The 49,918-nt window shown below is 71.7% G+C and carries 48 protein-coding genes (1 of these 48 cut by a window edge); 27 read left to right on the forward strand and 21 right to left on the reverse strand.

The window, feature by feature from the left end; translation table 11 throughout:
- On the forward strand, window positions 1-271 hold the final stretch of the coding sequence (locus ABZU32_RS16590) for a succinate dehydrogenase/fumarate reductase iron-sulfur subunit (RefSeq protein ID WP_354840264.1). It extends 467 nt beyond the left edge of the window; only the last 271 of its 738 coding nucleotides appear in the window; its start codon lies off the left edge, out of view; its stop codon occupies window positions 269-271.
- Window positions 272-393: 122 nt separating this feature from the next.
- On the opposite strand, the gene ABZU32_RS16595 is transcribed toward ABZU32_RS16590, so the two are convergent.
- A complete protein-coding gene (locus ABZU32_RS16595; protein ID WP_354922881.1) occupies window positions 394-1,182 on the reverse strand; it encodes a nucleotidyltransferase in 789 nt (262 codons plus the stop codon).
- Between the two features lie 58 nt (window positions 1,183-1,240).
- Window positions 1,241-2,722: an ATP-binding protein gene (locus ABZU32_RS16600; RefSeq protein WP_354922884.1), complete on the reverse strand. Its 1,482-nt coding sequence runs from the start codon at window positions 2,720-2,722 to the stop codon at window positions 1,241-1,243.
- Between the two features lie 203 nt (window positions 2,723-2,925).
- On the opposite strand from ABZU32_RS16600, the gene ABZU32_RS16605 reads away from it, so the two are divergent.
- From ABZU32_RS16605 to ABZU32_RS16625, 5 genes are all read left to right on the forward strand, one after another.
- Entirely contained in the window at window positions 2,926-4,299 is a 1,374-nt protein-coding gene (locus tag ABZU32_RS16605) for a hypothetical protein (RefSeq protein ID WP_354922887.1), read from the forward strand.
- A gap of 188 nt (window positions 4,300-4,487) precedes the next feature.
- Window positions 4,488-4,616, forward strand: a complete 129-nt coding sequence (locus tag ABZU32_RS16610; protein ID WP_354840273.1) for a hypothetical protein — start codon at window positions 4,488-4,490, stop codon at window positions 4,614-4,616.
- Window positions 4,617-5,248: 632 nt separating this feature from the next.
- Complete coding sequence (locus ABZU32_RS16615) at window positions 5,249-5,377, forward strand: hypothetical protein (RefSeq protein ID WP_354922889.1); 129 nt, start codon at window positions 5,249-5,251, stop codon at window positions 5,375-5,377.
- 641 nt (window positions 5,378-6,018) lie between these two features.
- The gene (locus ABZU32_RS16620; RefSeq protein WP_354922892.1) at window positions 6,019-7,383 is read left to right on the forward strand and encodes an MFS transporter; all 1,365 of its coding nucleotides are present in this window, start codon (window positions 6,019-6,021) and stop codon (window positions 7,381-7,383) included.
- A gap of 438 nt (window positions 7,384-7,821) precedes the next feature.
- Window positions 7,822-7,947 (forward strand): hypothetical protein, encoded by a 126-nt coding sequence (locus ABZU32_RS16625; protein ID WP_354922895.1) that lies wholly within the window; start codon window positions 7,822-7,824, stop codon window positions 7,945-7,947.
- A gap of 363 nt (window positions 7,948-8,310) precedes the next feature.
- On the opposite strand, the gene ABZU32_RS16630 is transcribed toward ABZU32_RS16625, so the two are convergent.
- The gene (locus ABZU32_RS16630) at window positions 8,311-8,919 is read right to left on the reverse strand and encodes a TetR/AcrR family transcriptional regulator (protein WP_354922897.1); all 609 of its coding nucleotides are present in this window, start codon (window positions 8,917-8,919) and stop codon (window positions 8,311-8,313) included.
- Window positions 8,920-9,147: 228 nt separating this feature from the next.
- Here ABZU32_RS16630 and ABZU32_RS16635 point away from each other — a divergent pair, with 228 nt between their 5' ends.
- Complete coding sequence (locus ABZU32_RS16635; protein WP_354922900.1) at window positions 9,148-10,125, forward strand: zinc-binding dehydrogenase; 978 nt, start codon at window positions 9,148-9,150, stop codon at window positions 10,123-10,125.
- A gap of 733 nt (window positions 10,126-10,858) precedes the next feature.
- Here the strand turns inward: ABZU32_RS16635 and ABZU32_RS16640 are convergent.
- Entirely contained in the window at window positions 10,859-11,482 is a 624-nt protein-coding gene (locus ABZU32_RS16640; protein ID WP_354922903.1) for a helix-turn-helix domain-containing protein, read from the reverse strand.
- Between the two features lie 114 nt (window positions 11,483-11,596).
- Here ABZU32_RS16640 and ABZU32_RS16645 point away from each other — a divergent pair, with 114 nt between their 5' ends.
- Window positions 11,597-12,613: an aldo/keto reductase gene (locus ABZU32_RS16645; protein WP_354922906.1), complete on the forward strand. Its 1,017-nt coding sequence runs from the start codon at window positions 11,597-11,599 to the stop codon at window positions 12,611-12,613.
- 11 nt (window positions 12,614-12,624) lie between these two features.
- Here ABZU32_RS16645 and ABZU32_RS16650 read toward each other — a convergent pair whose 3' ends face one another.
- Both ABZU32_RS16650 and ABZU32_RS16655 read right to left on the reverse strand, forming a co-directional pair.
- The gene (locus tag ABZU32_RS16650; protein WP_354840300.1) at window positions 12,625-12,846 is read right to left on the reverse strand and encodes a helix-turn-helix transcriptional regulator; all 222 of its coding nucleotides are present in this window, start codon (window positions 12,844-12,846) and stop codon (window positions 12,625-12,627) included.
- Window positions 12,846-13,331, reverse strand: coding sequence for a DUF2975 domain-containing protein (locus ABZU32_RS16655; protein ID WP_354922909.1), 486 nt, complete (start codon window positions 13,329-13,331; stop codon window positions 12,846-12,848). Before ABZU32_RS16655 ends, ABZU32_RS16650 begins: the two co-directional genes overlap by 1 nt.
- A gap of 262 nt (window positions 13,332-13,593) precedes the next feature.
- Between ABZU32_RS16655 and ABZU32_RS16660 the strand changes: the two genes are divergently transcribed.
- Complete coding sequence (locus tag ABZU32_RS16660) at window positions 13,594-13,722, forward strand: hypothetical protein (RefSeq protein ID WP_354840306.1); 129 nt, start codon at window positions 13,594-13,596, stop codon at window positions 13,720-13,722.
- 395 nt (window positions 13,723-14,117) lie between these two features.
- On the opposite strand, the gene ABZU32_RS16665 is transcribed toward ABZU32_RS16660, so the two are convergent.
- Both ABZU32_RS16665 and ABZU32_RS16670 read right to left on the reverse strand, forming a co-directional pair.
- Entirely contained in the window at window positions 14,118-14,678 is a 561-nt protein-coding gene (locus ABZU32_RS16665) for a Clp protease N-terminal domain-containing protein (RefSeq protein ID WP_354922912.1), read from the reverse strand.
- A 1-nt stretch (window position 14,679) separates the two neighbouring features.
- Window positions 14,680-14,913, reverse strand: coding sequence for an RNA polymerase subunit sigma-70 (locus ABZU32_RS16670; RefSeq protein ID WP_354840311.1), 234 nt, complete (start codon window positions 14,911-14,913; stop codon window positions 14,680-14,682).
- Between the two features lie 176 nt (window positions 14,914-15,089).
- Here ABZU32_RS16670 and ABZU32_RS16675 point away from each other — a divergent pair, with 176 nt between their 5' ends.
- Both ABZU32_RS16675 and ABZU32_RS16680 read left to right on the forward strand, forming a co-directional pair.
- On the forward strand, window positions 15,090-16,781 hold the full coding sequence (locus tag ABZU32_RS16675) for an ABC transporter ATP-binding protein (RefSeq protein ID WP_354922915.1): 1,692 nt from the start codon (window positions 15,090-15,092) through the stop codon (window positions 16,779-16,781).
- Window position 16,782: 1 nt separating this feature from the next.
- Entirely contained in the window at window positions 16,783-18,561 is a 1,779-nt protein-coding gene (locus tag ABZU32_RS16680; protein ID WP_354922917.1) for an ABC transporter ATP-binding protein, read from the forward strand.
- An 86-nt stretch (window positions 18,562-18,647) separates the two neighbouring features.
- On the opposite strand, the gene ABZU32_RS16685 is transcribed toward ABZU32_RS16680, so the two are convergent.
- Window positions 18,648-20,066 (reverse strand): pectinesterase family protein, encoded by a 1,419-nt coding sequence (locus tag ABZU32_RS16685; RefSeq protein ID WP_354922920.1) that lies wholly within the window; start codon window positions 20,064-20,066, stop codon window positions 18,648-18,650.
- Window positions 20,067-20,354: 288 nt separating this feature from the next.
- Complete coding sequence (locus ABZU32_RS16690) at window positions 20,355-22,418, reverse strand: prolyl oligopeptidase family serine peptidase (protein ID WP_354922923.1); 2,064 nt, start codon at window positions 22,416-22,418, stop codon at window positions 20,355-20,357.
- Between the two features lie 67 nt (window positions 22,419-22,485).
- Between ABZU32_RS16690 and mshB the strand changes: the two genes are divergently transcribed.
- The 8 genes from mshB to ABZU32_RS16730 all read left to right on the forward strand — a co-directional run bounded on the left by mshB (window position 22,486) and on the right by ABZU32_RS16730 (window position 30,701).
- Window positions 22,486-23,391 carry an N-acetyl-1-D-myo-inositol-2-amino-2-deoxy-alpha-D-glucopyranoside deacetylase gene (gene mshB, locus ABZU32_RS16695; protein WP_354922925.1) on the forward strand — a complete coding sequence of 302 codons (906 nt, stop codon included), beginning with the start codon at window positions 22,486-22,488 and terminating at the stop codon, window positions 23,389-23,391.
- A gap of 10 nt (window positions 23,392-23,401) precedes the next feature.
- Window positions 23,402-24,193, forward strand: a complete 792-nt coding sequence (locus ABZU32_RS16700; RefSeq protein ID WP_354922928.1) for a DUF6113 family protein — start codon at window positions 23,402-23,404, stop codon at window positions 24,191-24,193.
- Window positions 24,194-24,203: 10 nt separating this feature from the next.
- Entirely contained in the window at window positions 24,204-24,710 is a 507-nt protein-coding gene (locus tag ABZU32_RS16705; protein WP_354840332.1) for a flavin reductase family protein, read from the forward strand.
- A 14-nt stretch (window positions 24,711-24,724) separates the two neighbouring features.
- Window positions 24,725-25,150: a hypothetical protein gene (locus ABZU32_RS16710; protein ID WP_354922931.1), complete on the forward strand. Its 426-nt coding sequence runs from the start codon at window positions 24,725-24,727 to the stop codon at window positions 25,148-25,150.
- 254 nt (window positions 25,151-25,404) lie between these two features.
- Window positions 25,405-26,595, forward strand: a complete 1,191-nt coding sequence (locus ABZU32_RS16715) for an MBL fold metallo-hydrolase (RefSeq protein WP_354922934.1) — start codon at window positions 25,405-25,407, stop codon at window positions 26,593-26,595.
- 552 nt (window positions 26,596-27,147) lie between these two features.
- Window positions 27,148-28,341, forward strand: a complete 1,194-nt coding sequence (locus ABZU32_RS16720) for a hypothetical protein (protein ID WP_354922937.1) — start codon at window positions 27,148-27,150, stop codon at window positions 28,339-28,341.
- 165 nt (window positions 28,342-28,506) lie between these two features.
- Window positions 28,507-29,763: a hypothetical protein gene (locus ABZU32_RS16725; RefSeq protein WP_354922940.1), complete on the forward strand. Its 1,257-nt coding sequence runs from the start codon at window positions 28,507-28,509 to the stop codon at window positions 29,761-29,763.
- Window positions 29,764-30,008: 245 nt separating this feature from the next.
- Window positions 30,009-30,701 (forward strand): hypothetical protein, encoded by a 693-nt coding sequence (locus ABZU32_RS16730; protein ID WP_354922943.1) that lies wholly within the window; start codon window positions 30,009-30,011, stop codon window positions 30,699-30,701.
- 187 nt (window positions 30,702-30,888) lie between these two features.
- Here ABZU32_RS16730 and ABZU32_RS16735 read toward each other — a convergent pair whose 3' ends face one another.
- Together ABZU32_RS16735 and ABZU32_RS16740 are read right to left on the reverse strand one after the other, a co-directional pair.
- On the reverse strand, window positions 30,889-31,539 hold the full coding sequence (locus ABZU32_RS16735) for a class I SAM-dependent methyltransferase (RefSeq protein WP_354922946.1): 651 nt from the start codon (window positions 31,537-31,539) through the stop codon (window positions 30,889-30,891).
- A 112-nt stretch (window positions 31,540-31,651) separates the two neighbouring features.
- Window positions 31,652-31,933 (reverse strand): hypothetical protein, encoded by a 282-nt coding sequence (locus ABZU32_RS16740; protein WP_354922949.1) that lies wholly within the window; start codon window positions 31,931-31,933, stop codon window positions 31,652-31,654.
- A 108-nt stretch (window positions 31,934-32,041) separates the two neighbouring features.
- Here ABZU32_RS16740 and ABZU32_RS16745 point away from each other — a divergent pair, with 108 nt between their 5' ends.
- Window positions 32,042-32,290 carry a prevent-host-death protein gene (locus ABZU32_RS16745; protein ID WP_354922951.1) on the forward strand — a complete coding sequence of 83 codons (249 nt, stop codon included), beginning with the start codon at window positions 32,042-32,044 and terminating at the stop codon, window positions 32,288-32,290.
- Window positions 32,275-32,673 (forward strand): PIN domain-containing protein, encoded by a 399-nt coding sequence (locus ABZU32_RS16750; protein ID WP_354922954.1) that lies wholly within the window; start codon window positions 32,275-32,277, stop codon window positions 32,671-32,673. The genes ABZU32_RS16745 and ABZU32_RS16750 overlap by 16 nt, the downstream gene beginning before the upstream one ends.
- A 40-nt stretch (window positions 32,674-32,713) precedes the next feature.
- Here ABZU32_RS16750 and cysS read toward each other — a convergent pair whose 3' ends face one another.
- From cysS to ABZU32_RS16785, 7 genes are all read right to left on the reverse strand, one after another.
- The gene (gene cysS / locus ABZU32_RS16755) at window positions 32,714-34,102 is read right to left on the reverse strand and encodes a cysteine--tRNA ligase (protein WP_354922957.1); all 1,389 of its coding nucleotides are present in this window, start codon (window positions 34,100-34,102) and stop codon (window positions 32,714-32,716) included.
- Window positions 34,103-34,176: 74 nt separating this feature from the next.
- The gene (locus ABZU32_RS16760) at window positions 34,177-36,066 is read right to left on the reverse strand and encodes a sigma factor-like helix-turn-helix DNA-binding protein (RefSeq protein ID WP_354922960.1); all 1,890 of its coding nucleotides are present in this window, start codon (window positions 36,064-36,066) and stop codon (window positions 34,177-34,179) included.
- A 69-nt stretch (window positions 36,067-36,135) separates the two neighbouring features.
- The gene (locus ABZU32_RS16765) at window positions 36,136-38,211 is read right to left on the reverse strand and encodes a UvrD-helicase domain-containing protein (RefSeq protein WP_354922963.1); all 2,076 of its coding nucleotides are present in this window, start codon (window positions 38,209-38,211) and stop codon (window positions 36,136-36,138) included.
- A 10-nt stretch (window positions 38,212-38,221) separates the two neighbouring features.
- Window positions 38,222-40,783, reverse strand: coding sequence for a hypothetical protein (locus tag ABZU32_RS16770; RefSeq protein ID WP_354922966.1), 2,562 nt, complete (start codon window positions 40,781-40,783; stop codon window positions 38,222-38,224).
- 69 nt (window positions 40,784-40,852) lie between these two features.
- Window positions 40,853-41,605: a methyltransferase domain-containing protein gene (locus ABZU32_RS16775; protein WP_354922969.1), complete on the reverse strand. Its 753-nt coding sequence runs from the start codon at window positions 41,603-41,605 to the stop codon at window positions 40,853-40,855.
- A 134-nt stretch (window positions 41,606-41,739) separates the two neighbouring features.
- A complete protein-coding gene (locus tag ABZU32_RS16780; RefSeq protein WP_354922972.1) occupies window positions 41,740-42,831 on the reverse strand; it encodes an ABC transporter substrate-binding protein in 1,092 nt (363 codons plus the stop codon).
- Window positions 42,832-43,043: 212 nt separating this feature from the next.
- Complete coding sequence (locus ABZU32_RS16785) at window positions 43,044-43,238, reverse strand: hypothetical protein (protein WP_354922975.1); 195 nt, start codon at window positions 43,236-43,238, stop codon at window positions 43,044-43,046.
- A 132-nt stretch (window positions 43,239-43,370) separates the two neighbouring features.
- Here ABZU32_RS16785 and fdxA point away from each other — a divergent pair, with 132 nt between their 5' ends.
- From fdxA to ABZU32_RS16800, 3 genes are all read left to right on the forward strand, one after another.
- On the forward strand, window positions 43,371-43,697 hold the full coding sequence (gene fdxA, locus ABZU32_RS16790; protein ID WP_354840372.1) for a ferredoxin: 327 nt from the start codon (window positions 43,371-43,373) through the stop codon (window positions 43,695-43,697).
- Window positions 43,698-43,798: 101 nt separating this feature from the next.
- A complete protein-coding gene (gene dapC / locus ABZU32_RS16795) occupies window positions 43,799-44,878 on the forward strand; it encodes a succinyldiaminopimelate transaminase (protein WP_354840374.1) in 1,080 nt (359 codons plus the stop codon).
- Window positions 44,879-44,889: 11 nt separating this feature from the next.
- Window positions 44,890-45,549, forward strand: a complete 660-nt coding sequence (locus tag ABZU32_RS16800; protein WP_354922978.1) for a DUF4178 domain-containing protein — start codon at window positions 44,890-44,892, stop codon at window positions 45,547-45,549.
- 162 nt (window positions 45,550-45,711) lie between these two features.
- Here ABZU32_RS16800 and ABZU32_RS16805 read toward each other — a convergent pair whose 3' ends face one another.
- Window positions 45,712-46,542 carry a hypothetical protein gene (locus ABZU32_RS16805; protein ID WP_354922981.1) on the reverse strand — a complete coding sequence of 277 codons (831 nt, stop codon included), beginning with the start codon at window positions 46,540-46,542 and terminating at the stop codon, window positions 45,712-45,714.
- 56 nt (window positions 46,543-46,598) lie between these two features.
- Between ABZU32_RS16805 and ABZU32_RS16810 the strand changes: the two genes are divergently transcribed.
- From ABZU32_RS16810 to ABZU32_RS16820, 3 genes are all read left to right on the forward strand, one after another.
- On the forward strand, window positions 46,599-47,435 hold the full coding sequence (locus ABZU32_RS16810; RefSeq protein ID WP_354840382.1) for a 2,3,4,5-tetrahydropyridine-2,6-dicarboxylate N-succinyltransferase: 837 nt from the start codon (window positions 46,599-46,601) through the stop codon (window positions 47,433-47,435).
- Complete coding sequence (dapE, locus tag ABZU32_RS16815) at window positions 47,428-48,507, forward strand: succinyl-diaminopimelate desuccinylase (RefSeq protein ID WP_354922984.1); 1,080 nt, start codon at window positions 47,428-47,430, stop codon at window positions 48,505-48,507. Before ABZU32_RS16810 ends, dapE begins: the two co-directional genes overlap by 8 nt.
- A 305-nt stretch (window positions 48,508-48,812) precedes the next feature.
- On the forward strand, window positions 48,813-49,574 hold the full coding sequence (locus tag ABZU32_RS16820; RefSeq protein ID WP_354840386.1) for a TIGR00730 family Rossman fold protein: 762 nt from the start codon (window positions 48,813-48,815) through the stop codon (window positions 49,572-49,574).
- 241 nt (window positions 49,575-49,815) lie between these two features.
- Here the strand turns inward: ABZU32_RS16820 and ABZU32_RS16825 are convergent, their stop codons facing one another.
- Window positions 49,816-49,917 carry a ricin-type beta-trefoil lectin domain protein gene (locus tag ABZU32_RS16825; protein WP_354922995.1) on the reverse strand — a complete coding sequence of 34 codons (102 nt, stop codon included), beginning with the start codon at window positions 49,915-49,917 and terminating at the stop codon, window positions 49,816-49,818.
- Window position 49,918: the final 1 nt, after the last annotated feature.

Raw genomic sequence — 49,918 nt, forward strand, 5'->3', positions numbered from 1 at the left:
CGCCACCTGCATCGGCTGCGGCGCCTGCGTGGCCGCCTGCCCCAACGGCTCGGCCTCGCTGTTCACCGCGGCCAAGATCACCCACCTCGGCCTGCTCCCGCAGGGGCAGCCAGAACGCGACTCCCGCGTCGTGGCGATGGTCGACCAGATGGACCTCGAAGGCTTCGGCGGCTGCACCAACACCGGCGAATGCACCGCGGTCTGCCCCAAGGGCATCAGCCTCGACGCCATCGCCCAAATGAACCGCGACTACCTCAAAGCCGCCAAGTAACCCCCACCCCCGGGCAGGACTCCCTCCATGCCCGGGGGCCCTCCACGGCGCGGCGGTCTCGGAACGTGAAGGTCCTCGTCCCGGTGGTCGTGGACCGCTGAGCGATCAGGGGGTGGACGCCTCTACCGCTCTTGCCGGGGATGGCCGCGCTGGAGATCGTGTGCGGACACCGTGCGGTCGATGGCGGGGGCGAGGTAGTCGAGGGTCAGGGCGGCACGGCGGGTGCGCCATTCCGGGGAGGCCGGGGCGGGCGCGGGCGTCTCGTAGCGGCGTCGCCTGATGTCGTCGACGACCTCGGCCGGGGCGCCGAGCCGGGCGAGCACGTCCAGGGCCTCCCGTTTGGTGATCAGGCGCCCCTCGCGCAGGGTCACCGTCGCTCTGGCCAGGGTCAGCAGGCTGAGGTCGATCCAGATGTCCTCCTGGTACTCCTCGGGGAACTCCAGGGACGGACGCCAGTAGCCCGCCAGGTCGCCGGCGACGAAGCCTTTCAGCTCCTCGTCGGTCACCGGCGGCAGGATCGACGCCGGGGTGAGACCGTGGATGACCAGCCCGAAGTCGTGCAGCTCGCGCCTGGTCACCGGCGTGACGGGGCGGCGGAACAGCTCCTGGTGGGCCCAGGTGAGATGGTCCTGCCCCGGATCAGCCGCCTCAGGGACGGCGACATAGCTGCAGTGCAGCTTCGCGGCGAGGGGCATGTCTCTCTCCAGGCGCTCATGCGCGTCCTCGACAGCCCTTTCCTCCTCCGCCGTGCACGGCCGGGCGACGACGGCGATCAAGTCCAGGTCGCTGCGCCCGGGCTGGTAGTCACCGCCCCCCAGTGACCCGTGCGCCCATAACGCGACCAACGGCAGAGACGGCCGAACGGCGCCGAGGAACCGATCGAGAAGGACACGGGTGGCGTCATCTGTCATAAGGCACAGTCTGCGTCCGTCCGACACGCCGTGACCCTCCCTGCCGTGAGGCGGGTCGTCAGAAGGCGGAGGCGCCGTAGAGGTCGGCGAGGGTGATCAGATGGACGTCGGGGCGGCCGGCGGCTTCGCGCTGGAGCTCGGCGTCGAAGCCGGTGCGTGAGAAGACGGCCAACGCGGCCCGGTCCGCCTGTACGCCTCGACCGCTGAGCAACGCCCGCACATGTTCCAGGCGGCGCAGGTCGGCGACCGTCCGTTGCCGGGTCGTGTACTTGGCCTCACCGAGCAGGACGACGCGGGCGTTCTTGGCGAACAGCGGTTCTCCGGCGGCGAGCGCCACTACGTCGACCTGGTGCTGCGCCCGGCCGGTGGGATCGCTGACGACCGTCTGACCCACCGCCCCCACCGGCGCACCGATGATCTCCTGGGCGGCGAACCGTGATGTCCACTCCCGGGCGAGGTCTTCGAAATGCGGGCCGAGCACCTGCCGGAGGAAGGTGTCAGAGGAGGAGGCCCACACATCCTCGCCCCGCCGTTCTTCGAGATCGGCCAGGCGGCGCCACATGATCGTGTTGTGGAAGCGGACGATCGGATCCATGAGAGTCAACTGGGTGCCACGCTGTTTCAGCACGTCATGCACCGGTCGGATGAACCCTGAGGCCCGCAGGACGGACAGAGGATGGGCGAGGGCACGGTCCGGCCGGCCGATCTGGCGGCCGATCTGGCTCGGGGTGCCTGCTCCTGAGGCGATCGCGGCCAGGATGGAATGATAGAGCGCGCGATCGGTGATGCGGGGGTCCTCCCGGAGGAGGTAGTCGTTCTCGTCGAAAAGCGCGTGAGCGGGATTGAGCACGGTCTTCGCCAGCCAGGGGCCGAGATCCTCCACCCGTTCGGGCACCGGCGGGTCGATCAACGCCCGGTAGCCGGGCGTCCCACCGAAGATGGCATGGAGATGGAAGGCGATCTCCGGATCGGCGGCCTGCCAGAACGCCGCCGACTCCCGGAAGTTGAACGTCTGCAGGCACATGTCCAGGACGGCGCGGCCTCGCAAGGGATGGGCGCCCGACAAAAGCTCGGACATCACCGAGATCGCCGAGCCGCACAGCAGCAGGCGGGCCGGCGAGCCCTCCGCACGGTAGTCCCATTCGTCGTAGACCGACTGGACCAGAGAGGAAAGTTCTGGGGCGTTCTTGAGAAGGAACGGGTACTCGTCGATGACGACGAGGCGGTGCCGGCGCAGGGCGTGGTCCAGAGCGGTCTCCCAGCTGTCCGGCACGAGCGCACCCTGTGAACGTCCCTCGGCCCGGGCCATGGCGTCGGCGAAGCGTCGCAGCGCCGGCTGTGCTTCCTGCTCGACCGCCATCGAGTAGAGGCCGGACGCCGCACGAGCCAGGCGCCTGAGCAGGAAACTCTTGCCTTGGCGACGACGGCCGTAGATGACGCCGATGCGCAGGCCGGGTGCGGACGATTCCACGAACTCGCTGAGGTCGCGCCACTCCATGTCCCGCCCGAACACCTCGGCAGGCTTCTCCGTTATCCCCATGTAGTTAGACTAACTCAAGTTAGTCTAACTGAAGCTCGGCTAGCGTATAGAGTGCCGTTCTTTTCCGCGGTCGTACCTGTAGCCATCCCGGCCGTCGCGGAAAGCGGAAGGAGACGTCCTAGTCGCTCCTGGTGGCAATGCGTTGTCGGCTTCGGGGCACAGGGCTGAGGGGGCTGTCGGAGGAGGCGCTACGGTGAGCGATCATGCAGTGGAGATCGCGCTTATGGTGGGCCGCCGCGCTGGTGGCGTGCGGCGCGGGTGTCGCCTACGGCTTCACTCTCTCCTCAGGCGGATTCGCGTGGATGGGCTGGTGGGCCTTCTGCCCAGGGCGGGAGCTGTACTTCTCCTACGGGTCGTTGCCGTGGGAGGTGGTGGCGTGGGCGCCGCTCGTGCGGTACAGCGGTGCGCCGCTCGTCGTGCTCGCGGCGCTCGGGCACTGGGCGTCCATCCGATGGGGCCGTCCGCGAGCGGGCAGAGTGAGCGGGCGCGCCGTCGGCGTGCTGCTCCTGGCCCTGTACGGCACCGCGCCGGTGGGGTTCGCGGTGGACATGGCGTTCGACCGCGCCTGCCTGGACGGCTGGGGCGGCCCGCAGGGAGCGGAGGCATTGGTCCTGCCCGACCTGGCCCCGACGGTGGCGGCCCTCTGCGTGCTGGCGGCGGTCAGGGTCCCCCGGCACCGGGTGCGCCGACTGGTGGGGACGACGCTGCGCGCCCGGTGGTTCCGGCGCGGGGTGGCGGCCTGCACGGTGTTCGGGGTGCTGGCGTTCGTGCCCGCACGTGACATCGAGGCGGGGGTCGTCACCACGGCGGAGCAGTGCGGTTCCCCGAGCACCATGTCGACGACGCCCGAGGTGGGAGAGCGGGCGTTCGTCTGCGCGTACCGAGGGGCCGGACGACTGGACGACGTGGCCGATCACCACCTGGTCGCTTACGGGCGCGCGATGTGCGCGGTCTACCCACGCAAAGACGTCATGCCGTACTACATCGAGCCCATCTGCCCGCGGGCCGCCGCGGACGGCGAGGCCAGGCGCGCCGCCGAGGAGGCGGAGTACCAAGCCGAGGATGCGAAGAACCAGAAGGTGTGCGACGCCTCCCGGCACCGCCCCCTGGTGCGACCGGTACGCGTCGCGCGTGAGCGCACGTGGACCGACTACGGGGTCCTGGAGTCCTCCGAGACGGAGGCCTCCATCGACGACGACCTGCTGACCATCGCGCAACGCGACGGCCTGGTCGCGTCGCTGCCCGGGCACCTCATGGTGCTCAGCCACTCCGACTACGACATCTGCCTGACCGCCGAGACCTACCGGAGGAGGCCTCCGGTGGAGGGTAGGGGATGGGACCGCGTGGTGGAGGTCGGGTACGACAGCCCGACCGGCGACATCAGGCTCATGGACCCGATGAGCGGGGAGAGCGACCTGCCCAACCTCGCGTTCCGCGGCAAGGGCCACTACCGCGTGCGGGTGCACTACCGCGAACCCGACTGGGAGGCGTGGACGCCGCAGCACATTCTGGTCATGGTGTACCCGGCCGGCGGCGACCAGGTGGTGGTGCATCGTCCCAGGTCAGAGCGGGGGTGAGGCCGGGCGGGGCGGTGTCTCCGCGTGGTCTGGCCGTCGGGCCGGGGGAAGTGCGAGCAGAGGGTGGCAGGAAGCGGTCAGAGGCGTGCAGCTTGCTGCCGTCGAATTGTCTGTTCTGAGGGCTTGCCGTGCCGGAGAGTTGTTTGTGCAAGGACACGAACAAAAGCCCTCCAGAAAAGAGACACGAAATGACCGCCACCGCGTTCTCCGCCGCCACCGTCACCCGTTCCGCCGGCACCACCTGGGACTCGTACTCGCGCACCGCGGGCACCACCTGGGACGGTTACTCCCGCGCCGCCGGCACCACCTGGGACTAGGCTGAGAAAATCCTCACGGCGAATTCCATCCCGTTGTTTCGCGACCCGAAGCCGATACTTCCTGGAGATCCGTCTCCGGAACCGGCGCAAGTGAAAAGAGATAACAGACCGACCCGCCCGTGAGGGCCCCGTCCCCGATCACCGGTCCCATCGGATCGGCGGGACGACGAAGACGATTCGCGCCGCACATTCCCCGATTTCCGGGACGAGCTCCGATGACAGGCCGGCGCCCTGCGCGTCCACCGCCCGCCGGACCGGACCGCCGCACCGCGGCCCGGCGACACACCCGGCTCCTCCCCGCCTCTCCTCGTCTCTCTCCGTTCTTCCGCGTCTTTCCACGTCTTCCGTCAGGCATCTTCTTCTCCTGTGCCCGAGGCACACCTGCCTGGACGCCGTGTGGTCACGGCCGCGCAGGCCGAGGGTGGCGAGCGTGCCACGGAGTCCTTCGGCGGCGTGCCGCCGGTGTCCTGGGCGGTGAGCACGCGAGGTCGGCACGACGTGCTCGCGGTGGCAGGAAGCGGTCACGGGCGTGCAGCTTGCTGCCGTCGGATTGCCTGTTCCCGGGGCTTGCGATGGCGGAGAGTTGTTCGTGTAAGGACGAACACGAAAGCCCTCCAGAAAAGAGAAACGAAATGACCTCCACCGCTTTCTCCGCCGCCACCGCCACCCGTTCCGCCGGCACCACCTGGGACTCGTACTCGCGCACCGCGGGCACCACCTGGGACGGTTACTCCCGCGCCGCCGGCACCACCTGGGACTGAGAAACCTAGTTCGAGAGAAGAATTACCAACCACCGAGTAACGTCCGATCAAGACGGCGGAACGCCCCGCTGAGAGATGAACAGCACGACCCGGCCGACCCGAATCGTCACCCTCCGCCTAGCGGGCCTGACGGAGTCGCCGGAGGAAACGTTGAAAGCGCAGCACATTTCCCGCGATCCCCGGCCTTTCATCCTGATATTTCGCAGGTTCTTTTCCGGGATCCGATCCAGGACGGCTGACCCGCTCTCCGGGCCACACGCCACCCTCCGCTCTCCGGGGCCTCCAGGGCTTCCCGCGCCTCACCGAGTGCGGTGACCGCGGACGTGTACCGGGTCGCCCGCCGTACAGCGGCGCCGGATTCACCGTCCCCCCTCTCGCCGACCCGGCGCCGGAAAAGACCGCCGAGAGCGGGCGAAGGATCCCATCCGGCGAAGGCAGGGGCAGCGCCCCGGCGAACCTCGGCATCTGGTGAAGGGCGCCTTGGTGTGCTGTGCCTGTCCGGGGTGATTCGGTAGCATTGCACCGCTTCATCCCCCCTGGTGGCCTCGATTCATCCGCCGATGGCACCAACCGCGTCCGCGACCTGCGCGGTCGTCCGGGGCTGTCCGCGCCGAGTGCTGTCATCTGGGGGATTCGTGGCCATGCCTCGCGGCACGCGCCGAGCGTCGGTCGTGCTGGCGTACGTCGCCTTCGTGTACGTCGGCGTCAGCGCCGGCGTCGGGGGCGTACTGCTGCCATCGCAGATCGCCGACTACCGCGTGGACAACGCCACGATCGGGATCACGTTCTTCACCTTCTCCGCCGGCTTCATGCTCGCCGGGACCACGGCCGGCGCGCTGATCCAGCGTCTCGGCATCCGCATGACCCTCGCCGTGGGCTGCGGCGCGTCCGTGCTGGCCGCGCTGTACACGGCGACCCTCCCGCCGTTCGTGGCGCTCGTGGCGGTGCAGGTGGTCGCGGGATACGGCATCGGCATCCTGGAGGCGGCGCTCAACACCTACCTCACCAGGCTGCCCAGGGCCACGACGCTGCTGAACCGCCTGCACGCCTTCTTCGGCGTCGGGGCGCTGCTCGGGCCGCTGCTGGCCGCGTGGATCCTCACCCTTGCGCCGTGGACGGCCGTGTGGCTGGCGCTGGCCCTGCTCGCCCTGCCGTTGCTGGCCGGCTTCCTCGCGATCTACCCCAGGGACGACGTCCCGGCCCGCCGCGGCCGGAGTGCTCGTGACGAGACTCCACGCGATGAGACACACGGTGATCTGAGCCCCCACGTCGCGGATGCGGGCTCGGCGGTCGCCCACGGCTTCCAGGCCGTGGATTCCGGCTCGGCCGCCGGCGGCGGCGTCCAGGCCCCGGGTACCGGCTCGGCCGCTTCCCAAGGGGCGGAGCCGGGCGGGCGCGGGCTGCTGGTCAGTGCCCTGCGATCGCCCGCGGTGCTGCTGGCGTCCGCGCTCCTGGCCGTCTACGTCGGCCTGGAGCTCGGTGTGGGCAACTGGGGGTTCACCTACCTCGTCGAGGAGCAGGCGCAGCCGAGCCTGATGGCCGGGTACACGATCAGTGGGTACTGGCTGGGCCTCACGCTGGGCCGGTTCCTCATCAGCCCTGCCGCCGCCCGCGTCGGGCTCGGGCCCGCCGGCATGCTCTACGCGTGCCTGACCGGCGTCACGGCGTCCGCCGTGCTGACCTGGCTGGCGCCGGTGCCCGCCGTGGCCGCCGCCGGGTTCGTCCTGCTCGGCTTCTTCCTCGGGCCGATCTTCCCCACGATCATGGCGATGGTGCCGAGGCTGACCGCCGCGCGCCTGGTGCCCACGGTCATCGGGGTCACGAACGGCGTGTCGCTCATGGGCGGAGCCGTGTTCCCCTGGCTGGCGGGCACGGTCGCCCAGCAGGTCGGAATGTGGACCCTGATGCTCTTCGCCGTGGTCCTCGGCGTGCTGCAACTCGTCATGTGGCGCTCGGTCGTCAGGCGAATGTCCGCGGAGCCCGTTCCCGACGTGGCACACATTTAAGGCGCCAATGAGATTCGGTGTTCGGTCCCGTTTCCCGGATACCGCGTGGCATTCGTATTCGTGCTTCGAGGAAAGCCGCGGTAGCGGTCACGCCCTCCCGGCCGGCGTCTTCCGGCGGCCGCGAACGCCTCGCTGATCCGCGGCCGGCCGCCGAGCGGGTCCCGTGGCGGGCGGACGGGTCCACCCTATCGAGCGGACCGCCGCCGCATCCGCGGCACGCCCGTCGGAAAGCCACCCGCACGGCCGCCGCCCGGCACTCCTCACACCATCGCTGACCTGGGAATATGTCGTGCATAGCCGTCGCGTGCGAACCGTGGCAGGAAGTGGTCAGGGGCGTGCAGCTTGCTGTCGCCGTTTCGTCTGTTCCGAGGGCGCGGAATGCCGGAGAGTTGTTCTCACAAGGACAGAACAGAACAACTCAGAGAAAAGAGATTCGAAATGACCGCCACTGTTTTCTCCGCCACCGCCACCCGTTCCGCCGGCACCACCTGGGACTCCTTCTCCCGCGCCGCGGGCACCACCTGGGACGGTTACTCCCGCGCCGCCGGCACCACCTGGGACTGAAAACCAGAAAGCCCGATCCGGCGACATCGAGTTGAATCCGGCGACATCGAATTGAATCCAACGACGACGAATTGAATCCGACCGCACGAACCATCGACGAAAGACCGATCTGAAGAGCACCATCCGGCCGACAGAGAACGTCGGGCGCGCGATCGCCGCCCTCGACGCCATCGGCCGAGCAGGACACCAACGAAGCCTGCGGGTGTCAGCGCCACCGCCGTGGTAATCCCACCGGTCCGGCCGGCGTACTCCATGAGATCCCCCCCTCGCCTCCCTCGGCGTTCGAGCACGCCCAAAAGGCATCAGCCGACGCACGAGGTGAACCGTGGCGCCATGTGCGGCATGGGACCGGTCACCGCCGGGTCAGGGCCGTGGGGGGGAGAGCAGCAAGGCGTCGGCCAGGGCGCGCAGGGACTCGGCCAGGCGCGCGGCCTCGCCCCTCTCCAGCAGTTGCAGCACCGGATCGCTGTGCAGGCCGGCGAGCAGCAGGTGCGCCAGGAGCTCGGCGTCCAGATCGGGCCGCTCCGCGGCGATCAGCGCGCTGACGTGTCCGTGCCAGAACCGGTAGACCGGGTGGTCCTCTCGCCGCTGCGTCTCCTCCGGCTTCGGCGTCGCGCTGACCGCGTGCCCGAGTGCGGCCAGCAGCCCCTTGTTGCGTCCGGCGACCTCGACGACGGCGTCCATGAAGGCGAGCAGCCGCTCACGCGGCGGCGCCCCCGGCCCCAGGGGCGGCGGGTCGTTCTGCACCGCCTCACGCAGGGCCAGGGCGCGTTCCTGCATCAGCGCCACCATCAAGCCCATGCGGTTGCCGAACCGGTGGAACACCGTCCCCTTGCCGACGCCGGCCGCGGCGGCCACCTGCTCGATGGTGATCTGCTCGGGCCGGCGGCGCGTCAGCAGTTCCTCGGTCGCCCGCAGAATCGCGCGCCGGTTGCGCGCGGCGTCGGCGCGCTCATGACGGCCGTCGGTCATCGGCTCCTCTTCCGTTCAGGCTCCAGCCCCTCGTCCGGACGTGCCGGCGGCTTCGCCCGGATCCCGATCGTCGCATCCCGGCTTTCTCCGCCGGACATCCTGGCGGCTCGCGCCCGAGCCGGTCCCGCTCGGCGCCCTTCCTTCGCTGAACGGACAACTGGACCAACGGTCCACTTCGGTGTTAACTTGACCGGCAGTCCAGTTCATCGCGACTCCCAGGAGTGCTTCATGCGCCGAATCCGCTACTACGAGCACGGCGGCCCCGAGGTCCTGACCATGGAGGAGGTGGAGGTCCCCGTTCCCGGCGCCGAGCAGGTGCTCATCCGGGCCGAGGCCGTCGGGGCGAACTTCGTGGACACCGTGTTCCGCCGCGGCCCGGCCGCCGGGTCCCCTTTCCAGCGTCCCCTGCCCGGCCTGCTCACCGGCGATGTCGTGGGCACCGTCGAGGCCGTCGGCCCCGGCGTCGACCCCGGACTCGTGGGACGCCGCGTCGCCGCACTGGTGGCCGAGGACGCGTTCGCCGACCACGTCGTGACGGACGCCCGGTGGCTCGCCGAGGTGCCTCCGGGGCTCGATAACGGCGCGGCGAGCGTGCTGCCCATGGCCGCCCCGGTTGCGCTGCGCGTCCTGCGCGCCGGCCGGCTCGCGCCCGGCGAGACCGTGCTGGTGCACGCCGCCGCGGGCGGCATCGGGCATCTGGCCGTCCAACTCGCCAGGCTGCTCGGCGCGGGACGGGTCATCGGCACCGCGGGCTCGCCGGACAAGCTGGAGTTCGTCCGCGAGCAGGGCGCCGACGTCGCCATCGACTACACCGACGACACCTGGCCCGACCAGGTGCGGAAGGCGGCGCCCGACGGCGTGGACGTCGTGCTCGACTCCGTCGGCGGCGGTGTCCTGCGCAGCGGCCTCGACCTGCTGGCGCCCTTCGGCCGGCTCGTCGTCTACGGGGCCGCGAGCCGTGAGCTGTCGGAGATCCCGGTCGCCGGTCTGTTCGCGCTGCGATCCGTCACGGGATTCTCCCTGCTGGCCTGGCGGGCGGCCGACCCGGTGCGGGCACGCGAGGAGATGGAGGAACTCGCCGGTCACTTCACGGCCGGGCGGTTGCGCGCCGTCGTCCACGCCCGGCTGCCGCTGACCGAGGCGTCCGCGGCGCACCGGCTGCTGGAGGAACGGGCGCACCGCGGCCGCGTCCTGCTGCTGCCCTGAGCCCGCCCGCGTTTCGCCGTCCCACGCCCGGGTAGTCGGAGGGGCCATCTCGCCGTCGTGCGGGCGCTCGCCGCGCCTGTACGGCCGGTGGGCCGGCGTCTCTACTCGCGCGGCATGGGTGTGGAGAGGTGATATGGCGCGGAGCGTGGCAGGAAGTGGTCGCGGGCGCGCAGCTTGCTGCCGCCAGATTGTCTGTATCGAGGGCTTGGAATGCCGGAGAGTTGTTCGTGCAAGGACGAACGACAAGCCCTCCAGAAAAGAGACAGAGAAATGACCGGCACCGCTTTCTCGGCCCGTTCCGCCGGCACCACCTGGGACGCGTTCTCGCGCACCGCGGGCACCACCTGGGACGGTCACTCCCGCGCCGCCGGCACCACCTGGGACTGACCGGCGGAGCCGAGGACAATCCACAGAGGAACCGAAAGCCAGAACAATCCCGGAACGACGACGCGGGCGCACGGAAAGACAATGGAACCGCCCTCCGCCCGGCGGAACGAAAGCGGAGAACCCCGATAAGCATCGCACGCGCGGTCAGCGCCGCCGCGCCGGCGGCATCCGATTTCCCGGCCCGCGGGGAAATACCGGGCCTCGGATATTCGAGCGCAGCACATTCGACGCCACCTCGAGGGCGACGCCACCTCGAGGGCGACGCCACTTCCAGGGCGGCGCCGCGCCTGCTTCCGCTCCACAGATCTCTCACCCCGCCCACCGGCGCAGCGCACGCGCACGGCCTCTACGGCTCCGGGTGCGCGCCCTGTTCGCCCTCCGGGACATCCCGCCGTACGCGCGGGCGGAAGCCGTCGAACAGGACCGCGAGGGCCCGGGGGGCCACGTGGGCCTGCCACTGGCCGCGTTCCACGGCCGTGCACGCGGCGGCCAGGAGGGCGAGGAGCTCGGGCATGCGCAGGTCGTCGCGGACGGCGCCCTCCCGCTGGGCGCGGGTCAGCATGGTCTCGATGAGGGCGCGCATGTCGCGGGCGATGTCGGACGTGCCGTCCTTGACGTCGACGCCCGCGCCGGTGAGCGCGTCCGACAGCGTCCGCTTCTCCGCCGACACCTCGACGATGCGGGTCAGGAACCCGAAGAACGCCCGCGCGATGTCGCCGGCGGCGAGCAGGGTCTCCCCTTCGGTGACGAGCTTGCGCAGCCGGTCGGCGATGATCGCCTGGTAGAGGGCTTCCTGGGTCGGAAAGTGCCGGTAGATGGTGCCGAGCCCCACTCCGGCCTCCTCGGCGACGGCTCGCATGGAGGCCGACAGCCCGTCGCGGGCCAGCACCGTCTCGGCGGCCTCCAGCACGCGCGCGCGGTTGCGCCGCGCGTCCGCGCGCAGGGGCCTGCCGGCCGCGTCCTCGGTCATCTCCGCTCCACCGCCATCTCGTTGACATCCGGAACAAGTGTTCCGTATGGTGGCCGACCGTAAGCGGAACAACTGTTCCGATCCTAGCCCTCGCGGGGAAGTCGGAGAGCACGGATGACGACGTACACGACGATGGGCCGTTCGGGCCTGAAGGTCTCCCGGGCCTGCCTGGGGACCATGAACTTCGGCGACACAGGGGTGGCGAGCTGCGACGAGAGGGAGGCGGCCCGCATCGTCGACGCCTTCGTGGACGCCGGCGGCACCTTCATCGACACGGCCGGCAACTACTCGGGCGGACAGTCCGAGGAGATCGTCGGCCGGGCCGTCAAAGGCAGGCGCGACTCGGTCGTCATCGCCACCAAGGCGTTCTTCCCGCAGGGACCCGGCCCCAACGACCGGGGGCTGTCACGCGTCCACCTCACCAGGGCGCTGGAGGCCGGCCTGCGCCGGCTCGGCACCGACTACGTCGACCTCTACCAGTGCCACGCCTGGGACGCCGACACGCCGATCGAGGAGACCATGGCCACGCTGGACGGCTTCGTCCGCTCGGGCAAGGTCAGGTACATCGGGTGCTCCAACTTCACGGCCGCCCAGATCGTGGAGGCGCAGTGGGCGGCCCAGCGGGTCGGGGGAACGCCGCTGGTCAGTCTCCAGCCCCAGTACTCCCTGATCAGGCGGGTCATCGAGGCCGAGATCCTGCCCGCCTGCGAGCGGCACGGACTGGGCGCCCTGGTGTGGTCGCCGCTCGGCGGCGGCGTCCTGACCGGCCGGTACGCCGGCGGGACCGCGCCCGACCGCGACAGCCGGATCGGCCGGTTGCTGGCCTTCCCCGGCGCCGCGGGGCGTGCCTGGGCCGACGACCTGCTGAACCCGCGGACGCTCGCCGTCGCCGCCGAGGTGGGGAAGGTGGCGGACGAACTCGGCGCCACGTCGGCCGCCGTCGCGCTCGCCTGGGTGCGGGCGCGCGCCGGGGTGACATCGGTGATCATCGGTCCGCGTACCGTCGCCCACCTGGAGGGCAGTATGGCCGGGTTCGCCCTCGACCTGCCGGAGGAGGCGGCGGCGCGGCTGGACGAGGTCTCGTGGACCGGCGACCTCACCCCCGTGACCGGCATGCTCGCCGCCGGCTGATCCCGGGCAGGTCATCCGCCCGCGGCGTCCTCGGCCTCCCAGCGCAGCAGGTCGCCCGGCTGGCACTCGAGCACCTCGCAGAGGGCGGCGAGCGTGGTGAAGCGCACCGCCTTGGCGCGGCCGTTCTTCAGTACCGCCAGGTTGGCGGGGGTGATCCCGACGCGGTCGGCGAGTTCGCCCACCGACATCTTCCGCTTGGCCAGCATCACGTCGATGTCGACGGCGATCGGCATCAGATCACCTCGTCCAGCTCGGCCTGCATCCGCGCCGCTTCGACGTCGCGCGCGACGGCCTGGGCGAGCAGCATCCGCAGCACGAGCACGATGAGCGCGACCCCCAGGATGGCCAGGCCGACGCCGCCCATGATGACGGTGACGCCCGGGTCGTCCCGCTGGCCCGGCGCGTTGATGGCCGTGACCGCGAACCACAGGAGGGCGGCCGCCACGATGGCGCCGATCACGGCGTCCACGTACCGGAAGGCGGCGTGGGAGAACACGGTTCCGCGTCGCACCATCGCCAGCAGCCGCCATACGCAGACCAGGGTGACCTGGACCGACACCATGCCCAGGATCGCGATCACGCGCAGCGGGGTCAGCGGGAGCGACCCCTCCTCCGGGTCGGTGGCCAAGGCCCACACCATCCCTACCTGCACCAGCACGGTGCCTGCGAGCAGCACCGCGAGCACGGCGCGAAGCGCGCGCACCGCCAACTTTCCCATGACCCGTCCTCCCATCGAGTTACGATGGGAATCTATCGAATGTCGATAGATTAGGCAAGGGTGGGGCTGGAGGCCGGCGGCGGCCTCCGCGTCGTGGCGGGACGCCGCCGCCCCCGAAGCCCTGGGCCGCCCGCGGGGTGGCAGGAAGTGGTCAACGCGGTGCAGTTTGCTGCCGCTGAATCGTCTGTTCCGGGGGCTCGCGATGCCGGAGAGTTGTTCTCACAAGGACAGAACAGAACAACTCAGAGAAAAGAGATTCGAAATGACCGCCACCGTTTTCTCCGCCGCCACCGCCGCCCGTTCCGCCGGCACGACCTGGGACTCTTTCTCGCGCACCGCGGGCACCACCTGGGACGGTTACTCCCGCGCCGCCGGAACCACCTGGGACTGAGAGACCGTCTGAACCGCAGATGACCTAGAGCGACCCTTCGATAAAAACGAAAATCGATTCACCGCGGCGATGGCGACCGCGAACCGGACCTCTTTCCTCAAGCCTCCGCCGAACCAGCGCATCGCGCGATTCCCGGGACATCTGACATCCGGACGAAGTTTCCGGCTCCCGGACGACGGCGACGGCAGGCGTCGAAGCCACGAATGACGAGAACGCCGAATCACGTGACGGCGAGAATCGTGGCCATCACCTTCTTGTCCCGCCCCCTCGCTTTCCTCCGCCCGCCCGCCGGCCGAACCCCCCAGGCCCTCGAGGCCGTCCGGCCACCGTCGCGTCGAGCCGGCGAGGTGCGATGAGGGGCAGGCGGCGGTGGCGTTCACAGGCGGCGGTGGCGTTCAGTTGAGTTCGGCGCGGATCTCCTGGCGCAGGGCGGTGAAGTCGATGCCGGCGTCGGCTATGACGCGGGCGGCCAGGCCGTCGCCCTCGCGGAGCAGGCCGAGGAGGATGTGGCCGTCGCCGATGTAGTTGTGGCCCAGGTTGATGGCCTCGCGCAGCGACAGTTCGAGCACTTTCTTGGCCCGTGGGCTGAAGGGGATGTGCCCGCCCAGGCGCCGTGTGGGGCGCTTCCGGTCGCGGTCCAGGGCTCCGGGGCCGAAGGCGGCCTCGACCTTCTGGCGTATCGCGTCGAGGTCGATGCCGATCGACTCCAGCGCGTCGGCGTCGATGTCGTCCCTGCCGTCGCCGGTGTGCGACCCCAGGACGCGGGCCACCGCGTCGCCCGCCGTGTCGTGGTCGAGACCGTGGCGGGCCAGTACCCGCGCGGTGACCGAGCCGGTCTGGGCGAGCAGCCCGAGCAGGACGTGCTCGGTTCCGATCTTGTCGTGGTGGAGGACGGTGGCCTCGTGCTGGGCGCGGACCACGGCCTGCCGGGCGTCGGCATGGAACCGTTCGAACATCTCATTTCTCCCGTCTTAGCAGTCCGCGGCCGCCCGCGTACTTCTTGTGGACCGCCTGCCTGGTGACGCCGAGCAGGACCGCGATCTCCTGCCAGGTCCAGCCCTGTTCGCGGGCGTTGTCGACCTGGAGTGCCTCGAGCCGCTCGACCAGAATCCGCAGCGCCCGCACGGCACGCAGGCCGACGGACGGATCGCGGCTGCCGGCGTCGGAGGCCAGCTGTGCCGTATCGCTCATAGCCGTCAATATAGGTTGACAGGGTGTGGCGTGTCAACAGTGGTTGACGACCTGCCGAAAAGTGGAAGATCTATTGCGCGTATCGGGGACGGTGCAGGGTTTTGGCTGGTGGCCCCGCAAGACGGCCGGAAAATCGATTGCCGAGCGGGGTCCCCGGCTGGAAGCCTGGAAAGGCCATGCGCTCCCTTCCCGTCGCCGATCCCGGCGTTCCCGATGCCCGCAGTCCGATCCGGTACCTGTGGTGGGTGGCGCGTGGGCAGGCGGGCCCCGTGTGCGTCGGCGTGGGCTACGCGATCCTGTGGTGGCTCAGCCAGGCCCTGGTCCCGCTGACGCTGGGCAAGGCCATCGACAGCCTCACCGCCGACGACACCGGCGGCCTGGTCCGCTGGTCGGCCATACTGCTCGGCCTCGGCGTCCTCACCGCCTTCGGCGGAGTGATGCGCCACCGCATGGCCGTCTACAACTGGCTGGCCGCCGCCTACCGCACGGTGCAGGTCACCGTCCGCCAGGCCACCCGGCTCGGCCCCACCCTGCCGAAGCTGCTGTCCACCGGCGAGGTGATCAGCGTCGGCAACTCCGACATCGCCCACATCGGCAACACCGTGGACATCCTGCTGCGCGGCGTCGGCGCCGTCGTCGCGATCGGCGCGGTGACGATCATCCTCCTGGTCACCTCCCCGCAGCTCGGCCTCATCGTCCTGGTCGGCGTGCCGCTGATGGCCGTGGCGCTCGCCCCACTGCTCCGGCCGCTGCACCGCAGGCAGCACCGCCAGCGCGACCTGCAGGGCGACCTGGCGACCCGGGCCTCCGACATCGTCGCCGGCCTGCGGGTGCTGCGCGGCATCGGCGGCGAGGCCGTGTTCGCCGGCCGCTACCGCGAGGAGTCCCAGGGGGTGCGCGAGGCCGGGGTGCGCGTGGCCTCGGTCGACTCCGCCATGGACGGCGCCCAGGTTCTGCTGCCCGGCATGCTCATCGCCTTCGTCACCTGGCGCGGCGCCCACTACGCCCTCGACGGCACGATCACGGTGGGCCAGCTCGTCGCCTTCTACGGCTACGCGCTGTTCCTGGTGGGCCCGCTGCGCACGCTCACCGAGGCCGCCGACAAGATGACCAAGGGGCACGTCGCCGCCCGCAGGGTCGTCCGCATCCTGTCACTTGAGCCCGAGGTCGCGGGAGCCGGCACGGCCACCGCCGAGGGGGGCGACCTGGTGGACGCCGCCTCGGGCGTGGTGCTGCGCGCCGGCCGGTTCACCGCCCTGGCCGGCGCGGTCCCCGAGGACGTCATCGCCGTGGCGGAGCGGCTCGGCCACTACGTCGCGGCCGACGTCACCTTCGGCGGCGTTCCCCTGGGCGACCTGGCCACCGAGGAGGTCCGCCGCCGCATCCTGGTGGCCGACAACGCGGCGCGGCTGTTCAGCGGGCGCCTGCGCGACCAGCTCGACGTCGCCGGCCGCGGCTCGCAGGACGAGATGCGCGCGGCCCTGCACGTCGCCTGCGCCGAGGACATCGTCGACGCCCTGCCCGACGGTCTGGACTCGCACGTCGCCGAGGCCGGGCGCGAGTTCTCCGGCGGTCAGCAGCAGCGGCTGCGCCTGGCCCGCGCCCTGCTCGCCGACCCCGAGGTGCTCATCCTGGTCGACCCGACCAGCGCCGTGGACGCCCACACCGAGGCCCGCGTCGCCGAGAGGCTCGGCGAGACCCGCCTGGGCCGCACGACGCTGGTCTGCACCACCAGCCCGCTTGTGCTCGACCGGGCGGACACCGTGATCTTCCTGGAGGACGGACGCGTGCGCGCCGAGGGTTCCCACCGCTTCCTGCTGGCATCCGACCCCGAGTACGCCGCGACCGTGACCCGCGGGGAGAGCTGACGTGAGCGCCCAGAGACAGATCCTGCCCGTCGCCGACCAGGCCCAGGTGCGGGCCTACGCGCGGCGGCTGACGCTGAAGTACCCCGGCCGGCTGGCGCTGGCCCTGGGCCTGCACGGCCTGGCCGCCGTCGCCGGGCTCGCCGGGCCCCGGTTCCTCGGCGAGCTGGTCGAGGACGTGCGCGCCGGCACGGGCGCCGACATCGACGCGATCGCGCTGGCCATCGCCGGGTTCGTCGTCCTGCAGGCCGTGCTGATCCGCTACGCCGTCTACGCCTCGGCCAAGCTGGGCGAGAAGGTCCTGGCCGAGCTGCGCGAGGAGTTCGTCGACCGCGTCCTGGCCCTGCCGCTGTCCACGGTGGAGCGCGCCGGCTCCGGCGACCTGATCACCCGGACGTCGCGCGACGTCGACGCGCTGTCGCGCACCGTGCGCCACGCCGTCCCCGAGACGCTGATCGCCGTGGTCGCCGGGGCGTTCGTGATCGGCGCCCTCGCACTGGTCGGGCCGCTGCTGGTGCTGCCGTCGCTGGTCGCCGTGCCCCTGCTGTGGTACTCCACCCGGTGGTACCTCAAGCGGGCCAGGGACGGCTACCTGCGCGAGAACGCCGCGTACGCCGAGATCACCGAGGGCCTGACCGAGACCGTGGAGGGCGCGCGGACGGTCGAGGCGTTCGGCCTGCAGCGCCGCCGCCACGAGCGCACCGACCGCGACATCGCGCGGTCGTGGGCCGCCGAACGGTACACACTGGGCCTGCGCACGGTGTGGTTCCCCACCGTCGAGTTCGGCTACGTGCTGCCCATCGTGGCCACGCTGCTGGCAGGCGGCCTGTTCTACCTGCGCGGGTGGGTCGACCTGGCCCAGGTGACCGCGGCCACCCTGTACGTCCAGCAGCTCATCGACCCGCTCGACCGGCTGCTGTCCTGGGTGGACGAGCTCCAGGTCGGCGGGGCGTCCATGGCCCGGCTGCTCGGCGTGGCGAACGTCCCCGACGACCGCAGCGCCGGCGCCGCGCGTCCCGAGGGCGAACGGCTGGCCGCCCAGGACGTCCGGTACGCCTACCGCGAGGGCCACGACGTGCTGCACGGCGTCTCGCTGCAGGTGGCCCCCGGGGAGCGGCTGGCCATGGTGGGCCCGTCCGGCGCGGGCAAGTCCACGCTGGGCCGCCTGCTCGCCGGCATCCACGGCCCGCGCACCGGTTCGGTGCGGGTCGGCGGCGTCCCCCTGGTCGAGCTTCCGCTGGACGAGCTGCGCGGGCACGTCGCCCTGGTCACCCAGGAGCACCACGTGTTCCGCGGCACGCTGCGCGACAACGTGCTCATCGGACGACCGGACGCCGGCGACGAGGCCGTCGAGGAGGCGCTCTCGGCGGTGGACGCCCTCGAATGGGTGCGGGCGCTGCCGGATGGCCTGGACACCGCCGTGGGCTCCGGCGGCGTCACGGTGTCGCCCGCGCAGGCCCAGCAGGTCGCGCTCGCCCGGCTGGTGCTCGCCGACCCGCACACGCTGGTGCTGGACGAGGCCACCTCGCTGATCGACCCGCGCGCCGCCCGCCACCTGGAACGCTCGCTCGCCGCCGTCCTCGCGGGCCGCACCGTGATCGCCATCGCCCACCGGCTGTACACGGCGCACGACGCCGACCGCGTCGCCGTCGTCGAGGACGGCCGCGTCAGCGAGCTGGGCTCCCACGATGAGCTCGTCGCCGCGCAGGGCGCCTACGCCGCCCTCTGGGAGAGCTGGCACGGCGCCTCCCGCCAGCCCGCCGAGCCGGGCGGGGCCCGGTGACCGGGGGCGGTCCGGTCACCGGGTGATCTCCTGCCCGGCGCGGCGATGCCCGCCGCCCCGCCGGGAGCCGTCCGCGGGTTCTCCGGTCAGCCGATGGGGTTCCAGCCGTCGGATCCGGCGAGATACCGCTGCGGGGTGTAGTTGGCCGCCTGGGAGTCGGCGAGCTGGGGACGGTTGGAGTTCGTCCCGGCCCCCGCGCCGGTGTTCCGGTATTCGAGGAACCGCGCGTTCTTCCATGAGTTGCCGGACATGTCGGTCCAGGGCTGCGAGGTCTTGATGGTCGCGCTGAGCGAGGACTCCCGGTAGAGCACCTGGGCGTCGGGACCCCAGGGCCGTCCCAGGTTGGTGGTGTTGCCGGTGGCGCCGGTGATCCGGGACTTGTAGATCAGCAGGCCGTAGGTCTTGGAGGCCGCGGTGCGGGCCGCGGTGAGCGGACCGCCGGTGCTGCGCTTCTCGTAGATGTCGCAGTTGTCGAACACGGCGGTGCCGCCGCCGAAGATGAAGTCGACCGTGCCCTCGACGTAGGAGCCTCTGACGTACGCGCGGGCGGAGTCGTTGACCAGCAGGGTGTCCTGGTCGCCGAGCAGCCGGACGTTCGTCAGGGTCGTGCGGTCGGAGTCCAGGCGCAACGCGACGGCCTGCTGGTCGACCGTGCTGCCGTTCTCGGTGTAGTCGTTGGAGACGGTCAGGTTGGTCGCGGTGAAGTCGCGGGCGGACACGATGGCGGTGTAGCTGCTGAACGTGCCGCCGCTGCCGGCCGCCGACCGGTTGTTCACGATCACGGTGTTCGCGGGCGAGGAGCCCAGGCCCTGCAGGGTGACGTACGGCTTGTTCACCGTGACGATCTCACGGTAGGTGCCGGGCTTGATGGTGATGGTGACCCTGCTGGTGTTGTTCGACGGGACGGCGTTGATGGCCGCCTGCACGGTCCGGTACTTCCCGGTGCCGTCCGACGCCACGGTCGGCTGACCGGCCGGCGTGGGCGTGGGTGTGGGCGTCGGCGTCGGGGTGGGTGTCGGGGTGGGCGTCGGCGTCGGCGTCGGTGTGGGGCTGGGCGTGGGTGTCGGCGTGGGGGTGGGCGTCGGGGTCGGGGTGGTGGGCGAGCCGGTGCAGGCGGTGCCGTTGAGGGTGAAGGCCGCGGGGATGGGGTTGGAACCGGTCGAGGTTCCGTTGAAGCCGAAGGCGGTGGAGGCCCCGGTGGCCAGTGACCCGTTGTAGGAGACGCTGGAGGCGGTCACGTCGCTGCCGCTCTGGGTGATGGAGGCGTTCCATCCCTGGGTGACGGTCTGGCCGGCGTCGAAGGACCACTTCAGCTGCCAGCCGGAGATGGGATCGCCCAGGTTGGTGATCGTGACGTCCGCGCTGAACCCGTAGCCCCACTGCGCGGTGATGGCGTAGGACACCCGGCATCCCGCCGCGGCCGACGCGTGCGGCGGCAGCAGGACCGAGGCCGAACATACGGCGGCCAGCGCTCCGCCGGCCGACAGCAACCGCTTCAGCTTCATGTGGCCTGTACCCCTTTCCCTGCGAAGTCGGAGGCGCGGGGGGAGCTAAGCCGATTAAATTGGGTTAGTCAACAAAGTAAGGGCACGTCACTCCGCGGGAGGGATCCATCTCCCGGCGTGCTAGCTGCGGTTTTGAGTACGGACGCGCGCCCGGTCACCATCCACGGCGGGCGAAACGTTCATCGCCGGAGTCGTCGTGACGCCGGTGCGTCACTCCCTCCGGAGACCGGAGGGATTCCGCCGGGCAGGCCCCCTTTCCGGGGGAGGGCCTGCCCGGCGGCCACGGGGTCAGGCGCCCAGGGACTTCTTGAGGAAGTCGACCTGGAGGTGCAGGAGGTTCTCCGCGACGACCTCCTGCGGGGTCATGTGCGTGACGCCCGACAGCGGCAGCACGACGTGCGGACGCCCCGCGGCCAGCAGCGCCGACGACAGGCGCAGCGTGTGGGCCGCCACCACGTTGTCGTCGGCCAGGCCGTGGATGAGCAGCAGCGGCCGGGACAGCTTCTCGGCGTCGGGCATCAGCGAGGTCTGCTCGTACACCTCCGGCCGCTCGGCGGGGTGGCCGAGGTACCGCTCGGTGTAGGCGGTGTCGTACAGGCTCCAGTCGGTGACCGGGGCGCCGGCGATGGCCGCGTGGAACACATCAGGGCGGCGCAGCACGGCCAGCGCCGCCAGGTAGCCGCCGAACGACCAGCCCTTGATGGCGACCCGGTCCAGGTCCAGGTCGTCGGGGTAGAGCCGGGCGGCGCCGTGCAGCGCGTCCACCTGGTCTTCCAGCACCGGGCCCGGCACGTTGTGCAGGATCTCGCGCTCGAACGCCGGCCCGCGGCCCGGCGTGCCGCGGCCGTCGGCCACGATCACCGCGAAGCCCTGGTCGGCGAACCACTGCGGCTCCAGGAAGATGCGGCCGTTGGCCATGACGCGCTGCGCGTGCGGCCCGCCGTAGGGGTCCATGAGGACGGGCAGCCGCCGCGAGCCGGGCACGTGCCCGCTGGGCAACAGGACGGCGGTGGCCAGGTCGCGCTCACCCGTGCGCACCAGCGAGACGCGCGGCTCCAGCCGGGGACGCTCGGCCAGCGAGGCGATGTGCAGGCGCTGCTCGCCGCGCCGGACCTGGACCGTGGTGCCCGGACCGTCCAGGGTCTGGGAGGCGATGAGCAGGGTGCCCGCGGTGAGCCGGCCGTTGTGCACGCCGGGCTCGGCGGTGAGCGGGGTGATCGCGCCGGCCGACCACGTCCACAGGTGGATCTCGGTCGGGTCGCCGCTCGCGCGGAACAGCACGGTGTCGCCGTCGACGCCGAGCACGTCCCGCACCTGCAGGGTCGGCGGGGTCACCGGGGCGTCGCCGACGATCAGGCGCCGTCCGCCGTCGGCGTCGGCCACCCACACCAGCGTGCCGTCCCCCAGCCGCGCGGGGACCCCGCCGACGACGTCCACCCACGCCTCGTCGGTGTCCTCGCGCACGAGCGTGGCCGCTCCGGTGGCCGGGTCGACGGACCAGAGCCTGATCGCCTTCTGGTCGCGGGGCATGGTGACGATCGACGGCCCGTAGCGGTCCCAGGAGGCGTTCACCAGGTACTCGTCCTCGAACGGGACGGGCACGCGCGAGCCGTCCAGCCCGAGGATCACCAGCTCCACCGTCGCGTTCGCCGTGCCGGCGGCGGGATAGGCGACGGCGGTGGGGGTGCGGCCGGGGTTTGCCGGATCGGCGATGTGCCACACCTGGACGGGCGACTCGTCGGCGCGTTCGGCCAGCAGCGCCGTGCCGTCAGGCGACCACCAGTGGCCGCGCATGCGGTCGAGCTCCTCGGCGGCGATGAACTCGGCCAGGCCGTAGGTGACGTTCTCGGCCTCGGGCGCGGCCAGCGCGCGGTCGGCGCCGGTGGCGACCTCCTGCACGTGCAGCGCACCGCCGGTCACGTACGCGACCGTGGAGCCGTCGGGGGACAGGCGCGGGTCGATCACCGGCCCGGGGGTTTCGAGCCGGCGCACCGTGCCCGACGGCAGGTCGGCGAGGTAGAGCCCGCCGGACAGCGCGAACGCCGCCGAGGTCACGGCGGCGTCGGTGGCGTAGGCGACGACGCCGCCCGCCTGCTCCCTGGCCCGCTCGCGCCGGGCCCGCTCCTCGGCCGGCAGGTCCTCGTCGGCGGCGCCGAGGTCGGCGGGGTCCACCACCAGGCGCTCGGCGCGGGAGGTGAGGTCGAGCTCCCACAGGCACGTCACGGGGTCGGTGCCCGACCGGCTGCGCAGGAAGGCGACACGGCCGCCGTCAGGGGAGATCGTGAACCCACGGGGCGCTCCCAGCGTGAAACGGCGGGTCCTTGCGTAAAGACGGGGAAAGCTCTCACTCATGCCCTCATCCTGCCAGGTGGGCTCAGGGCATCGCCGTTCTGTCGGTCGAGTTGGCTAGCCTTCGGGCATGACAGATTGTCGATTGCTGCTCGTGCACGCCCACCCCGATGACGAGACCAGCGGCACGGGCGCCACGATGGCGAAGTACGCCGCCGAGGGCGCCCATGTCACCTTGGTCACCTGCACCCTCGGCGAAGAGGGCGAGATCGTCGTGCCCGATCTGGCCCATCTCGCCGCCGGCAAGGAAGACCGGCTTGGCGAGCACCGCATCGGCGAGCTCGAGGCCGCCTGCAAGGCGCTGGGCGTCGAAGACCACCGTTTCCTCGGCGGCGCCGGCCGCTGGCGCGACTCCGGCATGATGGGCGAGCCCACCAACGACAACCCCTCCTGTTTCTGGCGTGCCGATCTCGACGAGGCGGCCGGCGAACTGGTGAAGACCATCCGCGAGGTCCGGCCGCAGGTGCTGGTGACCTACGACGAGAACGGCTTCTACGGCCACCCTGACCACATCCAGGCTCACCGCGTCGCCTGGCGGGCCTTCGAGCTGGCCGCCGACGCCTCCTTCGGCGAGGGCGAGCCCTGGCAGGTCGCGAAGTTCTACATCACGGCCATGTCCAAGTCGTCCCTGCGCAAGGTCGGCGAGGCGATGCGCGAGGCCGGCGTCGAGTTCTTCGCCGACGATGTGGAGGACATCCCCTTCGGGTCCGCGGACTCCGAGATCACCACGGTGATCGACGCCCGGGCGTACGGCCCGGCCAAGCTGGCGGCCATGCGGGCCCACCGCTCCCAGATCGACCTCACCGCGCCGTGGTTCGTGGTGTCCCAGAAGGCCGGCGAGGGAGCGCTCGGCGTCGAGCACTACATCCTCAAGGCCGGCGTCAGCGGCCCGGCGGGGCAGGCGCTGCCGGAGGAGGAGGGCGGGCTCGGCGAGCCGGGCGACCGCGAAGACGATCTCTTCGCGGGCATCGGCTAGCCTTCGGAACATGGACGAAGAGCAGGACAAGGCCGACCCATCGCGCCAGGCCAGGGCCGATGCCCGCCGCCCCGGCGACCGGGCCGAGGCCGACGTCCTGCGGTCCGGTGATCAGGCTGAGGCCGACGTGGCGCGTGCGGGCGACCGCCCAGGGGGCGACACTCCCCACCCCGTCCCCGACGGCCCCGGCACGCCCGGCGTGCCAGGCGGCGGTCCGGGAGATGCCCACGTTCCCGCTGGTGGGCCCGAGGGAGCGTGGGTTCCTCCCGGCGGGCAAGGGCCCGTCGGTGGGGTCGCGGCGCAGGGGGAGTGGCCGCAGGCGGCTGAGTCCTGGACCGAGAGGTGGCGGGAGGAGTACCCGCCGGAGGCCGAGCCCAGTGCCGTGGTCACCGGCGCCGCCTACGGCATGCTGTTCGTGCTCGGTGCCGTCTACGGCGTGGTGTCCGGCCTGCAGCACTCATGGGGCATCGGCGATCTCGTGCCGCCTGTCCCGATCGTCCTGTCGCTGATCCTGTTCGGTCTGCTGTACGGAGCGGGGCGGCTGATGGGCACCAAGCTGAGCGCCTTCGTCACCGGCATGGGGTGGATGCTCATCGCGCTGGTCTTCGCGATCAAGCAGCCCGAGGGCGATCTCATCGTGGCGGCCACGCCGGCCGGCTACTGGTATCTCGGCGGCGGGGCCATCGCCCTGGTGGTCGCCGTCCTGATGATCCCCTCACCGGGCTCCTGGCTGCTGCGCCCGGGGCCGTTCGGCGGTGGCAACGCGCGCCCCATGAACATCTCGGATGGTATGTCCGCATAAGCTGGCCAGCGTGCATCAGGGACCCGCGGAGAACCGTCTCGATCAAGAGGTCTTCCGCAAGGTCACCGGCCGCTTCGCCACCGGCGTCGCCATCGCCACCACGCTGTCCGGCGGTGTCGACCACGCCATGACGGTCAACTCCTTCTCTTCGGTCTCCCTGGAACCCCTGCTGGTGCTGATCTGCGTCGAGAAGATCGCCAGATTCCACGCCGCCGTGCTGGATGCGGGGGTTTTCGGCATCTCGATTCTCGGCCAGGACGGGGAGGACGCCTCGCGGGCCTTCGCCACCCGCGGCCTCACGCTCGAACGGCAGCTCCACCGCTGGTCCCACCGGCGCGGCTCGCTCGGACTGGCCCTGTTCGACAGCGCCATCGCGACGCTGGAGTGCCGGACGACGGCCGTGCACGAGGCGGGCGACCATTCCATCGTGGTCGGCGGCGTCGTCTCTGCGGACCTGCCCCGGGACGTCGCGCCGCTGCTGTTCCACGAGGGCCGCTACCACCGTCCGGGCGGCTGAGCGACAATCGAGGCATGCGCGGTCGGCACCGGGCAAGGCAGGTCGTCAACTACGTCAACCTGTCGACGCCGCTCGGGTTGCTCATCGCCGTGGCCGGGCGGGCCCGGGTGCGGCGTGGCGAGCACGGCCTGTTGTACGCGCACGGGTACCGCATCCGCTTCCCGGTCGCGGGGGCCTTCACCGTGGGCAATGTCGTGGTGACGGCCCAGGAGGAGGGCTGTCTGACCGGCGCCCTGCTCCGGCACGAGGCGCGGCACGCCACCCAGTACGCCTTCTGCGTCGGCCTGCCCATGCTGCTGCTGTACGTGCTGGCGGCCGGGTTCTCCCTGGTCGTCTGCGGCCACTACGCCTCGTGGAATCCGTTCGAGCGGCTCGCCGATCTGGACGAGGGCGGCTACCCGAGGCGCCCGGCCCGATGGCGAAGGCGCACCCTGGAGTGAGAGGAATCCCGCTTCGGCGGGAATGTCAGTAGATGACAGATCGGGGAGGAAGCCCGCGCAGGCGGGAACGTTACTGGACGACACACCTGCGGTGAGCAGCAGATTTTCGACCACCATGTCGGCATCAGGGAGGACATGACGGATACCTCCGTCGGCTGAGGCATGTTTTCCGCCCACGGGGGATCATGACAGCAGAGTGGTGATCCCCAACTGGAAACAACCCGCCTCCACTCGGTGACGAACAGGAGGGTCGAATGTCGCAAACCGTCAGTCCTGAGGTCTCCCCGGTCGTTCAGCCGAGTGAGCCCGGCACGCCGCTCCCGCTCGCCACGCCGTCGCCCGGACGTGCCCCTTCGTCCCCGGAGCCGGCCGCCTCCGCGACGCTCTCCGGGCGCGCGCCCTCGTCCCCGGGCCCGGGGACGCGTCCGCCCGTCACCCCGTCCTACGAGCCCGCCACGCGCCCGGGCCCGGCCCCGTCCCACGAGCCCGCGACGCCGCCCGGCGGGCCGGCCGCGCCGCGCCGGTTCCCGGCCGACTTCAAGGACCGGCTGACCTGCCCGCTGCCCGACTTCCGGGAGATCGTCAGCGTCACCTGGCACGGCGGGCTGCGGCCGGACATCGGCGACGTCGACCAGATCCCGGTCCTGCGGGCCGGCCTGCCGCCTGTCGCCGCGCAGGACGCGGCCGTCACCTGGGTCGGCCACGCGACCTACGTGCTGCGCATCGGCGGGCTGACCGTGCTGACCGACCCCGTGTGGTCGCGCAAGATCCCCGGCGTGCGCCAGCGGCTCACCCCGCCCGGGCTCGCCTGGAGCGACCTGCCGCCGGTGGACGCCGTCGTGATCAGCCACAACCACTACGACCACCTCGACGCTCCGACGATGCGCCGCCTGCCCCGCCACACACCGGTGTTCGTCCCCGCCAACCTCGCGAGCTGGTTCACCAAGAGAGGGTTCACCAACGTCACCGAGCTGGACTGGTGGGAGAGCGCCCAGATCGGCGAGGTGAGCTTCGACTTCGTGCCGGCGCACCACTGGAGCCGCAGGACGCTGTTCGACACCTGCAAGTCGCTGTGGGGCGGCTGGGTGCTGACCTCGCCGCGGCAGCGGATCTACTTCGCCGGCGACACCGCCTACGGGGACCGCTTCAAGCAGATCGGCGAGCGCTACCCCGGCATCGACCTGGCCCTCATGCCGGTCGGCGCGTACGAGCCGCGCTGGTTCATGCACGTCACCCACGTCGACCCGGCCGAGGCCGTCCAGGCGTGCCAGGACGTCGGCGCGCGGCGGATGGCGACCATGCACTGGGGGACCTTCGTCCTGTCCGGCGAGCCGCTGATGGCCCCGGTCCAGGAGACCCGCGCCGCGTGGATCGCCGCCGGACGCGACCGCACCGACCTGTGGGACCTGGCCGTCGGCGAGACCCGGACCCTGACCGCCGGCTGACGCGGCTCGGGACGGGTGCGGGCGGCGGTGACGAAGGCGAGTCAGAGGACCGTCTCGCGGCGGCGCTCCCCCCGTCCACCGGCGGCATCTCGGCGAGCGTGAGCAGTGGGCGTCAGCGCGGGCGTCGGAGCGCCGGCGAGGCTCCGGCGGGCGTGGCCCCGGCGGGCCGCCGCCGATAAGGCGTCCCCGGCCGGTGATCAGCGTCTTTTCGCCCTGTCCAGAAGCGGACAGCGAATGGCATGCGCCTTTTGCTGGAATTGCGGAAGCGTGTAGGTGTATGTCCGCAGGTGGGGCTTCGCTGCTCCGCTATCGCCTCCAATAAGTGCGAAGCCGGAATACCGGCATGCGGCTGTCCGACGCGCCGCTTTTACCAGCCTTGGAAACCGGGGTCAAGGCATTGATTAGCCCCTTAATGCATGGAATACCGGATGCATCCGCGTAAGCAAGCCACGGAGGAGCATTCAGGTGGAAAACCCCCCGAGCACCACAAGAACCCCACGATCCCCCCGTCGTCTGGCAGTGGCGCTTGGCACCGCCCTTCTTCTTGTCGGGATGGCGGCCGGGCAGGCCGCCGCGGCCCCCGCCCCCGCTCCCGTCAAGGACACCACCAGCCGCCCGATCGAGCCGGCCGGCGCGGTCCCGGGCGGTTTCGCCTCCTGGAAGGACCTGCTGGCCACCCAGGAGAAGCTCGTCAAGGCCGCCGACCGCATCACCGCCGCGGTCAAGGCGCAGGGCGGCGCCGGGTTCGCCGGCATCGTGGCCGCGCCGGAGAACCACGAACTGCGGGTCTACTGGAAGGGAGACACGCCCAGGCGCATCGGCGACCTGGTCGGCCAGGTGCGCCGGGAGGTGCCCGTCAGCGTCCTGCCCGCGGCCTACTCGGCCCGCGAGCTGGAGCGGGAGATGAACCGCCTGGTCCGCAGGTCTCCCGACGCGATCACCGCGATCGCGCCGAACGTCGACGGCTCGGGCCTCACCGTCTCGGGCGTCGACTCCGGCCTGACCCGCTCCAAGGTCGCCGACTCGGCCGTGCCGGTCACCGTGGAGGCGGGCGTCAAGCCGACGCTTGCCACCCGCTGGGACGACTCCCCGCCGTGGTGGGGCGGCGGCGCCTGGCGCAACGCCAACACCGGTGGCGGCTGCTCGACGGGCTTCGCGGTCACCTACGGCGGCACGAGCAGGATGCTGTCGGCGGGCCACTGCGGCGACGCCGGTCAGACGGCCACCGACCCGACCGGTCAGGTGATCGGCTCGATCTCGCCCGACAACAACGGCCTCGACGTGCTGCTGATCAACGGCACCTCCGCGGGCCGGGTGTTCAACAACAACGTCGGCTCCACCTCGCCGGAGTTCAGCAACCCGGTCATCGGCACCACCAGCTCCTACGTCGGGCTGTGGGTCTGCACCTCCGGCGCGTACTCGGGCACCAACTGCAGCATCCAGGTGCAGCAGGTCGGCGTCACGATCAACGTGGGCTACCTGATCACCGGTACGGTGCGGGCCGAGCAGTCGGCGCACACCAACGCGGTCGGCCAGGGCGACAGCGGCGGCTCGGTGGAGGTCGTCAACCCGTCCAACACCCTCCAGGTGTACGCGGCGGGCGTCAACACCGCGATCGACGGCAGCACCGCCGTGGCCTGCACCGGCTACGTCACCAGCGGCCGCACCTGCGCCTGGCGGATGTACTACTCCCCGTGGAGCAACGCGACCGCCGCCTTCCCCGGCATCGCCATCGTCCTCGGATGATCCACAAGATCTAGCCCGAGCGACCGGGGGCCGGCGCACACCCGCCGGCCCCTTCTCGCCGCCCGCACGCGGCCGGGCAGGCCCCCCGCCGACGTGGACGAAACACACACCGTCGGCCGTCGCTCGCGCGAGACGCCGAGGTCGTCGCCCAGGAGGATCGCACAGGTGAACATCCGCCCGAGTTCCCGCAGGTCACCCCGATTACGCCGCCTCGCCCTGGCGGTCGGACTCATGCTCGCCGCCGCGGGGATGGGCACCGCCCAGGCCGCGAGCGCCCCCGATCCCGTCAAGCCCCGGACCACCGGATCCGTCGAGCACACCGGACCGGTGCCGGGCGGCTACGCCTCGTGGAAGGACCTGCTGCTCGACCAGCAGAAGATGGTCAGGGCCGCCGACCGGATCACCGCCGCGCTGCCCGGCGACGGCGGCGGCTACGCCGGCCTCGTCGCGGCGCCGGAGAGCCGCGAGCTGCGCGTGTACTGGAAGGGCAGGCCGCCCAAGGCGATCGACGACCTCGTGGGCCGGCTGCGGCGCGAGGTGGCGATCAGCGTTCTGCCCGCGCGGTACTCGGCGCGTGAGCTGGAGGGGGAGGCGAACCGCCTCATCCGGGCGAACCGCGATCTGATCACCTCCATCGAGCCCCTTCAGGACGGTTCCGGCCTGAACGCCACCACGGCCTCGGCCGGCGCGACCCGCACGGCGATCCCCGGCGCGGCGGTGCCGGTCAGCGTGGAGCCCGGCGTGCGGCCCAAGGTGGCCAGCCGCTGGGACGACAGCCCGCCGTGGTGGGGCGGTTCGGTATGGGGGACGCCCTCGCCCGCCTGCACGACCGGTTTCGCGGTGACCTACCAGGGCGTCAGCAAGATGCTGAGCTCGGCGCACTGCGCGTCGGTCGGCCAGACCGCCGCCGACCCCACCGGCCAGGTCATCGGCACCGTCACGCACGGCAACGCCTCCCGTGACGTGCTCCTCATCGGCACCAGCGCCGGGAGTCAGGTCTTCAACAACCCGGTCAACAGCGTCGCCACGGAGTTCAACAACGCCGTGATCGGCACCACGAGTTCGGTCGTCGGCCAGTACGTCTGCACCTCCGGCGGCTTCTCCGGCACCAACTGCACCATCAGGATCACCGCGGTCAACGTCACGATCAACGTGGGCTGGCTGATCCAGGGCACCGTCCGCGCCGAGCAGCAGTCGTTCACCAACGCGGCCGGCGGCGGGGACAGCGGCGGCCCGGTCGAGGTCACCAACCCGAGCAACACCAACCAGGTCTACGCGGCGGGCATCATCACCGCCACCGACTACGGCACCCAGGTCCCCTGCACCGGTTATCGGCCCACGGGCCGCGTCTGCACCTGGCGCATCTTCTACTCCCCATGGAGCAACGCGACCACGGCGTTCCCGGGAATCACGCTCCCCTGACCGAGCGATCGGCGGAAAGGGGCCGGCGCTCGATCGCCGACCCCTTTCCTTGGGATTCACGCGATTCACCGGTGATCGTGGTGAACAATCGATTGGACCGCACGCGCCGAATAAAAAAACCATCGGAAACGGGCGGATGGCCGCGATGCCCGGCGCGCCGGGAAATACGGTGAACCGCCACGCGGTGGAATTTCGTCTTATGTTCGTCAGGTGCGTGACAACCGGGTAGGCCAGGAGGCGTCACCATGAACCAGACCCGTCGCATGGGCACGGCCATCGTGCTCCTCGGCTGCACCGCCACCGCCGTCCTCGCCTGCACCGCCCCCACCCCCTCCGACGGAGACACCCCGCCCCCCTCCACGTCCCCGCCCGCCCCAGGGCAGGGCGCCTCACCCTCGACGAACGACCCGCCCGCGGGTCAGGACACCGCGGACCCGGCGAGCGGCTCCGTCCAGAATCAGGGCACCTCACGCCCCCCCGGCGGTCCGGCGCCGGGGCCGGGTGGTCAGGAGCGCCTGGCCGCCCTCGCCGCCCAGGTCGAGGACTTCCTGCGGCGCCGCTTTCCGGGCGAGTTCGCGGGCGTGGTCCTCGACGTGCCCGGTCACGCGGTCATCGTGTACCGGCGGCCGTCCGCGAAGCTGGACGCGGCCCTGCGCGACCGCTTCCCCGGGCAGCCGATCAGGCCGCGCGACGCGGCCCACTCGGCCCACGAGCTCGACGCGGTCGCCCGGCGCGTCACGCAGGACGTCCACTACTGGAAGGCGCGCGGCGTCACCATCACCACGATCGCCGTCACCCCGGACGGCTCCGCCGTGGAGATCGGCACGAGCGACGTCGCCAGAGCCGCCCGCGAACTGCCGAAACGCTACGGCGATGCTCCCCTGAGGTTCATCACGTCCACCCCGACGCTGATCACGCCTCCCACCGCGCCGGGATGACCCGGCCCCCGGACCGCCACCGCGGCGAGTCCCTCTCACACCCGTCGAGCCCGACCGGGCCCGGATCCGGCCGGGCCAGGTCCTCTCACGCCCGCCGAGCCGGACCGGGCCAGGATCCGACAGGGCCAGGTCCTCTCACGCCCGCCGAGCCCGACCGGGCCCGGCGGTTCGGCCGGGGCCATGCCCGTCAGGCCGGGCCCGGCTCCTTGCGGGCCAGCAGGAACCCCTGTGGATTGGTCTCGGAGTCGCGGGGCTCGCGCACCAGACGGGCCGTCATCTCGAACCCCGCCTTGCGCAGCAGGTCCGCGGTACCGTCCACGGGCAGCCGGTGGAACACCAGCGAGACCGGGTGGCCGAACGCCTCGGTGTAGACGCGCGGCTCGTCGCCGACCTGGAAGGCGAGCAGCAGGTGCCCGCCCGGCGCCAGCACCCGACGGAACTCGGCCAGCACGTCCGGCCGGTGCTCCGGTGGGATGTGGATGAGCGAGTACCACGAGACGAGCCCGGCGAGGCCGCCGTCCGGCAGGTCGAGCGCCGTCATCGAGCCTTCCTCGAACCGCAGGCGGGGGTACGCCTCGCGGGCCAGCGCGAGCATCTCGGGCGACAGGTCGATGCCGAAGATGTCCACCCCCAGTTCGCGCAGGTGAGCGGTGATGCGCCCCGTCCCACACCCCACCTCGGCGACCGGCCCGCCACCCCCGGCGACCTCGGCGAACGCGCCGAGCATCGCCCGCTCGAGCGGGCTGCGAGCCAGATCTCCCCGCACCATCTCGACATAGTCGGCCGCGATGGCGTCATACCCGGCCCGCGTGTCATCCAGAAAAGACATGTCCGTCATGCCGGAGCACTGTAGCCCCACCGGCGGCCGGTCATGGGACGAAGAGCCCGGCACCGGGATGCCCCCATGTGGCGTGGAGGTCGTCCCAGGTGGGGGTGGATCACATTTCCGGTCAAGGGAGCCATTCGAAAAACCACCGCACGCCCCGGACCGCGCCTCTCGCACCGCTCTCGGTCCTGCCACGTCGCAGCCGGCGAAGCCCCTTCACGCACAGCAAGACGTAGAACACCGTGCTGAGCCCCCCGACGGTGCTGACGGCGACGAGCGCCAGCGGGCGGCTTTCGGCCGATATCGCGACGAGCCCGACCCCGAAACCGGCCAAGGCCAGGCACAGCATCGTGGTCGCGTGCCACGTCCACGGCAACAGCTTCTTGGCGGAATCGTCGTCGGCCACAACAGAGGCCCCTTCGATCGGCTCCTCTCGTCCAGGACAACGAGCCGCATCGCCGATCAGTGCCGTGCCGCGAATCAGAAAATCAGATAGGCTGGAAGCATGCGGACTATGACCGCCACGGAGGCGTCACGACGGTTCTCTGATCTGTTGGACGCGATCGAGCGTGGTGAGACCATCACGATCACGCGAGGGAACCACGCGGTCGCGGAGATCAGACCGGCCCATCGGCGGACCGGAGCCGATCTCCGCGCGGCGTTGGCGGACATCCCGCCACCAGATGATCGCTTCGAGGGGGACATCGCGGCCGCCTTGACCCTCCTTCATGGCGAGGAGAGTGACCCGTGGGCCGACGCCTGATCCTGGACACCAACGTCCTGATCGCATACGAGCGCGGTTCCATCGACCGCAGCGCCCTTGACAACGATGACCTGGCCATCGCGGCGGTCACCGTCGCCGAGTACCGGGTGGGCATCGAGCTCGCCGACTCGGTGGCACGCGCGGCTCAGCGGTCCCGCGCTCTGGCCGCGATCACCTCCGCCTTGGACGTGCTCGACTACACGGACGTCACCGCGGCTCATCATGCTCGCCTCATCGCACACGTGCGCCGAAATGGCGTGCCACGTGGGCCGCACGACCTGATCATCGCGGCACATGCGCTTGAGTCTGGACGCACCGTCGTGAGTCGTGACGCGAAGGCCCGCTTCGATGACCTGCCGGGCATCAGCGCCGTGACGGTCTGACGACCAGGGATTCCCCTGGACCGATGAGGACGCTGTGGGGTCAGGACCAGGTCTGGCCTTCGGGGGTGTCGGTCACTTTGACGCCGAGGCCGGCGAGCTCGTCGCGGAGGCGGTCGGAGGTGGACCAGTCTCTGGCCTCGCGGGCCTTGGCGCGGGCGTCGAGGAGCTCGGCGGCGCCCGGAGGCAGGACCGGGACGGGGGGAGGCTTGCCGATGTCGGCCGGTAGGTCCAGGCCGAGGACGTGGTCCAGGTGCAGGAACGTCTCGAACTTCGACCCGGGGTCCACCGACTCGTCGCGTTCGAGCTCGCGGAGGGCGCGCAGCGCGGTGGAGGTGTCCAGGTCGTCGTCGAAGGCGTCCTGGGCGCGGCGGGCGTACTCGGCGGCGATCGGGCGGCTCGGGGACTCGGCCCATTCGGCGACCCGCCGGCGCCAGCGGCGGAGCGTGCGGTCGGCGGCGTGCAGCGTGTCCCAGGTGAGGTTCATCTGCTGGCGGTAACGGTGCTCGAGGAAGGCCAGCCGCACCGCGAGGGGATCGAGGCCGGCGTTCTCGACGTCCGCGAGCAGGACGACGTTGCCGGTGGACTTGGCCATCTTGCGGCCGTCGAACAGCAGGTGCTCGCCGTGCACCCAGTGTTTGACGACGTCGTGGCCCACGGAGGCGTTGGACTGGGCGCGCTCGTCCTCGTGGTGGGGGAAGCGCAGGTCTTTTCCACCGGTGTGGATGTCGATGTGCTCGCCGAGGAAGCGCAGGGACATGGCCGAGCACTCGATGTGCCAGCCGGGGAAGCCGGTGCCCCACGGGGTCTGCCAGGTCATCTCGCGGTCGGCGCCCTTCCACAGCGCCCAGTCGGCGTGGAAGCGCTTGCGCGGGTCGACCCCCTCGACCCGGTGGCCGGGCTTGAGCGCGTCAAGCCGGTTGCCCGATATCTCGCCGTAGGAGGGGAAGCTCTTGGCGTCGAAGAACACCGAGCCGTCGTCCACGGCGTACGCGTGGCCCATGTCGATGAGCTTGGCGATGAGCTCGATCATCAGGTCGATGCTCTCGGAGGCGCGCGGGGTGTGCTCGGGGGAGCGCATGTTGAGCGCGGCGGTGTCGCGGCGGAAGGCGTCCTCGTAGAAGCGGGCGATCTCCAGCGCCGAACGGCCCTCGCGGCGGGCCTGGGCGAGGACCTTGTCCTCGCCGGTGGGGTCGATCGCGTCGTCGTCGACGAGGTGGCCGACGTCGGTGATGTTCTGGCACACCACCGACCGGATGTGGTGCCGTTCGAGCACCCGGCGGATCAGGTCGGGCAGCAGGTACGACCGGAGGTTGCCCACGTGGGCGAACCGGTAGACGGTCGGCCCGCAGGTGTAGACCCGCACGACCCGCCCGTTGTCGGGGACGATCGGCTCAAGCCGCCTGGACCGGGTGTCATACAGCCGCAACATGCCTCGAGCTTAGGCGATGGATCACCCTGTGTCCGGGGTCCGACCACTCCCGGCCACCCACGTCGCCTGCGTCGTCATGGCGCCTCGGGGTCGAGGAAGGCGAGGATGTCGCGGTCGCCGCGCTCGCGGAGCCGGGTGAGGACCTCCTCGCGGGAGGCGCCCTCGGGCAGGCCGATGCGGGCTCCGATGAGGCGCAGCGCCTCGGCCTCGGAGGCGACCGGCGCGGTGTACCCGATGAGGTGCAGCGCCATGTTGATCGGCGGCAGCCCCTGGGCGGCCTGCGGCAGGTAGCGGGTGAGCAGCTCGCCGCCGTCGGACACGGTCAGGAAGATCGAGTCGCCCTCGCCGGCGTTGTAGTCGGCCAGCACCGCCCTGATGGACCCCATCGTCGGCTGGTTGTGCCAGCTGATGACGACGTCGCCCGACGGGGTGGAGGTGGTGAGCTGACCGCCGGGGGCCATGCCGAGGTGGGCGGCGAAACCGGTGGGCAGCGGCGATCCGGAGCCGCGCAGGTGCTCGGCGTTGACGTCGACGCGGTGCCACCACCGCCCGTCGCGGCTGCGGAAGGAGCGGCGGGTCATCGACACGTCGCGGCGCGGCTGGTACGGCTCGGCCTGCTCGGGCGCGGCGACGCGGATCCAGCCGCGCTGGGTGCGCTCGAAGCCCGGCCCGCCCGCGTACGCGCGCACCGAGCTCTCGCTGACCTCGTAGCGGGTGGTCAGGTTGGCGACGATGCTGTTCACCGACGCCTCGCCGCCGGCCCGCTCGATCTCGCGGACGATCATCTCGCGGATGCCGATGTACTCCTCGCCGCCCCAGCGGGTCAGCCCGTACCTGTTGCGGTCGACGCGCAGGAACCGGTCGTCGGCCGTGAGCTGGTTGCGGATGCCGACCAGGCTGTAGTCCTCGCCGATGCGGCTCTGGATCTCCTCGGGGCTGAGCGGGCTCTCGGCGACGGCCAGCACGGCCTCGGCCTTCTCGTTGACGCTGCGCGGCCAGGGGACGACGTGGCCCTCCAGGATGCGCAGGTGCGGCACCGAGGACAGCCAGCGCTCGGCGACGTCCTCGCGGATGCCGAGCTGGGCGACCATCGTCACGGCCTCTGGCAACTTCACCGGGCCGTCGGTGAAGAGCTGACGCGTCTTCTCCTTCAGCTCGTCGGCGCCGCCGGCGACCAGCCAGCCCTCGACCTGGTCGTACCCGGTCAGCAGGGTGCGGATGAACCGCCAGGCGGGCACGCCGAGCGTGGTCAGCTCGGTGCGGTGCCAGGGCACCGCCGCCGCCAGGTCCTCGGCGGGCACCGCGGAGCCCAGGCGTCCCCGCAGCCAGGCCAGGTGGGCGGCGAGCGGGGTGGCCTCGGGGGTGGCGAGCCGGTTCTGCACGTGGTCGCGCAGGTCGCGCTCGATCTGCCGGATGCGCTCGCGGGTGACCGAGAACCGCTGCGCCAGCTCGTCCAGCGTCACCCGCCGCTCGGCGTAGACGCGGTCGGCGGCGATGGCCCGCTGGCGGTCGTCCAGCTCGGCGAAGATCTCGTCGATCAGCTGAGGGATCGGCCGTTCGGGCTTGGCGGGCGGGACCGGCGAGACGGCGGCGTCCCGCCCGCCGGCGAGCGGAGCGGCGCCCTCCGGCACGGCCCCGGTGTCGGAGGCCAGCAGCCGCGACAGCACGCCGCCGAACAGGGCGAGCACCTCGTCCCTGGACTGCGGGGTGCGCAGGCACTTGTCCGGGTCGGTCATGCGGAGCAGGGGGAGGATGTCGCCGAGCGGCAGGTGTCCCCAGCAGGTCATGGCGAGATCGGTCAGCCGTCCCGCCACCTGTGCGGTTCCGGCGATCAGGCAGGCCCGGTCCAGGGGAAGCGCCTGCCACCACGCGTCCGGGAGACGGGTGTCGCTCGCGATCGGCTCGACCTGGCTGGGCGATGTCCAACGCAGGGGAGGCACGATGTCGCTAAGGCTCAGATTCATGGGGGTCCAACCGGCATGGGGCTTGAGTCGGGATGAGACTCGCTCTTATCCGCAGTTCAGGTTATTGGGTCATGGTGGCAGGAAGGGACTTGCACGGCCGGAATAGGACACGTACAGCCGTTCCGCCGCCCGTGTACACGCCATGTACAGCAGGCCGCGTTCTCGTTGCAGGTCATGGGCTCGCGCGGTCGGGTCGTCGTCGGCGGGCGTCAGCGTGTCCTGCGCGGGCACGACGCCGTCCGCGACGCCGACCAGGGCGACGTAGCGGAACTCCAGGCCCTTCAACCCGTGCAGGGTGCTGACCCGGACGCCGGCGGCCGAGGGTCCGAGGGCCGCCTTCACCTCGCGGACCAGCTCGGCGGTGCGTGCGGCCACGGCGATCTCGTCGGCGGGGACGCCGTCCTCCAGCCAGGCGGCGACGTGCGCGGCCAGCCCGGTCAGCTCGGCCGCCGGCGAGGTGTACTCGCGCACCTCCGGCCGCCGTCCGGGACGGGTGGCACGGAAGCCCACCAGGTCGGTGACGCCGTCCACCAGGCCGTCGACCGGCCCGCCTCCGCGCACCCGCACCGCCCAGGTGAGGATCTCCTGCGGCAGGCGGTGGGAGACCGACAGGCGGTGGCTCTCGGCCTTGATGCCGAGCGTGCTGAGCGCCACCCGGGTGTCGAAGACGCGCTGGTGGGGGTCGCCGACCACGAACAGGTCGTCCGGCCCGGGCGGCACGGCGGCCCGCAGCAGGCGCCACTGCGCCGGGTGCAGGTCCTGGGCCTCGTCCACCACGATGTGCCGGTACGGCTCGCGCCGCGGCGCGTCGTCGCCGAGCAGGTCGCCGGTGTCCTGGCCGAGCAGGGTGGAGGCCTGGGTGGCGAGCTGGAGCAGCGTGCGCCTGCCGGCGGCGCGCAGCCGCCCGGTCACGTGCTCGATGGCCTTCCAGACGGCGGTGCGCGCCTGGTCGTCCAGCTCCACGCTGCGGCCCGGGCGCCGCGCGGCCAGGTACTCCTGGACGGTGCACAGGTTCTGCGCCAGGATGACCTGCTCCCACTCGCGCAGCAGGAAGGCCGGGCTGTGCAGGTCCCCGGAGATCTCCGACGCCTCCTGCCACAGGGTGGCCAGGTCGGGGCCGCCGACCAGCAGCGGGGGACGGCCCTCGGCCTCGGCGACGATGCGGTGGGCCAGGCGCTCGACGTTGCCCACCTCGATGCGCGACCGGGCGGCGGCCTCCTGGACCAGCAGGTCCAGCTTGGCCGCGACGTCGGCCGCCACGCCCTGGGAGAAGGTGATCAGCAGGATGCGGCCGTCGGAGGCGCGGGCCAGGTGCGCGGCGCGGTGCAGGGCGACCAGCGTCTTGCCGGTGCCCGCCCCGCCGGTGACCAGCACCGAGCCCTCGAACTCGTCCTGGTGGGAGAGCCGGTACTGGGTGGGGTAGAGGAAGGTGCACCAGTGCGGGACGGCGAGGACGCGATCGAGCGCTTCGGGGTCGGCCACGAACACCGCGCGGTCGGGGGTGCGTTCGAGCGCGACCGGCAGGTCGGTGACGTCCACGGCGGCGCCGTTCAGCGGTACGGCCGTCCGCGCCTCCAGCGCCCGCCACGCGTCGGCCACCGACCCACCCTGGCCGAGCACCCAGAGCGGGGCGAACTGACTCTCGGGCAGCAGGGGCTCCAGCGCGTCCAGGTTGGCGTCGGTGGTGATCAGGCGCACCAGGGGGATGAGCAGGGTGTCCACGCCGAGCCCGATCAGGTCGGTGTCGCAGACGTGCGCGAACAGCCGTTCCTCGGTGGTCTCGGCCGACCGGCGCAGCGCGGGCTCGACCCGTTCGAGCGCCTCGGCGTTCCACACCTCGGCCACCCCGATCGCGGCGTTGACGGCGAAGCGGTGCCGCTGCGCGTAGGACCAGGCCTCGGCGTCCGGCAGGACGGTCAGCATCCAGTACACCTCCCGCTGGCGGACCACCACCCCGCGGTGGTGCTCGGCGAGCCGCAGCGTGGCCACCCGCGCGTCGCGGGTGTTGCGCACCCGCTCGGGGTGGGGGGCCGAGGTGGTGTTCCGCAGGAACCGGCGCATGGCGATCACCGCGTCCCGGCGCACGGGCTGGGCCAGCGCGTCCAGGTCCCGGAGGACCTCAGGGGCGATCGCGAGCCGGGGCATGCGGCTCCCGTCAGACCATCAGGGACAGCAGGTCGCGGTCCCCGCGTTCGCGCAGCCGGTTCATCAGGTCGGGCAGCCCCACCGGGCCCGTCATGCCGACGCGGGTGGCCAGCACCCGGATCGTCTCCTCCAGCGACTCGGCCTTGTCCTTGGTGGTGTATCCGGCCAGCCTCAGTGCCATGGTGTTCTTGTCCAGGTCGCCGGCCGCGGCGGGCACCAGCCGCGCCCGCAGCACCTTGTCCTCCTCGGCGACGGTCAGGAACAGGTGGGACCCGGGCTGGGCGCCCATCTCCTGCAGTAACGGCCCGAGCGACTCGATGACCGGGCGGGACTGCCAGCTCAGCGTGACGTCTCCGGCCGCGCCGGTCACCGTGTGGCCGTCCCCCGGGCTCAATCCGAGGTAGGCGGCGAACCCGCTCGGCAGCGGGCACTCGCCGCCGGCGAGCTGCTCGGGGGCGACGTCCACCCGCAGCCACCACAGCCCGTCGGGGTGCTTGAAGCACTTGCGGGTCATGGACACGTCCTTGAGCTGACCGGCCGGCGCGGCCTCCGGTGAAGGCGCGGCCTCGGCGGGCCGCTCGCCGGTCGTCGTGGCCTCGGCGACCCCAGGAGATCCGGAGTTCTCGCCGGTCTTCTTGGTGCTCTGGATGCGCAACTGCGGGACGTTCTCCAGCCACTCCTTGGCGACCTCGGGGTGGATGCCCAGCGTCGAGACCAGCTCCAGCGCGCGTGCCACCGTCGGCGGACGGTCGGCGTTGAGTATCAGCGCGCAGGTCTGATCGCGCAGGTCGGCGATGTCGCCGGCGACCAGCCAGTCGTCCTGGACGGTGTAGCCGGGCAGAGTGGTGAGGACGAACTGCCAGGCGGGGACGTCCAGCGAACGCAGCTCCCTGGTGTGCCACTCGGCCGCGCCCATCAGGCGCGACTTGGGCGCGGCGACCCCGAGGGTGCCGGGGAGCTTCTCCAGATGCTGGGTGTACGGGGCGGCCTCGGCGCTGTCCAGCCAGGCGGCCAGCCGGGCGCGCAGCTCCTGCTCCAGGGCGACGATGTCCTCCGGCGGGACGGCGAACAGCTTGGCCAGCTCCTCGGGGGCGGCCGGGGCGTCGGTGAACACGTGGTTCTGCGCCACCGCCCACGTCTTGTCGTCCAGGTCGGCGAAGGCAGCGTCGATGAGCTCCGCGACGTCGTTGTCGGCCTGGCCGGCGTGGAACTCGTCGGTGCCGGTCGGGTTCGCGCCCGGGACGGCGCCGCCGTCGGCGGGCGTCTCGGACCCTTCTCCGGTCTCGGCGGCCGCGGCCTCCTGGTCCCGGCCGGGTTCGCCGGGACGGCCGGCCGGGGACGGGGCGTCGGGGGCGCTCGGGGCCGTACCGGGGCCGGCGGCGAGCGGGTCGGCCTCGGCCGGGCGTGGGCCGACGCCGAACGGGCCGGTGTCGCGGCCGGAGGCGCCCGCCTCGGGGCCGGACGGGACCGCTTTGAACGGTTCAGAGCCGAGGAGGTCGGCTTTGAACGCCTCAGAGCCGAGCGGGTCGGCTCTGAACGCTTCATGCCCGAGCGGATCGGCCTTCAACGCCTCAGGGCCGGGCGGGGCCGCTCTGAACGGTTCAGGACCGAGGGGGTCGGCTTTGAACGGTTCAGGGCCGAGCGGGTCGGCGTTGAACGGTTCGGCGCCGTTGGCGTTGAACGGCTCGGGCTCGGGGACGAACGGCCGCGGGCCTGGCGCGAGCCCCACGTCCGGCATTGCGGGCATGGCGGGCATGGGCCGCTCGGTGCGCGGAGGCGGGGTGAACATCGACGGGCGGGGGCCGCCCCTGCCGCCGGCCTGCTGCTGCAGGGCCGCCTCGGCCAGCCGGGCCGCGGCCAGGCCGAGCGGGTCGCCGGCGTCGATGCGGTTGCTGCGCCGTTTGGGCAGCGGAGGCGCGGGGCGGCGTACCGGGAGCGGGTCCGCCGGCGCGGGCGCGGAGGCGGCGAACGACGCGGCGGAAGCCGGTGCGGCGGCGCCGGAAGAAGCGGCGGACGCGGGCATGGAAGCGGCGAGGGGCGCGGGGGACGGCGGCGTCGCCGCGACGCCGTTGGCGGACCGCCCGGCGCGGGACGACGAGGCGCGGCCACCGGCCGCGTCATCGGCGCGGGAAGGGGATGCCTCGGCGGAGTGGGCGCCCTGGTCGCCCGCCGGCGCCAGCCGGGTGAACACCGCCGTGAACAGCGCGTTCAGCAACGGCTTCGCGCGGATGAAAGGCTGGTCGGCGAGCTCGCGGCCGGTCAGGGCCAGCAGGCCGGTGTAGGAGCCGACACGGTCGAGCGCGATCGACACCTGCGGCTCGTCGGCCTCCTCGGGGTCCATCACGTGCAGCGCGGGCAGGATGTCCCCGACGGCGGCGGCCGGCCAGTGCTCGGTCGCCAGCTCGGTGATCAGCTCGCCGAGCGCCTCGGGGCCGAGCACGGCGAACACCCGGCTGAGCGGCACCGATCGCCACCAGGCGTCGGGCAGGCCGGGCGCTTCCCGCAGCCGCGCGAACCCGGTCGCGTCACTCCAGCGAAGCGGAGGCACGAGATCACTCAGGCAGAAGTTCATCCCGTTCCCTCTCCGGTGATTCCAATGACCAGACCATAGTCTGGCAAACCGCGCGATCGTAGACGGCCGTTAGGCTCGCACAGCCGCGAATCGCAGCCTCACGTAGTCGGCCATCCACCCCGATTCGCGGCGTAACGCGGGGGCGGCCAGCTCGTTGACGCGGCGCAGAAGCGGCTCCACGGTGGCGGGCGGCACGGCGTCGAGCAGCGAGCCGGCGAACATGCGGACCCAGTCGGCGGCGCCGCCGGGGCACTCGTCGAGCGGCGTGGGCCGATCGAAGTACTCCAGCAGGCGGACGGTGAACCCGCCCTTCTCCAGGCGCGTGGCGTACTCGGCCGGGGTGGGGAAGTACCACGGCAGCTCGGGCTCGGGCAGCCCGTACTCGCGCCAGGCGGTGAGCATGGCCGAGGTGAGCGCGGCGCAGTTGCCGGCGCCGCCCATCTCGGCGACGAACCGCCCGCCCGGGGTCAGGGCCATGCGCACGCAGCGGATCACCGCGTCGGGGTCGCGTCCCATCCAATGGAGCGCGGCGTTGGAGAACACCGCGTCGCAGGGCGCCGGGACGCCGAAGTTGGCCGCGTCGCCGATCATGAAGTCCAGCCCGGGATGGTGGGCCCGCGCCACCTCGATCATCGTGGGGGAGCCGTCGATGCCGAGCGCGGTGGTGCCCCGGGCCGCGATGTCGGCGGTCAGCACCCCTGTGCCGCAGCCGAGGTCGAGGATGCGCTCGCCCGGCCGCGGGTCGAGCAACTCGATCAGGGGCGCGCCCTGCGCCGAGACATAGCCGAAGGAGCTGTCATAGGCGCGCGCGTTCCACCGCATCAAGCTCGGCGTTTCGTGTCGCAAGGCGATCAGCTCGCATTCTCAGACATCGCTTCCCCGTGTCCGTAAGTACGAATACTTTAGAGCCTTGATGTCCTTGCGACACATCTGTCCGAAAGCTTGCCCCCGGGGACTCAGCCGATCGACCGGGGCCAGTTGGCCTTCAAGTAGGTCTTGCCCTCGTCGGTCTGCGGGATGGTGAGCAGGACGGGCGAGCGCGGGACGGGCGGGAGCTTGGCCGCCGCCTGCTTGTCGAGCCTGCCGGACATCTCCAGCGCCTCCATGCGCGCCGGGCGGGCGAAGCCCTTGAGGAAGAGGTTTTGGACCTCGTCGCTGTAGAGGAACTCCTCCCACAGGCGCGCGGCGGCCGGGTGCGGGGCCTTGTCGCTGATCGCCTGCACGTAGTAGGACGCGAGCGCCGCGTCGGCGGGCACCACGACCTTCCAGGCGGGCTTGTCGTCCCCGGCGGTCTGCGCGGCCTTGGCGGCGTTGACGTAGTCCCAGTCGACCAGCGCGTTGGCCTGGGAGGGCAGGCTGAGGCGGCCGGCTTTCTTCAGCTCGGCGAACAGGGCGAGGCCGCGCTCGGCCTTCGGCCGGCCGCCCTGGAGCGAGGCCGCCATGACGCCGTAGAAGGCCGCCGCCGTCTGGAGCGGGTCGCCGGCCAGGGCCACGGCGTACCCGGGCCTGGCCGCCAGGTCGGCGAACCTGGCCGGGGCGGCGACCTTGCGCGGGTCGTAGCCGATGGACATGTAGCCGCCGTAGCCCGCGTACCACTGGCCCTTGAGGTCCTTGACGGCGTCGGGGATGTCCTGCCAGGCGGTCACCTTGTACGGGGAGAAGCGCTGGGCGTTGGCGACCGCGACGTCGAACCCGAGGTCGAAGACGTCGGGCACCTTGTCGGGGACGCGCGCGGCCTTGGCCAGGTCGATCTCGCGCTGGCTGCTCGCGCCCGGCTCCAGCACGTTGATCCGCACTCCGTACTCGCCGGTGAAGCGGTCCATGATGGCGCCGTAGTTGACCCAGTCGCGGGGGATGCCGACCAGGTTCAGGGAGCCTTCCTTGCGCGCCGCCTCCACGAGGCGGTCCATCGTGCCGAACCCCTGGGCCAGGCTGGCCGCCCTGGGGTTGACCGGAGGCTGCTTGGTGTCTTTGGACGTCGTGGAGGAGCACCCGGCCACGGCGGTGGCGAGGAGCGCTGCTGCGGCGACTGCGGCACGTGATGTCACGAAACGAATACTCAGCGTCATATCCTCCCGCGTCGAGGAGGCACGCGGAAGTTTGGGCCAGCATTGGCGGACCGGACGCGCGCCGATGCGGCCGGGCTGAGGCGTGAAGCGCGGTGCGCGGCCGGGCGTGGCATGAAGCGCGGCGCGAGGGGAGGGGCGGGCGCGGGGCGGCGAGGTGACGGGAAGGGGCGGCGGGGCGGGCTGGGCGCGGGTCAGCGCTCGGGGACGACCCTTGCGGCGACGAGGGCCTCCTCGCGGACGCTCACCAGCGTGCCGTCGCGCTTGCGCACCTGGAGCAGGCCGTCCTGCCAGGACTCCAGGACGCCGACCGTGTCGCGGAAGCCGTCGGGATCGGCGCGGCGCACGGTGACGCGCCGGCCCACGTCGGCGGGCGAGACGGCGATCACGAGCCTTCCGCCAAAGTGCGGTGTCACACGCTTCGCCCCCCTCCCGTTTCGGACTCGTGGCCAGCACGGCAATACTAGGTCTAGCAACCCGCGGTCGAGTCGTGCGAAGGCGCGGAGAAGAAGGAGCCCGAGGTGACCTACGTCATCGCGCAGCCTTGCGTTGATGTGCTGGACAAGGCGTGCATCGAAGAGTGCCCCGTCGATTGCATTTACGAGGGCAACCGCATGCTGTACATCCACCCAGACGAGTGCGTGGACTGCGGCGCGTGCGAGCCTGTCTGCCCGGTCGAGGCGATCTTCTACGAGGACGACACGCCCGATCAGTGGAAGGACTTCTACAAGGCGAACGTCGAGTTCTTCGACGAGTTGGGCTCGCCCGGCGGAGCGTCCAAGGTCGGCAAGATCAACCGCGACCACCCGATCGTGGCCGTTCTCCCGCCCCAGGCGGAGGAGCACTGACCTACCGCACGTCTGGCGCCGCCGGGGTACCGTGACCTCCTGGTCGCGGTACCCGCCAGCACCGCGCGCCGACGTCTGAGATCCACCTTGGGGGTGTTTCGGTGATCGGGTTGCCCGACTTCCCGTGGGACCGGCTGGTGCCGTACAAGCAACGGGCGCTCGCCCACCCGGAGGGCATCGTCGACCTGTCGGTCGGCACTCCCGTCGACCCGGTGCCCGCCGTGGCGCGCGAGGCGCTCGCGGGCGCGGCCGACAGCCCCGGATACCCCCTCACCCACGGCACGCAGCGGCTGCGCGCCTCCGCCGCCGGCTGGCTGGCCCGCCGGCACGGCGTGAGCGTCGACCCGGCCGACGTGCTGCCGACGATCGGCTCCAAGGAGCTGGTCGCCTGGCTGCCCACCCTGCTGGGTGTGGGGGCGGGCGACCGCGTGGTCATCCCGTCCCTGGCCTACCCCACCTACGACGTCGGCGCGCGCATCGCCGGCGCCGAGCCGTACGCCGCCGACGGCCTGCTGGGGCTCGGCCCCGAGCGGGTGCCGCTGGTGTGGGTGAACTCCCCGTCGAACCCGACGGGCCGGGTGCTGCCCGCCGAGCACCTGCGCAAGGTCGTCGACTGGGCGCGTGAGCGCGGCGCGGTCGTCGCCTCGGACGAGTGCTACATCGAGCTGGGCTGGGAGGAACGGCCGGTCTCGATCCTGCATCCCGATGTCTGCGGCGGCTCCCACGAGGGCCTGCTGGCCGTGCACTCGCTGTCCAAGCGGTCCAATCTGGCCGGCTACCGCGCGGCGTTCGTCACCGGCGACCCCGCGCTGGTGAAGCGGCTGCTCGAGGTGCGCAAGCACGCCGGCATGATCATGCCGGCGCCCGTCCAGGCCGCGATGGCCGCCGCGCTGGACGACGACCGGCACGCCGACGAGCAGCGTGAGCTGTACGGCGCCCGCCGCGCCGTTCTGCGGCCGGTGCTGGAGAAGGCCGGCTGGCGCGTGGAGCACTCGACGGCGGGCCTTTATCTGTGGGCGACCGACGACCGTAATTGCTGGGATCAGGTCGCCGCACTGGCCGAAATAGGAATTCTGGTCGCGCCGGGCGACTTTTACGGGCAAGCGGGCACGTCGCATATCCGTATCGCCATGACGGCGACTGACGAACGGATCAATGCGGCGGTGCTCCGCCTCCAGTAGGATCCCGCGGCATGACCGTTGCGGTCGTGCTCGCAGTGAGCGCAGCCATTTTCGTCGTCGTGCTGGGCGCTTTCCTCGGCACGCGGCGGCCGAACAAGACGGCTCGACCGGCTCCCCGACCCCCTGAGCCGGCACCCGAGCCGACTTCGCCGCACCCGGCCCTGGCCCGCCCGGTCGTGTTGAACCCCGAGTACCTCGATCCCCGCACGATCAAGGTCGGGGACGTCATCGACCGCCAGGGCATCAGGTCGCGCGTCCTGGGCGCCCTGCACCTTTCCTGGCAGGGCGACCAGTGGACCGAATACCTGCTCGAAGAGGGCCTCGGCCACTACATGTGGCTGTCGGTCGAAGAACGGCAGGGCACCGGCCCCAACGACCCGCCGCACCTCGAGGTCTACCTCTGGACGCCCGTGCCCACCCAGGGCATGGTGCCGGCCAAGAGCATGCTGATCATGGAGGGCGTCGAGTTCCACCCGATGGAACGCGGCACCGCCACCTTCCGCTCCGAGGGCACCACCGGCTACCCCGAGCGCGGCCTGGCGGACTTCGTCGACTACCTCGCGGCGGACGGGCGGCTGCTGAGCTTCAACCGGGTGCAGGGCCAGCCGTGGACCGCCGCCTACGCCCAGCCGCTGGCCCCCGGCTCGATCAACGTGGAGCGCATGCTCTAGCCGCGCGAGGCGCGGAGCGCACGCCGCGCCCGTGCGGGACGCGGAGCGCATGCTGTGGCCGTGCGGGACGTGAACGCATCCTGTGGCCGTGCGGGACGCGGAGCGCCTGCGGCTGTTATGGGACGTGCGTGGAGGCGCTCCGGCGTACCCGTGGCCGGGGCGTCAGGCGATCTCGACGGTCTTGGCCGCCGCCTTGGCGTCGGCCACCCAGCCGTCCTGGCCGGCCGCCGAGCTCCACGCGACGCCCGCGAAGCGCACCTTGCGCAGCCCGTACTTCTGCGCGTGGGCGACCGTCCAGGAGGCGATCAGCCAGCCCCTGCGGTCGGTGGGGGCGGTGATGCGGTTGTCCGGGCTGGTCTGCTGGCCGAGGGCCCTGGCCAGCTCCTTGCGGGCCTTGGCGGCCTGCACGGGCGCCGGCTTGTCGGGGGCCGGGTACCAGCAGTGCACGGCCTTGGCCGCCCGGCCGGTGAACGCCGCGGCGAGGATCTTGGCGTCCTCCTCGTGCTGGGCGTACGCCGAGCCGTCGGCGGAGCGCTGCACCGCCTGCGCCGCCTCGTGCAGAGGCAGCCGCTGGTAGCGCTTGACCTTGGTCAGCGCGGAGAAGAACTTGCGGGTCGCGTAGACCGGGTCCTGCAGCTGCTCGACGGTGCCCCAGCCCTGCGAGGGCCGCTGCTGGAACACCCCGACCGAGTCGCGGTCGCCGAAGGGGAGGTTCAGCAGCTTGGACTCCTGGATCGCGGTCACGTACGCGACCTCCACCGCGCGCTCGGGCAACCGGCGGTCGGTGGCGACCGCGGCGATCGTCGCGGCCACCTGGGCCTGCTCGATCTCCAGGTCGAGGGTGCCCAGCGCGGTCTTCACCTGGCAGTGCTCGCCGATCGCGAGGGGCTTGGCCCGGTTGAGCAGGTAGTAGACGCCGAAGAAGATGGCAGCGCCCAGCACGACGACGATGCCTGTGATCGTCAGAACCGCCCGAGAGAATCGCCGCGCCACGGACAAGAACCTACCGGCCCCGCCGGGTCGCCCGTGCGGCACTAAGCTCCCCTTGCATGAGCGAGACCTTCGAAAGCCCCTTGCCGGCCACCGTGGACGAGTTGTGGGAACGCCGCGCCGAGCTGTCGCCCGACGACGGCGAGGCCCGCGGTGTGATCGTCGGTGCCGTGGACATGCTCGACACCGGCAAGGCGCGTGTCGCCTTCGTCGACGGCGCCTCCGGCGAGGTGGTCGTGGACGAGCGCGCCAAGCGCGCCATCCTGCTCAGTTTCCGGGTTCTCGGCATGGTCAGGAGCCAGGTGGGCGACTTCCACCACAACGACCGCATCCCGCTGAAGACGTCCCTGGAAGGCGTCCGCGTGGTGCCGGGAGCCATCGCGCGCTGGGGCTCCTACCTCGCCTCGGGCGTCGTGCTGATGCCCTCCTACACCAACATCGGCGCCTACGTCGACAGCGGCACCATGGTGGACACCTGGGCGACCGTCGGCTCGTGCGCGCAGATCGGCCGCGACGTCCACCTGTCGGGCGGCGTCGGCATCGGCGGGGTGCTGGAGCCCCCGAACGCCGTCCCGGTCGTCATCGAGGACGAGGCGCTGATCGGCAGCCGCTCGATGATCGTCGAGGGCGCGCGGGTGGGCAAGGGCGCCGTCGTCGGCGCGGGCACCATCCTGTCGGCCTCCATGCCCGTCATCGACGTGCAGACCGGCGAGGAGCTCTCCCGCGGCCGCATCCCCGACTGGTGCGTCGCCGTCGGCGGCACGCGTCCGAAGGAGTTCCCCGGCGGCACCTTCGGGCTGCCGTGCGTCCTGGTGCTCAAGCGCCTGGAAGAGGGGCAGCGCCACGACAAGGCCGCGCTGAACGACGTGCTGCGCCAGCATGGCGTCAATGCCTGAGGTCCCGCCGCTCGACCTGGCCGGGGACGTGCGGGCGCTGACCGCGGCGCTCGTCGACGTCGAGTCGGTCAGCGGAGGCGAGAAGGCCCTCGCGGACGCCATCGAGGCCGCGCTCGCGCCGCTGCCGCACCTCACCGTCGTCCGCGACGGCGAGGCCGTGGTGGCCCGCACCGAGCTCGGCCGCGCCGAGCGGGTGGTGATCGCCGGGCACATCGACACCGTGCCGCTCGCGGGCAACCTGCCCTCCCGGGTCGAGGGTGACCTGCTGTACGGGTGCGGCACCTCGGACATGAAGAGCGGCGTCGCCGTGGCGCTCAAGCTCGCCGCCGGGGTGCCCGCCCCGGTCAGGGACGTGACCTACGTCTTCTACGACTGCGAGGAGGTCGAGGCCGCGCGCAACGGCCTGACGCGCCTGGCCCGCACCCGTCCCGAGCTGCTGGCCGGCGACTTCGCCGTGCTCATGGAGCCCACCAGCGGCGAGATCGAGGGCGGCTGCCAGGGCACCCTGCGAGCCCAGGTGACCGTCCAGGGCCGGCGCTCCCACAGCGCCCGCTCCTGGTACGGGGTGAACGCCGTGCACGGCGCCGAGCCCATCCTGGCCCGGCTGAACGCCTACCAGGCCCGCGAGCCGGTCGTGGACGGCCTGGCCTACCACGAGGGCCTGAACGCCGTCGGCATCGCCGGGGGCGTCGCGGGCAACGTCATCCCCGACGAGTGCGTGGTGACGGTGAACTACCGCTTCGCCCCCGACCGCTCGATGGAGCAGGCCGAGGAGCACGTGCGCGAGGTCTTCGAGGGGTATGCGGTGCGCTTCACCGACGGGTCGCCCGGCGCGCGTCCCGGGCTGACCCACCCGGTGGCCGCGGCGTTCGCCGGCGCCATCGGCGGCACTCCCCGGGCCAAACTCGGCTGGACCGACGTCGCGCGCTTCTCCGAGCTCGGCGTCCCGGCGGTCAACTACGGCCCCGGCGACCCGAACCTCGCCCACCAGCAGGGGGAGTACGTCTCGCTGGAGATGATCGCCGACTGCGAGCGCAGGATGACCGCCTGGCTGGGCGACGCGGCGTCCTGAGCGTCCTGTGCGTCCTGGGCGGGCGGCGCGGCCCGGCCTGGAAGGGCGAGCGCGCGAATCGCTCGCCGGGGCGTCGCGCCGATCAACGCCGGCTGTGGGCACAAAAGAAAGTGGCTTTCCTCGCCGGCCATTTGGCGGGGAAAGCCACTTTCAGTCCCGAGCAGCACCCTCGGCTCTTAGACGTGGCCTCGCGAAGAATCGGTTCCGCTGCTCGGGACAGATTTTCCAAGATTCTTTACGGCCCCGGCGGGACGTCCCGTTCCGGTACGGCTTGCGCACTCCAGCGGGCGGTTAGCGTGATCGGCATGAGCAAAGCATCACGCGAGGAGCGCCGTCAGGGCCCCTCCCTCGTCCGGGGGAAGTTCCTGCCCGACTCCACCTACGACGAGAGGCTGCTGGACCGGCGCGGCTCGACCGAGTGGCTGCACATGGACCCCTGGCGGGTGCTGCGCATCCAGGCCGAGTTCGTCGAGGGCTTCGGGCAGCTCGGCGAGCTGCCGCCCGCCGTCACCGTGTTCGGCTCCGCGCGCACCCATGCCGACGACGCCGACTACGCCATGGGCGAGAGACTCGGCCAGGCGCTGGCGGAGGCCGGCTACGCCGTCATCACCGGCGGCGGGCCCGGCATCATGGAGGCCGCCAACAAGGGGGCGCGCCAGGCGGGTGGCATCTCGGTGGGCCTGGGCATCGAGCTGCCCTTCGAGCAGAAGCTGAACGACTACGTGGACCTCGGCATCGAGTTCCGCTACTTCTTCGTGCGCAAGACGATGTTCGTCAAGTACGCCTGCGGGTTCGTGGCGCTGCCCGGCGGGTTCGGCACGCTGGACGAGCTGTTCGAGGCGCTGACGCTGGTGCAGACCCGCAAGGTCACCTCGTTCCCGGTCATCCTGATGGGCGGCGAGTTCTGGGGCGGGCTGCTCGACTGGATCCGCGGCACCCTGGTGAAGACCGGCAAGATCTCCCCCGAGGACGTCAACCTGATCCAGGTCACCGACGACGTGGACGAGGCCGTGCGCATCATCGTCGAGTCCGACCGCGAGCGCAACGGCGCCCGCCAGGAACCCTGAGCGCATGGCGGGCTGTGATGCGAATCCCACGCCACCGAGCCCCTGACGAGGGAGGCTCGGTGGCGTGGGGGTTCGTGGGCCGGACGGCCGGTCCTCACGGTGCCCGCGGTCGATCGGCGGGCGGTGGGCCGGCGGGCCGGCCGTCTGCGGTGCGGCGGGTCGGCCGCACCGCAGACGTCCCTCATCTAGATCGGACAGAGGCCTGCGAACCGGTCGTCAGCGCCCTGTCGTCGCGGCGGGGTCAGCTGTTCCAGGTCCACTTCTGGTTGTTGCCGCCGTGGCAGGTGTAGAGCTGGATGGTGGTGCCGTTGGCGGTGCCCTGTCCGGTGGCGTCCAGGCACAGT

The sequence above is a fragment of the Sphaerisporangium sp. NPDC005288 genome (assembly GCF_040607475.1).
In the GTDB taxonomy this organism is placed as follows: Bacteria; Actinomycetota; Actinomycetes; order Streptosporangiales; family Streptosporangiaceae; genus Sphaerisporangium; species Sphaerisporangium rhizosphaerae.

Excerpts from the sequence above, each read along its gene's own strand:
- ABZU32_RS16595 (WP_354922881.1), bottom strand. The coding sequence starts at position 1,182 with ATGACAGATGACGCCACCCGTGTCCTTCTCGATCGGTTCCTCGGCGCC.
- ABZU32_RS16600 (WP_354922884.1), bottom strand. The coding sequence starts at position 2,722 with ATGGGGATAACGGAGAAGCCTGCCGAGGTGTTCGGGCGGGACATGGAG.
- ABZU32_RS16605 (WP_354922887.1), top strand. The coding sequence starts at position 2,926 with ATGCAGTGGAGATCGCGCTTATGGTGGGCCGCCGCGCTGGTGGCGTGC.
- ABZU32_RS16610 (WP_354840273.1), top strand. The coding sequence starts at position 4,488 with ATGACCGCCACCGCGTTCTCCGCCGCCACCGTCACCCGTTCCGCCGGC.
- ABZU32_RS16615 (WP_354922889.1), top strand. The coding sequence starts at position 5,249 with ATGACCTCCACCGCTTTCTCCGCCGCCACCGCCACCCGTTCCGCCGGC.
- ABZU32_RS16620 (WP_354922892.1), top strand. The coding sequence starts at position 6,019 with ATGCCTCGCGGCACGCGCCGAGCGTCGGTCGTGCTGGCGTACGTCGCC.
- ABZU32_RS16625 (WP_354922895.1), top strand. The coding sequence starts at position 7,822 with ATGACCGCCACTGTTTTCTCCGCCACCGCCACCCGTTCCGCCGGCACC.
- ABZU32_RS16630 (WP_354922897.1), bottom strand. The coding sequence starts at position 8,919 with ATGACCGACGGCCGTCATGAGCGCGCCGACGCCGCGCGCAACCGGCGC.
- ABZU32_RS16635 (WP_354922900.1), top strand. The coding sequence starts at position 9,148 with ATGCGCCGAATCCGCTACTACGAGCACGGCGGCCCCGAGGTCCTGACC.
- ABZU32_RS16640 (WP_354922903.1), bottom strand. The coding sequence starts at position 11,482 with ATGACCGAGGACGCGGCCGGCAGGCCCCTGCGCGCGGACGCGCGGCGC.
- ABZU32_RS16645 (WP_354922906.1), top strand. The coding sequence starts at position 11,597 with ATGACGACGTACACGACGATGGGCCGTTCGGGCCTGAAGGTCTCCCGG.
- ABZU32_RS16650 (WP_354840300.1), bottom strand. The coding sequence starts at position 12,846 with ATGCCGATCGCCGTCGACATCGACGTGATGCTGGCCAAGCGGAAGATG.
- ABZU32_RS16655 (WP_354922909.1), bottom strand. The coding sequence starts at position 13,331 with ATGGGAAAGTTGGCGGTGCGCGCGCTTCGCGCCGTGCTCGCGGTGCTG.
- ABZU32_RS16660 (WP_354840306.1), top strand. The coding sequence starts at position 13,594 with ATGACCGCCACCGTTTTCTCCGCCGCCACCGCCGCCCGTTCCGCCGGC.
- ABZU32_RS16665 (WP_354922912.1), bottom strand. The coding sequence starts at position 14,678 with ATGTTCGAACGGTTCCATGCCGACGCCCGGCAGGCCGTGGTCCGCGCC.
- ABZU32_RS16670 (WP_354840311.1), bottom strand. The coding sequence starts at position 14,913 with ATGAGCGATACGGCACAGCTGGCCTCCGACGCCGGCAGCCGCGATCCG.
- ABZU32_RS16675 (WP_354922915.1), top strand. The coding sequence starts at position 15,090 with ATGCGCTCCCTTCCCGTCGCCGATCCCGGCGTTCCCGATGCCCGCAGT.
- ABZU32_RS16685 (WP_354922920.1), bottom strand. The coding sequence starts at position 20,066 with ATGAAGCTGAAGCGGTTGCTGTCGGCCGGCGGAGCGCTGGCCGCCGTA.
- ABZU32_RS16690 (WP_354922923.1), bottom strand. The coding sequence starts at position 22,418 with ATGAGTGAGAGCTTTCCCCGTCTTTACGCAAGGACCCGCCGTTTCACG.
- mshB (WP_354922925.1), top strand. The coding sequence starts at position 22,486 with ATGACAGATTGTCGATTGCTGCTCGTGCACGCCCACCCCGATGACGAG.
- ABZU32_RS16700 (WP_354922928.1), top strand. The coding sequence starts at position 23,402 with ATGGACGAAGAGCAGGACAAGGCCGACCCATCGCGCCAGGCCAGGGCC.
- ABZU32_RS16710 (WP_354922931.1), top strand. The coding sequence starts at position 24,725 with ATGCGCGGTCGGCACCGGGCAAGGCAGGTCGTCAACTACGTCAACCTG.
- ABZU32_RS16715 (WP_354922934.1), top strand. The coding sequence starts at position 25,405 with ATGTCGCAAACCGTCAGTCCTGAGGTCTCCCCGGTCGTTCAGCCGAGT.
- ABZU32_RS16720 (WP_354922937.1), top strand. The coding sequence starts at position 27,148 with ATGGCGGCCGGGCAGGCCGCCGCGGCCCCCGCCCCCGCTCCCGTCAAG.
- ABZU32_RS16730 (WP_354922943.1), top strand. The coding sequence starts at position 30,009 with ATGAACCAGACCCGTCGCATGGGCACGGCCATCGTGCTCCTCGGCTGC.
- ABZU32_RS16735 (WP_354922946.1), bottom strand. The coding sequence starts at position 31,539 with ATGACGGACATGTCTTTTCTGGATGACACGCGGGCCGGGTATGACGCC.
- ABZU32_RS16745 (WP_354922951.1), top strand. The coding sequence starts at position 32,042 with ATGACCGCCACGGAGGCGTCACGACGGTTCTCTGATCTGTTGGACGCG.
- cysS (WP_354922957.1), bottom strand. The coding sequence starts at position 34,102 with ATGTTGCGGCTGTATGACACCCGGTCCAGGCGGCTTGAGCCGATCGTC.
- ABZU32_RS16760 (WP_354922960.1), bottom strand. The coding sequence starts at position 36,066 with ATGAATCTGAGCCTTAGCGACATCGTGCCTCCCCTGCGTTGGACATCG.
- ABZU32_RS16765 (WP_354922963.1), bottom strand. The coding sequence starts at position 38,211 with ATGCCCCGGCTCGCGATCGCCCCTGAGGTCCTCCGGGACCTGGACGCG.
- ABZU32_RS16770 (WP_354922966.1), bottom strand. The coding sequence starts at position 40,783 with ATGAACTTCTGCCTGAGTGATCTCGTGCCTCCGCTTCGCTGGAGTGAC.
- ABZU32_RS16775 (WP_354922969.1), bottom strand. The coding sequence starts at position 41,605 with ATGCGGTGGAACGCGCGCGCCTATGACAGCTCCTTCGGCTATGTCTCG.
- ABZU32_RS16800 (WP_354922978.1), top strand. The coding sequence starts at position 44,890 with ATGACCGTTGCGGTCGTGCTCGCAGTGAGCGCAGCCATTTTCGTCGTC.
- ABZU32_RS16810 (WP_354840382.1), top strand. The coding sequence starts at position 46,599 with ATGAGCGAGACCTTCGAAAGCCCCTTGCCGGCCACCGTGGACGAGTTG.
- dapE (WP_354922984.1), top strand. The coding sequence starts at position 47,428 with ATGCCTGAGGTCCCGCCGCTCGACCTGGCCGGGGACGTGCGGGCGCTG.
- ABZU32_RS16820 (WP_354840386.1), top strand. The coding sequence starts at position 48,813 with ATGAGCAAAGCATCACGCGAGGAGCGCCGTCAGGGCCCCTCCCTCGTC.